The 54,961-nt window shown below is 69.9% G+C and carries 55 protein-coding genes and 4 pseudogenes (2 of these 59 cut by a window edge); 31 read left to right on the forward strand and 28 right to left on the reverse strand.

The genetic code is table 11. From position 1 onward, the window contains the following. A protein-coding gene (locus KCH87_RS40725; RefSeq protein ID WP_210592960.1) for a TetR/AcrR family transcriptional regulator crosses the window boundary here: on the reverse strand, positions 1–212 show its 5' portion. The gene continues 496 nt to the left of window position 1, outside the view; only the first 212 of its 708 coding nucleotides appear in the window; it begins with the start codon at positions 210–212; its stop codon lies beyond the left edge, outside the window. Positions 213–343: 131 nt separating this feature from the next. Here KCH87_RS40725 and KCH87_RS40730 point away from each other — a divergent pair, with 131 nt between their 5' ends. After that, positions 344–1,300 (forward strand): NAD-dependent epimerase/dehydratase family protein, encoded by a 957-nt coding sequence (locus KCH87_RS40730; RefSeq protein ID WP_210592961.1) that lies wholly within the window; start codon positions 344–346, stop codon positions 1,298–1,300. 326 nt (positions 1,301–1,626) lie between these two features. Here KCH87_RS40730 and KCH87_RS40735 read toward each other — a convergent pair whose 3' ends face one another. Next, positions 1,627–1,890 (reverse strand): GlsB/YeaQ/YmgE family stress response membrane protein, encoded by a 264-nt coding sequence (locus KCH87_RS40735; RefSeq protein WP_210592962.1) that lies wholly within the window; start codon positions 1,888–1,890, stop codon positions 1,627–1,629. 219 nt (positions 1,891–2,109) lie between these two features. Between KCH87_RS40735 and KCH87_RS40740 the strand changes: the two genes are divergently transcribed. Continuing rightward, positions 2,110–3,543, forward strand: a complete 1,434-nt coding sequence (locus tag KCH87_RS40740) for a hydrolase (protein ID WP_210592963.1) — start codon at positions 2,110–2,112, stop codon at positions 3,541–3,543. Between the two features lie 248 nt (positions 3,544–3,791). Here KCH87_RS40740 and KCH87_RS40745 read toward each other — a convergent pair whose 3' ends face one another. Further along, positions 3,792–4,289, reverse strand: coding sequence for a hypothetical protein (locus tag KCH87_RS40745; RefSeq protein ID WP_210592964.1), 498 nt, complete (start codon positions 4,287–4,289; stop codon positions 3,792–3,794). A gap of 208 nt (positions 4,290–4,497) precedes the next feature. On the opposite strand from KCH87_RS40745, the gene KCH87_RS40750 reads away from it, so the two are divergent. After that, complete coding sequence (locus tag KCH87_RS40750; protein WP_210593028.1) at positions 4,498–5,268, forward strand: metalloregulator ArsR/SmtB family transcription factor; 771 nt, start codon at positions 4,498–4,500, stop codon at positions 5,266–5,268. Between the two features lie 66 nt (positions 5,269–5,334). Here KCH87_RS40750 and KCH87_RS40755 read toward each other — a convergent pair whose 3' ends face one another. Continuing rightward, the gene (locus KCH87_RS40755; protein ID WP_210592965.1) at positions 5,335–5,775 is read right to left on the reverse strand and encodes an SPW repeat protein; all 441 of its coding nucleotides are present in this window, start codon (positions 5,773–5,775) and stop codon (positions 5,335–5,337) included. Between the two features lie 89 nt (positions 5,776–5,864). After that, positions 5,865–6,788 carry a LysR family transcriptional regulator gene (locus KCH87_RS40760; RefSeq protein ID WP_210592966.1) on the reverse strand — a complete coding sequence of 308 codons (924 nt, stop codon included), beginning with the start codon at positions 6,786–6,788 and terminating at the stop codon, positions 5,865–5,867. Positions 6,789–6,931: 143 nt separating this feature from the next. On the opposite strand from KCH87_RS40760, the gene KCH87_RS50870 reads away from it, so the two are divergent. From KCH87_RS50870 to KCH87_RS40780, 5 genes are all read left to right on the forward strand, one after another. Then, positions 6,932–7,009 (forward strand): putative leader peptide, encoded by a 78-nt coding sequence (locus KCH87_RS50870; RefSeq protein ID WP_350786652.1) that lies wholly within the window; start codon positions 6,932–6,934, stop codon positions 7,007–7,009. Positions 7,010–7,125: 116 nt separating this feature from the next. Then, positions 7,126–8,241, forward strand: a complete 1,116-nt coding sequence (sfnG, locus tag KCH87_RS40765; RefSeq protein WP_210592967.1) for a dimethylsulfone monooxygenase SfnG — start codon at positions 7,126–7,128, stop codon at positions 8,239–8,241. Positions 8,242–8,272: 31 nt separating this feature from the next. After that, entirely contained in the window at positions 8,273–8,827 is a 555-nt protein-coding gene (gene ssuE / locus KCH87_RS40770) for an NADPH-dependent FMN reductase (RefSeq protein ID WP_210592968.1), read from the forward strand. A gap of 5 nt (positions 8,828–8,832) precedes the next feature. Then, positions 8,833–10,017, forward strand: a complete 1,185-nt coding sequence (locus tag KCH87_RS40775; RefSeq protein WP_210592969.1) for an SfnB family sulfur acquisition oxidoreductase — start codon at positions 8,833–8,835, stop codon at positions 10,015–10,017. A gap of 13 nt (positions 10,018–10,030) precedes the next feature. Beyond that, the gene (locus KCH87_RS40780; RefSeq protein ID WP_210592970.1) at positions 10,031–11,173 is read left to right on the forward strand and encodes an LLM class flavin-dependent oxidoreductase; all 1,143 of its coding nucleotides are present in this window, start codon (positions 10,031–10,033) and stop codon (positions 11,171–11,173) included. 3 nt (positions 11,174–11,176) lie between these two features. On the opposite strand, the gene KCH87_RS40785 is transcribed toward KCH87_RS40780, so the two are convergent. Beyond that, positions 11,177–12,223 (reverse strand): acyl-CoA dehydrogenase family protein, encoded by a 1,047-nt coding sequence (locus KCH87_RS40785; RefSeq protein ID WP_210592971.1) that lies wholly within the window; start codon positions 12,221–12,223, stop codon positions 11,177–11,179. Positions 12,224–12,321: 98 nt separating this feature from the next. Here KCH87_RS40785 and KCH87_RS40790 point away from each other — a divergent pair, with 98 nt between their 5' ends. Both KCH87_RS40790 and KCH87_RS40795 read left to right on the forward strand, forming a co-directional pair. Then, positions 12,322–12,687: a YciI family protein gene (locus KCH87_RS40790; RefSeq protein WP_210593029.1), complete on the forward strand. Its 366-nt coding sequence runs from the start codon at positions 12,322–12,324 to the stop codon at positions 12,685–12,687. Beyond that, positions 12,687–13,868 (forward strand): RNA polymerase sigma factor, encoded by a 1,182-nt coding sequence (locus KCH87_RS40795; RefSeq protein WP_210592972.1) that lies wholly within the window; start codon positions 12,687–12,689, stop codon positions 13,866–13,868. The genes KCH87_RS40790 and KCH87_RS40795 overlap by 1 nt, the downstream gene beginning before the upstream one ends. Here KCH87_RS40795 and urtE read toward each other — a convergent pair whose 3' ends face one another. From urtE to KCH87_RS40825, 6 genes are all read right to left on the reverse strand, one after another. After that, positions 13,869–14,561, reverse strand: a complete 693-nt coding sequence (gene urtE / locus KCH87_RS40800) for an urea ABC transporter ATP-binding subunit UrtE (RefSeq protein WP_210592973.1) — start codon at positions 14,559–14,561, stop codon at positions 13,869–13,871. Further along, the gene (urtD, locus tag KCH87_RS40805) at positions 14,561–15,331 is read right to left on the reverse strand and encodes an urea ABC transporter ATP-binding protein UrtD (RefSeq protein WP_210592974.1); all 771 of its coding nucleotides are present in this window, start codon (positions 15,329–15,331) and stop codon (positions 14,561–14,563) included. The genes urtE and urtD overlap by 1 nt, the downstream gene beginning before the upstream one ends. Then, positions 15,328–16,410 (reverse strand): urea ABC transporter permease subunit UrtC, encoded by a 1,083-nt coding sequence (gene urtC / locus KCH87_RS40810; RefSeq protein ID WP_210592975.1) that lies wholly within the window; start codon positions 16,408–16,410, stop codon positions 15,328–15,330. Before urtC ends, urtD begins: the two co-directional genes overlap by 4 nt. Next, positions 16,407–17,303 (reverse strand): urea ABC transporter permease subunit UrtB, encoded by an 897-nt coding sequence (urtB, locus tag KCH87_RS40815; RefSeq protein ID WP_210592976.1) that lies wholly within the window; start codon positions 17,301–17,303, stop codon positions 16,407–16,409. Before urtB ends, urtC begins: the two co-directional genes overlap by 4 nt. Positions 17,304–17,364: 61 nt before the next feature. Next, complete coding sequence (gene urtA, locus KCH87_RS40820; protein WP_210592977.1) at positions 17,365–18,621, reverse strand: urea ABC transporter substrate-binding protein; 1,257 nt, start codon at positions 18,619–18,621, stop codon at positions 17,365–17,367. Between the two features lie 210 nt (positions 18,622–18,831). Continuing rightward, positions 18,832–19,944 (reverse strand): substrate-binding domain-containing protein, encoded by a 1,113-nt coding sequence (locus KCH87_RS40825; protein ID WP_210592978.1) that lies wholly within the window; start codon positions 19,942–19,944, stop codon positions 18,832–18,834. A 78-nt stretch (positions 19,945–20,022) separates the two neighbouring features. On the opposite strand from KCH87_RS40825, the gene KCH87_RS40830 reads away from it, so the two are divergent. From KCH87_RS40830 to KCH87_RS40855, 6 genes and pseudogenes are all read left to right on the forward strand, one after another. Then, positions 20,023–20,460: a MarR family winged helix-turn-helix transcriptional regulator gene (locus KCH87_RS40830; protein WP_210592979.1), complete on the forward strand. Its 438-nt coding sequence runs from the start codon at positions 20,023–20,025 to the stop codon at positions 20,458–20,460. Positions 20,461–20,594: 134 nt separating this feature from the next. After that, entirely contained in the window at positions 20,595–21,917 is a 1,323-nt protein-coding gene (locus KCH87_RS40835; RefSeq protein WP_210592980.1) for an aldehyde dehydrogenase family protein, read from the forward strand. A 205-nt stretch (positions 21,918–22,122) separates the two neighbouring features. Beyond that, entirely contained in the window at positions 22,123–23,013 is an 891-nt protein-coding gene (locus KCH87_RS40840; RefSeq protein ID WP_210592981.1) for a glycoside hydrolase family 19 protein, read from the forward strand. Between the two features lie 45 nt (positions 23,014–23,058). After that, a pseudogene (locus KCH87_RS40845) lies at positions 23,059–23,459 on the forward strand (aldo/keto reductase); the annotation flags it as partial. Continuing rightward, on the forward strand, positions 23,447–23,776 hold the full coding sequence (locus KCH87_RS40850) for a hypothetical protein (RefSeq protein WP_210592982.1): 330 nt from the start codon (positions 23,447–23,449) through the stop codon (positions 23,774–23,776). The pseudogene KCH87_RS40845 and the gene KCH87_RS40850, both read left to right, overlap by 13 nt. Before the next feature lie 286 nt (positions 23,777–24,062). Then, complete coding sequence (locus tag KCH87_RS40855) at positions 24,063–24,728, forward strand: SDR family oxidoreductase (RefSeq protein WP_308299038.1); 666 nt, start codon at positions 24,063–24,065, stop codon at positions 24,726–24,728. A gap of 204 nt (positions 24,729–24,932) precedes the next feature. Here KCH87_RS40855 and KCH87_RS40860 read toward each other — a convergent pair whose 3' ends face one another. Further along, positions 24,933–25,100, reverse strand: coding sequence for a hypothetical protein (locus tag KCH87_RS40860; RefSeq protein ID WP_247197567.1), 168 nt, complete (start codon positions 25,098–25,100; stop codon positions 24,933–24,935). Between KCH87_RS40860 and KCH87_RS40865 the strand changes: the two are divergent. Further along, positions 25,099–25,201, forward strand: a pseudogene (locus tag KCH87_RS40865) (AAA family ATPase); the annotation flags it as partial. The gene KCH87_RS40860 and the pseudogene KCH87_RS40865 overlap by 2 nt on opposite strands. A gap of 148 nt (positions 25,202–25,349) precedes the next feature. Next, positions 25,350–25,919: a maleylpyruvate isomerase N-terminal domain-containing protein gene (locus KCH87_RS40870; RefSeq protein WP_210592983.1), complete on the forward strand. Its 570-nt coding sequence runs from the start codon at positions 25,350–25,352 to the stop codon at positions 25,917–25,919. A gap of 563 nt (positions 25,920–26,482) precedes the next feature. On the opposite strand, the gene KCH87_RS40875 is transcribed toward KCH87_RS40870, so the two are convergent. The 4 genes from KCH87_RS40875 to KCH87_RS40890 form a co-directional block, all read right to left on the reverse strand. Then, positions 26,483–27,448 (reverse strand): alpha/beta hydrolase, encoded by a 966-nt coding sequence (locus KCH87_RS40875; RefSeq protein ID WP_210592984.1) that lies wholly within the window; start codon positions 27,446–27,448, stop codon positions 26,483–26,485. 92 nt (positions 27,449–27,540) lie between these two features. Continuing rightward, positions 27,541–30,336: a penicillin acylase family protein gene (locus tag KCH87_RS40880; RefSeq protein WP_210592985.1), complete on the reverse strand. Its 2,796-nt coding sequence runs from the start codon at positions 30,334–30,336 to the stop codon at positions 27,541–27,543. 55 nt (positions 30,337–30,391) lie between these two features. Then, the gene (locus tag KCH87_RS40885) at positions 30,392–31,231 is read right to left on the reverse strand and encodes an SDR family NAD(P)-dependent oxidoreductase (RefSeq protein ID WP_210592986.1); all 840 of its coding nucleotides are present in this window, start codon (positions 31,229–31,231) and stop codon (positions 30,392–30,394) included. Continuing rightward, on the reverse strand, positions 31,228–34,089 hold the full coding sequence (locus tag KCH87_RS40890; protein WP_210592987.1) for an amino acid permease: 2,862 nt from the start codon (positions 34,087–34,089) through the stop codon (positions 31,228–31,230). The genes KCH87_RS40885 and KCH87_RS40890 overlap by 4 nt, the downstream gene beginning before the upstream one ends. A gap of 121 nt (positions 34,090–34,210) precedes the next feature. Between KCH87_RS40890 and KCH87_RS40895 the strand changes: the two genes are divergently transcribed. After that, positions 34,211–34,858, forward strand: coding sequence for a TetR/AcrR family transcriptional regulator (locus tag KCH87_RS40895; RefSeq protein WP_210592988.1), 648 nt, complete (start codon positions 34,211–34,213; stop codon positions 34,856–34,858). A gap of 452 nt (positions 34,859–35,310) precedes the next feature. Here the strand turns inward: KCH87_RS40895 and KCH87_RS40900 are convergent. Continuing rightward, positions 35,311–35,768: pseudogene (locus tag KCH87_RS40900) on the reverse strand (pyridoxamine 5'-phosphate oxidase family protein). 145 nt (positions 35,769–35,913) lie between these two features. Between KCH87_RS40900 and KCH87_RS40905 the strand changes: the two are divergent. Further along, a complete protein-coding gene (locus KCH87_RS40905; protein WP_210592989.1) occupies positions 35,914–36,306 on the forward strand; it encodes a VOC family protein in 393 nt (130 codons plus the stop codon). Positions 36,307–36,340: 34 nt separating this feature from the next. Then, positions 36,341–37,405 carry an adenosine deaminase gene (locus KCH87_RS40910; RefSeq protein ID WP_210592990.1) on the forward strand — a complete coding sequence of 355 codons (1,065 nt, stop codon included), beginning with the start codon at positions 36,341–36,343 and terminating at the stop codon, positions 37,403–37,405. Here the strand turns inward: KCH87_RS40910 and KCH87_RS40915 are convergent. Then, positions 37,393–37,902 carry a DUF664 domain-containing protein gene (locus tag KCH87_RS40915; protein ID WP_210592991.1) on the reverse strand — a complete coding sequence of 170 codons (510 nt, stop codon included), beginning with the start codon at positions 37,900–37,902 and terminating at the stop codon, positions 37,393–37,395. The genes KCH87_RS40910 and KCH87_RS40915 overlap by 13 nt on opposite strands. A 25-nt stretch (positions 37,903–37,927) precedes the next feature. Further along, the gene (locus tag KCH87_RS40920; RefSeq protein ID WP_210592992.1) at positions 37,928–38,815 is read right to left on the reverse strand and encodes a LysR family transcriptional regulator; all 888 of its coding nucleotides are present in this window, start codon (positions 38,813–38,815) and stop codon (positions 37,928–37,930) included. A gap of 116 nt (positions 38,816–38,931) precedes the next feature. On the opposite strand from KCH87_RS40920, the gene mgrA reads away from it, so the two are divergent. After that, the gene (mgrA, locus tag KCH87_RS40925) at positions 38,932–39,924 is read left to right on the forward strand and encodes an L-glyceraldehyde 3-phosphate reductase (RefSeq protein WP_210592993.1); all 993 of its coding nucleotides are present in this window, start codon (positions 38,932–38,934) and stop codon (positions 39,922–39,924) included. Here mgrA and KCH87_RS40930 read toward each other — a convergent pair. After that, positions 39,914–40,897: an oxidoreductase gene (locus KCH87_RS40930; RefSeq protein ID WP_210592994.1), complete on the reverse strand. Its 984-nt coding sequence runs from the start codon at positions 40,895–40,897 to the stop codon at positions 39,914–39,916. The genes mgrA and KCH87_RS40930 overlap by 11 nt on opposite strands. Positions 40,898–40,998: 101 nt before the next feature. Here KCH87_RS40930 and KCH87_RS40935 point away from each other — a divergent pair, with 101 nt between their 5' ends. Further along, on the forward strand, positions 40,999–41,922 hold the full coding sequence (locus tag KCH87_RS40935) for an AraC family transcriptional regulator (RefSeq protein ID WP_210592995.1): 924 nt from the start codon (positions 40,999–41,001) through the stop codon (positions 41,920–41,922). Here the strand turns inward: KCH87_RS40935 and KCH87_RS40940 are convergent. Both KCH87_RS40940 and KCH87_RS40945 read right to left on the reverse strand, forming a co-directional pair. Further along, positions 41,912–42,073: pseudogene (locus tag KCH87_RS40940) on the reverse strand (DUF1905 domain-containing protein); the annotation flags it as partial. The gene KCH87_RS40935 and the pseudogene KCH87_RS40940 sit on opposite strands and share 11 nt — an antisense overlap. A 60-nt stretch (positions 42,074–42,133) precedes the next feature. After that, positions 42,134–42,535: a nuclear transport factor 2 family protein gene (locus tag KCH87_RS40945; protein ID WP_210592996.1), complete on the reverse strand. Its 402-nt coding sequence runs from the start codon at positions 42,533–42,535 to the stop codon at positions 42,134–42,136. Positions 42,536–42,892: 357 nt separating this feature from the next. Between KCH87_RS40945 and KCH87_RS40950 the strand changes: the two genes are divergently transcribed. Genes KCH87_RS40950 through KCH87_RS40965 form a run of 4 tightly spaced genes read left to right on the forward strand, consistent with a single transcriptional unit; the run spans position 42,893 to position 47,225 of the window. Further along, the gene (locus tag KCH87_RS40950) at positions 42,893–43,303 is read left to right on the forward strand and encodes a hypothetical protein (RefSeq protein WP_210592997.1); all 411 of its coding nucleotides are present in this window, start codon (positions 42,893–42,895) and stop codon (positions 43,301–43,303) included. Positions 43,304–43,348: 45 nt separating this feature from the next. Next, on the forward strand, positions 43,349–45,688 hold the full coding sequence (locus KCH87_RS40955) for an FHA domain-containing protein (RefSeq protein ID WP_210592998.1): 2,340 nt from the start codon (positions 43,349–43,351) through the stop codon (positions 45,686–45,688). 9 nt (positions 45,689–45,697) lie between these two features. Continuing rightward, the gene (locus KCH87_RS40960) at positions 45,698–46,243 is read left to right on the forward strand and encodes a hypothetical protein (protein WP_210593032.1); all 546 of its coding nucleotides are present in this window, start codon (positions 45,698–45,700) and stop codon (positions 46,241–46,243) included. Continuing rightward, positions 46,233–47,225: a serine/threonine-protein kinase gene (locus tag KCH87_RS40965; protein WP_210592999.1), complete on the forward strand. Its 993-nt coding sequence runs from the start codon at positions 46,233–46,235 to the stop codon at positions 47,223–47,225. The genes KCH87_RS40960 and KCH87_RS40965 overlap by 11 nt, the downstream gene beginning before the upstream one ends. A gap of 96 nt (positions 47,226–47,321) precedes the next feature. Here the strand turns inward: KCH87_RS40965 and KCH87_RS40970 are convergent, their stop codons facing one another. Beyond that, positions 47,322–48,581, reverse strand: coding sequence for a streptophobe family protein (locus KCH87_RS40970; protein ID WP_210593000.1), 1,260 nt, complete (start codon positions 48,579–48,581; stop codon positions 47,322–47,324). 159 nt (positions 48,582–48,740) lie between these two features. On the opposite strand from KCH87_RS40970, the gene KCH87_RS40975 reads away from it, so the two are divergent. Then, positions 48,741–49,934, forward strand: a complete 1,194-nt coding sequence (locus tag KCH87_RS40975; RefSeq protein WP_210593001.1) for a DUF6777 domain-containing protein — start codon at positions 48,741–48,743, stop codon at positions 49,932–49,934. 95 nt (positions 49,935–50,029) lie between these two features. Beyond that, positions 50,030–50,485 (forward strand): ATP-binding protein, encoded by a 456-nt coding sequence (locus KCH87_RS40980; RefSeq protein WP_210593002.1) that lies wholly within the window; start codon positions 50,030–50,032, stop codon positions 50,483–50,485. A gap of 39 nt (positions 50,486–50,524) precedes the next feature. Here the strand turns inward: KCH87_RS40980 and KCH87_RS40985 are convergent, their stop codons facing one another. Continuing rightward, on the reverse strand, positions 50,525–51,409 hold the full coding sequence (locus KCH87_RS40985) for an RNA polymerase sigma factor SigF (RefSeq protein ID WP_210593003.1): 885 nt from the start codon (positions 51,407–51,409) through the stop codon (positions 50,525–50,527). 187 nt (positions 51,410–51,596) lie between these two features. Here KCH87_RS40985 and KCH87_RS40990 point away from each other — a divergent pair, with 187 nt between their 5' ends. After that, entirely contained in the window at positions 51,597–52,040 is a 444-nt protein-coding gene (locus tag KCH87_RS40990; protein WP_210593004.1) for a RodZ family helix-turn-helix domain-containing protein, read from the forward strand. A gap of 13 nt (positions 52,041–52,053) precedes the next feature. Here KCH87_RS40990 and KCH87_RS40995 read toward each other — a convergent pair whose 3' ends face one another. From KCH87_RS40995 to KCH87_RS41005, 3 genes are all read right to left on the reverse strand, one after another. Further along, positions 52,054–52,656 (reverse strand): ClpP family protease, encoded by a 603-nt coding sequence (locus tag KCH87_RS40995; RefSeq protein WP_210593005.1) that lies wholly within the window; start codon positions 52,654–52,656, stop codon positions 52,054–52,056. Positions 52,657–52,658: 2 nt separating this feature from the next. After that, positions 52,659–53,312 carry an ATP-dependent Clp protease proteolytic subunit gene (locus KCH87_RS41000; protein ID WP_210593006.1) on the reverse strand — a complete coding sequence of 218 codons (654 nt, stop codon included), beginning with the start codon at positions 53,310–53,312 and terminating at the stop codon, positions 52,659–52,661. A gap of 130 nt (positions 53,313–53,442) precedes the next feature. Continuing rightward, entirely contained in the window at positions 53,443–54,651 is a 1,209-nt protein-coding gene (locus tag KCH87_RS41005) for an epoxide hydrolase family protein (RefSeq protein ID WP_210593007.1), read from the reverse strand. Between the two features lie 124 nt (positions 54,652–54,775). Here KCH87_RS41005 and KCH87_RS41010 point away from each other — a divergent pair, with 124 nt between their 5' ends. Next, positions 54,776–54,961 carry the 5' portion of a VOC family protein gene (locus tag KCH87_RS41010; protein ID WP_210593008.1) on the forward strand. Its footprint extends 297 nt past the window's final position, so the window shows 186 of its 483 coding nt (coding positions 1–186); its start codon is at positions 54,776–54,778; the stop codon falls past the right edge of the window.

The following is a 54,961-nucleotide window of genomic DNA, read 5'->3' on the forward strand; positions in this document are numbered from 1 at the left end:
TACGCGTCCCGGATCAGGTCGGTGAGCAGCGCGTCCCGGCTGTCGAAGTAGCGGTAGAGGGCCGGGCCCGAGAGGCCCACCTCCTTGGCGATCCGCGTCAGCGCCACGGCGCCCGTACCGCCCTCGGCCAGCTGCCGGAGCGCGATCTCCTTGACCTCCGTGCGCGTCTGCTCGCGATAGCGCGCCCTGGGGCTCTGTGTACTCCCGGCCACGGCCGACTCCCTTCTCCGCTTCGCGACACACCCTAACGACTGACGAAGTATCCCACTATTGTGATGCCCAATAGAAAGAGTTACGGTGTCTAACGTAAGCGATAGAGAATCACAAAGAGAAGAGGTCAAACATGTCTGCCGCCCAGGAGCCCCGCGCCCTGCACACCGTCCTCGGCTCCGGCCCGGCCGGGACCACGCTCGCCCGTGAGCTGGTGTGCCGCGGTCACGCCGTGCGTCTCGTCGACCGCAAGGGCGATGGGCCCGCGATCGAGGGGGTCGAGCGGTACGCCGCCGACGTCAGCACCGTCGACGGAGCGCGCACGGCCGTCGCCGGTGCCGACGTCGTGTACCACTGCCTCAACGTCGGTTATCACCTCCAGGTCGAGGTGATGCCCCGCATCCAGGACGCCGTCCTCGGTGCCGTCGAAGCCTCCGGCGCGCGGCTGGTCGTACTCGACACGCTCTACCCGTACGGCGAGACCGGGGGAGCGGTGATGACCGAGGACAGCCCTTGGAAGGCGACGACCCGCAAGGGCCGGATGCGCGCCGAACTCGACGAGCGGTACCTCGCCGCGCACCGCGAGGGCCGGGCCGGGGTCGTCCTCGGACGGTCCGCCGACTTCGTCGGCCCCGGCGTGGTCAGCTCCACTCTCGGCGGAGCGGTGTTCCCCGGTGCCCTCACCGGCGGCGAGGTTCCCGGGCTCGGGGACATCGACCTGCCGCACAGCTACACGAGCATCGTCGACGTGGCCGCCGGCCTCGCGACCCTCGGTGAGCGCCCCGAGGGCGACGGCCGGGTCTGGCATCTGCCCACCGCGCCCGCGGTCACCACCCGCGAGATCCTCGCCATGATCGAGGAGAAGGTGGGCCGCCCGCTGAACATCGTGACCGTCGACGAGCCCCGGCCCTTCGGCCCGTTCGACGAGGAGTTCATGGCCGAGTACGCCGAGATGTTCTACCAGCACACCGAGCCCCAGATCATGGACTCGTCCGCCTTCGAGCAGGCCTTCGGCGTGACTCCGACCCCGCTCGCCGAGACGGTGGACGCCACGCTGGCCTGGTACCAGGAGTGGCTCGCGAGCCTATGACCGCGGCCGGGTCCTGCCGTGAACCGGGCGCACCGACGCGGGCGTGCGGCATCGTGGACCGCACGCCGCCGGGTTCCGGGCCATCCGCTGTGCGTGGCCGGGGAGTTCGGGTTGGCCGAGCCGAGTCGGCTGGACACCCGCTGGTCCAGGTCGCCCTCGTGGCGGGCGGGTGGCGCCGCCCGACGAACTCCGTGCGAGGCGCTCAGAGGTCGCGCCAAATTCTCCGTCGTGGACGTACCCGGCGCCGTTGCGTGGGACGCGGCTACGGCAGCCTCATGCAAAGCAGCCGCGTCCCCACGTGGGTGGTCCCTGCCGCGATGCGGCCCTCAGCGGCGGACCTTCGTCCGGTCCATGGCGGCCACGCCGACCGCGGCCAGGCCGATCTGGATGAGCCACTCGATCCAGTCGACGCCGTCCGTGTCGGCGACGTCGAAGCCGTTGGCGATCGCCGAGCCGAGCAGAGCGGCGGCGATGCCGACGAGGATCGTCCACAGGATTCCGATGCGCTGACGCCCGGGGACGACGAGCCGCCCCAGGACACCGATGATGATGCCGATAATGATGGCGCTGATGATGCCTGAGATCTCCATCTCCGCCCCTCTTTGTCGGGACCCCCGTTGCTGAGCAAGTGCCCGCTGGAGCCGGAGACAGTCCGCTCCGGTGAGTGGCGCGCAAGTTTTCTGTTCACGACCCGGTCATGCCATGTACCTTTCAAACGTGCCACGCGCGTAGAACGATCGTTGACTGTTCTACGCGCGCAGATTCAGCCCCCGCACTGCCTCTTCCCACCCCACACGGAGGTTCGCCGGATGCTTGGATCCAGAAGATTCCGCCGCAGATGCACCGGGGCCCTGGCCGGTCTGGGACTGCTCGTCACGGGAGTAGCCCTCCAGACCGCCACCCCCGCCCGTGCGGCGACCCCGCACCGCGTCCTGTTCGACAACGCGCACGCCGAGACGGCCGGGAACGCCGACTGGATCGTCTCCACCAGCCAGCCGGACCCGCTCGGCCAGGACTCCACCCCGTCGGCCGAGACGGACTGGACGGGCGCCCTGTCCGCCTGGGGAGTCGCCCTGCAACGGACGGGCGACTACAGCCTCAAGACACTGCCGTCCGGCGGCGCCCTCAGTTACGGAGGCTCGTCGACGACCGACCTGACGAACTTCGACACCCTGGTCCTGCCGGAGCCCAACACGTTGTTCACCAGCGCGGAGAAGACCGCGATCATGAACTTCGTGAAGAACGGCGGCGGTCTGTTCATGATCTCCGACCACACCGGCGCCGACCGCAACAACGACGGCGAGGACGCGGTCGAGATCCTCAACGACCTGATGACGAACAACAGCGTCGACTCCACCGACCCGTTCGGCTTCTCCGTCGACGTGCTCAACGTCTCCTCCGGGTACCCGGCTGCCATCACCGACAGCACCAACCCGGTCCTGCACGGCTCCTTCGGCAACGTCACCAGGAGTCTGATCGCCAGCGGCACGACCGCCACGCTCCGGCCCGCGAACAACCCGAACGTCAAGGGCCTGCTCTACCGCTCCGGTTACTCCGGAAACACCGGTGCCTTCTTCGCGACCAGCACCTTCGGCAGCGGTCGCGTCGCCTTCTGGGGCGACACCTCGCCCGCCGACGACGGCACCGGCCAGTCCGGCAACACCCTGTACGACGGCTGGAACGACTCCGGCGCCACCAACCCGGCTCTCGCCCTGAACGCCACGGAATGGCTCTCCGGCGGGAGTGATGACGGTGGCGGTGACACTCCCACCTGTACCAACGCCCAGCTGCTCGGCAACACCGGCTTCGAGTCCGGAGCGTCCACATGGACGCAGACCAGCGGTGTCATCACCAACTCCACCAGCAAGGCGGCGCGTTCCGGCTCCTACTACGCCTGGCTGAACGGCAACGGCGCCGCGTCCACCGACACCCTCGCCCAGACGGTGACCATCCCGTCCGGCTGCTCCGCGACCCTGAGTTTCCATCTGCACATCGACACCGCGGAGACCACCACCAGCACGGCCTACGACACCCTGAAAGTCCAGGTCCTGAACAGCTCCGGCACGGTCCTCGGCACCCCGGCGACCTACTCGAACCTCAACGCCGCCTCCGGCTACACCCAGCGCAGCATCAGCCTCAGCAGCTACGCGGGCCAGACCGTCACGGTTAGGTTCACCGGCACCGAGGGGTCCATCCTCCAGACGTCGTTCGTCGTCGACGACACGGCGCTCAATGTGAGTTGAGCCGTGCGGCGGACTCGCCGGCGGCTTCCCCGCCTTCCCGCCGGCGATCCGTCTGCCATCCCGTGGCGGCCTTGCGTGCACTGCCCAGCAGTGCCAACTCCGAGCCCAACTCCCGCCCGGTCAACCGCTGTTCGGCCGTCTCGTTGCACCTGTCCCATGAAATCGCCGTCGATCACGGCGTGGGGGATCTCCGCCGTTCTCAGCAGCGCCGAGACCTCCCACCCCACCGCGTTTCCCGTGGCGCCTCATCACGGCGCGACCCACGACGCCAGCTGACCGTCGGGCTGAAGGGTGACGTGCAGGCCGTTGTTCTGGCCGTACGCGGCACGTCCGTCGGCGACCAGGACACGCTTGACGACCGGCTGCGGCTTGGCTCGCTCGACCCGGGAGGTGACCTTGCCGTCCGGGTGGAGCGTGACGTGCAGGCCGTTGTTCTGGGCGTGGGCGGGCGGGGCGGCCTTGCCGTTGGTGTAGAGGGTTCCGTACTTGACGCCCTTGGCCCAGATCTCGGCCTCGTAGCGGTACTTGCCGGTCTTGTAGACCTTCGCCGTGGAGACCTTGTCCGCGAGCTTCACCGTCTTCACGTGCACGCGCTGCGCCGTGGAGTGGGCGGTCGTATGCCCGGCGGACGCGACGTCACCTGCCGGCGACGAGGGGAGGGCGACGGCGCCGGCGGCCGAGACGCCCAGTGCGGCGGTGACACCGGCGGCGACGAGGGCGGTGCGCGGAGTGCGGGAAGCACGCATCAGAGAGCTGTCCTTCGGTGGTGGTTCGGTCATCCGGGAAGTGGCGCCACCTCGTGGGCGACGACGTGTTCGACGGTACGGACCGCGCATCAAGGGGTCCCATACGTCGTGTAACAGTCATCCCGCGCATAGCGGAAGAAAACGGTAACTTGACATGCAGGTAATTGCCTGCATAACTTTGAGTGTGCGATCAGAGAGCGACTCAGCGGTGGACCGGGTCTTCAAGGCGCTGGCCGACGACACCCGCAGACGGCTGCTGGACCGGCTGCACGAGCACAACGGGCTCACGCTCGGCGAGCTGTGCGAGCGCATCGCCATGAAACGTCAGTCGGTGACCCAGCATCTGGCCGTCCTGGAGGCCGCGAACCTGATCAGCACGGTGCGGCGGGGGCGGGAGAAGCTGCACTACCTCAACCCCGTCCCGCTCCACGAGATCCAGGAGCGGTGGATCGACAAGTTCGAGCGCCCGCGCCTGCGCGCGCTCGGCGACCTGAAGCGACGAGCCGAGGAAGCCATGACCGACAAGCCGACCTACGTCTACGTCATCTACATCGAGAGCACACCGGAGAAGGTCTGGGAGGCGCTCACCGACGCCGACCTGACCGCCGCCTACTGGGGCCACCGCAACGAGTCGCCGGACTGGCAGCCCGGCTCCCGTTGGGCCCACGTCCGCACCGACGGCTCGGGCATCGCCGACGTCGTCGGCACCGTCGTCGAGAGCGACCGCCCGCACCGCCTGGTCACCAGCTGGGGCGACCCGGAGAAGGAGGGGCGGGAGGACACGTACTCCCGGGTCACCTTCGACATCGAGCCGCACGCCGACATCGTCCGGCTCACCGTGACCCACCAGGACCTCGCCGACGAGGGCGAGCTGGCCGATGTCTCGTCCGGCTGGCCGGCCGTGCTGTCCAACCTCAAGTCCCTCCTGGAGACCGGCAGCCCGCTGCCGCAGGAGCCCTGGTCGGTGCCCGGCCGGTGAGGGGAAGCGGAAGGCCGGTCCGCGCGATGCGGACCGGCCGGGTGTTCGTCCCTTCCTCTGTGATCTCTACGGTTTGGGGGCGCTCCTCGCCGCCGTACCGGCGCACATCAGCCCCAGGATCACAGCAAGGGCGCCGATGATGATGTTGTTGAGCACCACTCCGGCGTCAGGGCTGTCGCCGACGATCCACGGCGAGACGATCATCCATACGCCCAGCCCGCAGAAGGCCCAGCTCAGGCCGTACATGCGTTCCGGAGCGCGGGTGAATCCGAGAGCCAGCAGCCCTATGGCGATCCCGATGACCAGGTTGTGGGGCACGAGGTCGGGCTGGCTGGTCGTGTAGTGGAGTATCCACGGGGATACAGCGCAGTACAGACCGAGCAGGAACACCGGTCCGTCCAAGAGCGTCACATCGCGACCGCCGAGCATGCGGGCGTAGCGATCCCGCATTTCGGATGCATCGGGGTGGCTGGTTATGTCGCCTCTGGTGGGCGAGACGTTGGCCATAACTCGTCTCCTTCGACTAGCAGGCCTGACCGCGTCTGGTGCGGTTTGCGGTAAGCGCCGCATACATCCATTCTGCTCTTATTTCTTCTTTATGTGTAGTGGCCTGAGCTGCGGTCGCCCATCGCCCGGGCGCGGGCCACGAAGGCGTCGTGGAGATCGCGCACCCCTTGGGGCACGGGCTCGGCCCGGCGCCGCTGGAGCATGAGCAGGACCCGGGTCGCGTCCCCGGTGAGCGGGCGGTGAACGATCGCCCCGCACCGCTGAAGGGGATCGTCGAGCACGCTGAAGTCCGGCAGCACTGTCACGCCGAGCCCCTCGGCGACCATCAGCTTGCCCATCTCGGCGCCGTCCGTGGAGTACGAGAACGACGGCACCCGGCCCTCCAGCAGCCGGTGGAGGTAGCGGTGCATGACGTAACCGGAGCGCATGACGATCAACGGCACGTCGAGCAGGTCCGCCACCGACACGGCGGTGCGTGCCGCGAGGGGACTGTCCGGCCGTAGACACACCACGGGACGGCCGCTGAGCAGCTCGGTGCTCTCCAGTTCGGCGGGCGTGTCGTCGCCCTCCAGATGGTTGACCAGGCCCAGGTCGAAACCGCCCTCCAGCAGGGCCCGGTGGATGTCGCTCTGCTGGGCGCCGACCACCTCGACCTGGGTGAGCGGATGCGCGGCGCGGAACTCGCGCACCGCCGGGATCAGCAGCGGCACCGTCGCCGCGTTGACCGTGCCCACGCGCACCATGCGGCTGATGCGGTGCTGCTCGCCCGCCGCGGCCCGCAACCGGTCCACCGCGTCCAGCACATTGACGATGTGCGGCAGCAGCTCCCGGCCCTCCGCGCTCATCGTCGCCCCGGACCGCTTGCGCTCCAGGAGATCCACGCCCAGCTCGCGTTCCAGATTCCGCACGGTCTCGCTCAACGCGGGCTGGGAGAGGCGCAGTTCCTCCGCCGCCCGGCGCAGCGAACCGAGTCGGGTGACCGCGGTGATGTATTCCAGCTGTTCTGTCCGCACGGCAGCAGAATGCGGGCGATTTCCCGACGCGTTCAAGGGTTTCCCTGTCACACGTTCGTGAAATTCAATGGTCCGCGATACGAGACCGGTCGGGTTTACCTTGACGGCCTCGACGAGCGGCTGCCACGATCGAAGGCATGATGATGCGACTGGACCTCACGCGGCGACGCCATGTCGACCTCGCACGGGTTTCCAGCGCCTCCTGTTGCGCCGCGGCCTGATCCTCTTCGCCGATCCGCCGCAGTTTTCCCGCCTCGCACAACTCCGCTCCTTCCGGGGCCGAGTGCTGCTTTGGCGTACCCGAAAACCTCGCACCATTCCGCAACAGGAGTTCCGCATGTCCGCAGCACCTGTGAAATTCGCCTATTGGGTCCCCAACGTCAGCGGGGGACTGGTCACCAGCACCATCGAGCAGCGCACCGACTGGGGCTACGACTACAACCGCGAACTCGCCGTCCTCGCCGAGAACAACGGCTTCGACTACGCGCTCAGCCAGGTCCGCTACATGGCCAGCTACGGCGCCGAGTTCCAGCACGAGTCGACCAGTTTCAGCCTGGCCCTGCTGCTCGCCACCCAGCGCCTGAAGGTCATCGCCGCCGTCCACCCGGGCCTGTGGCACCCGGGCGTCCTCGCCAAACTCGGCGCCACCGCCGACCACTTGTCCCACGGCCGCTTCGCGGTGAACGTCGTCAGCGGCTGGTTCAAGGGCGAGTTCACCGCACTCGGCGAGCCCTGGCTGGAGCACGACGAACGCTACCGGCGCTCCGAGGAGTTCATCCGCGCCCTGCGGCAGATCTGGACCGAGGACCACACCCAACTCGCCGGAGACTTCTACCGGTTGCGGGACTTCTCCCTGAAGCCGAAACCCCTCAACACTCCCGAGCGCCCGAACCCGGAGATCTTCCAGGGCGGCAACTCCACGGCCGCCCGCCGGATGGCCGGGCGGGTCTCCGACTGGTACTTCTCCAACGGCAAGGACTTCGACGGGGTCGTCGAGCAGCTCGCGGACGTACGGCACGCCGCCGCCGAAGTCGGCCGTACGGCGCCGAAGTTCGGCCTCAACGGGTTCCTCATCGCCCGTGACACCGAGGCCGAGGCCCGCGAGACCCTGCGGGAGATCGTCGCGAAGGCCGACACCGAGGCCGTCGAGGGCTTCGGGGCGGCCGTGAAGCAGGCGGGGAAGTCCACCGCCGACGGCAAGGGCATGTGGCAGGACTCGGGCTTCGAGGACCTGGTCCAGTACAACGACGGCTTCCGTACGGGGCTGATCGGCACCCCGGAGCAGATCGCCGAGCGGATCGTCGCCTACAAGCGGCTCGGCGTCGATCTCCTCCTCCTCGGCTTCCTGCATTACCACGAGGAGGTCGAGTACTTCGGCCGGCGCGTGCTGCCCCTCGTCCGCGAGCTGGAAGCCCAACTGCCGGATGCCGAGTCCGTCCCCGCTCACGCCTGACTCCACCCCGCCGCTTTTCGAAAGAGGACCCATGGCCACCGTCCTGTCCGTCTCCGGCAGCCCCTCCGCCTCCTCCCGCACCAAACGCCTGCTGCGCCACCTCGACGACCGGCTCACAGCGCAGGGCCACGACGTCATCCCGCTCGACGTCCGCACTCTCCCCGCCGACGCCCTGCTCGGCGCGGACTTCCGGCACCCCGCGATCGTCGAGGCCACCGAGCTGTTCGCCCGCGCGGACGGCGTGGTCGTCGGCACGCCGGTCTACAAGGCGTCGTACTCCGGAATCCTCAAGGCGCTGCTCGACCTGCTCCCGCAGTACGCCCTGGCGGGCAAGACCGTGCTGCCGCTCGCGACCGGCGGCACCACCGCCCATGTGCTGGCCATCGACTACGCGCTCCGCCCGGTGCTCAGCTCCATGGGCGCGGGCCACATAGTGCAGGGCTGGTTCACGTTGGACAAGGACATCACCGTGCACGACGACGGGTCCCTCGCCGTCGCGCCCGCCGCGACCGAGGCTCTCGCCCAGGTGGTCGACCAGTTCTCGGCGGTCCTGGGCCGGACCCCGCTGCTGGCCGCGGCGAGTTGAGCGGGATGCCCGCCCATGTGATCGCCGACGACGGCGAGGCCCTCTCCGTCGCGGCTGCCCTGGCGGACGAGTTCCGTGCCGGTGCATCCGAACGGGATGCCCAACGCAGGCTCCCGCGGGAGGAGTTGGACCGGCTCTCCGCCTCCGGGGTGCTCGCCGTCACCGTCCCCGCCGAGCACGGGGGCGCCGACGTCCGCCAGGAGACTCTCGCGGAGATCTTCCGGCTGCTCGCCGCAGCCGACGCCAGCCTCGCCCAGATCCCGCAGAGCCACTTCGTCTACGTCAATGTGATCCGCCGTCAGGGCACGGAGGAACAGCAGAAGTTCTTCTACGGCGAACTGCTCGCCGGGCGCCGCTTCGGCAACGCCCAGTCGGAGGCGGGCACCAAGCACGTCCAGGACATCCGGACCCGCCTGGACGTGCAGCCGGACGGCTCGTACGTCCTCACCGGCGTCAAGCACTACTCCACCGGCGCACTCCTCGCCGACTGGATCCCCGTGCTGGCCCGGGCCGAGGACGACAACCTCCATGTCGCCTATGTGCCGAGTGACGCCTCCGGCCTGACCGTGGTGGACGACTGGGACGGCATGGGCCAGCGCACGACGGCCAGCGGGACCGTCCGCCTGGACGGCGTCCCCGTCCCGGCCGACCGGGTGCTGCCGCACCACCTCACCTTCCGGGGGCCGCAACTCCACGGCGCCGTCGCCCAGTTGCTGCACGCGGCGATCGATACGGGCATCGCCGGGGGTGCGCTCGACGAGGCCGCCGAGTTCGTCCGCACCAAGAGCCGCCCCTGGTTCGAGAGCGGGGCCGAGACCGCCGTGGAGGATCCGCTGCTGATTCAGCGGTTCGGGGAACTCGCTCTCCAAGTAAGGGCATCGGAGGCGTTGCTGCGTGAAGCCGCCCTGCGGGTGGATGCCGCTCGCGCGGACCTCACCGACGACTCGGCGGCCGAGGCGTCCCTCGCGGTGGCCGCCGCGAAGGCCCATGCGGGGACCACGGCCGTGGAGGTCGCCGGTGCCCTCTTCGAGGTCGCCGGAACCCGGTCCGCCCTGAACTCCCTGAACCTCCACCGGTATTGGCGTGACGCCCGCACCCACACCCTGCACGACCCCGCCCGCTGGAAGATCCAGCACCTCGGCCGGTACGTCCTTAACGGCACGAAGCCGCCCCGGCACGGCCTGCTCTGATCGGAGATCCCCGGTGACCCTCACCTTCCACTGGTTCCTGCCCACCAACGGCGACAGCCGCCATGTCGTCGGCGGCGGCCACGGCACCCCGGCCACCGCCTCCGGACGGGACCGGCCGCCGACCGTCGGCTATCTCAGCCAGATCGCCCGCGCCGCCGAGGACCTGGGCTTCGTCGGCGCGCTCACGCCGACCGGCGCCTGGTGCGAGGACGCATGGCTGACCACCGCGATGGTCAGCCAGAACACCGAGCGCCTGAAGTTCCTGGTGGCCTTCCGGCCAGGCTTCGTCTCACCCACGCTCGCCGCGCAGATGGCGTCCACCTTCCAGCGGCAGTCCGGCGGACGGCTGCTCCTCAATGTCGTCACCGGCGGCGAGAGCCACGAGCAGCGGGCCTACGGCGACTTCCTCGACAAGGACGCCCGTTATCGCCGTACCGGTGAATTCCTCCAGATCGTACGGGAGTTGTGGGACGGCAAGACCGTCGACCTGAACGGCGAGTTCCTCCAGGTCGAGGACGCCAGGCTGGCCCGCGTGCCGGACCCCGTGCCCGAGGTGTATTTCGGCGGCTCCTCGCCCATCGCCGGCCAGGTCGCCGCCCGCCACGTCGACGTGTACCTCACCTGGGGCGAGCCGCCCGCCCAGGTCGCCGAGAAGATCGCCTGGATCAGGGGGTTGGCCGCCGAACAGGGCCGGACCCTCCGTTTCGGCATCCGGCTGCACGTCATCACCCGGGACACCTCCGCACAGGCCTGGGCGGAGGCGAACCGGCTCCTCGAGGGCTTCGACCCGGAGACCGTGCGGTCCGTCCAGGCAGGGCTGGGCCGCAGCGAGTCCGAGGGGCAGCAGCGGATGCTGGCCCTGCACGGCGGCGGCCGGGACGGCCTGGAGATCCACCCCAACCTCTGGGCCGGCATCGGTCTGGTGCGCGGCGGCGCGGGCACCGCCCTGGTCGGCAGCCACGACGAGGTCGCCGAGCGGATCGAGGAGTACCACGCCCTCGGCATCGACGAGTTCGTCCTCTCCGGCTATCCGCACCTGGAGGAGGCGTACTGGTTCGGCGAGGGCGTCCTGCCCCGCCTCGCCACACGCGGCCTGTGGCGGCACCCGTCCGGGGAACAGACGACCTCCTCGGCGCAGGTGCCGTTCGCGAGCTGAGCCTCAGCCCGACAGGCGGTCGAGGTGTGCCCGGCGTACCCCGGCCGTCTGGCCCTGTACCAGCAGGAACAGGCCCTCGCGCGCCAGCCGTTGCGCCGGGCTGCGCAGGTCCATGGTGCGTCCGCCTCCGGCGACGATGGCCGCGGTCGTCGCCGCGCGCATCAGGTCGTACGCCCGTGTTTTGAGGGCCAGACGTTCCGCGACGCGTTCGTGCGGCACGGGGTGGTCGGCGAGGGTGTACGCCTCGGTGCGCAGCTCGTCGAGGCGGGTGCGCAGGGCGGACGCCGTTTCCTTTGCCTCTGCATCGCCGTCCAGCAGGGCGAGTGCCGCGTACGCGACGCCGAAGACGGCCGGGTTGGTGTTCGCGGCGCGAGCCAGGTCGACCTGCGCGAACTGCTCGTGCGGCGTGCGCAGCACCACCGACTCGTCGGGCAGCCACAGCCCGGCCAGCCGCAACGACACCGTACGGGCGGCGGTCAGGGCCGCGAGCCGCATCGGCTCCGACGGGCGCAGGCCCGCCTGCTCACGTGCCTCGGTGAACGCGAACACCACCTCGCCCGCGTCCGTGACTCCCGCGAGCAGCATCACGTCGTTCAGCCCCCAGCCGGTGTACCAGGGCACCGTGCCGTCGAAGCGCCAGCCGCCGCGCTCGGCGACGGTCCGCACGGGGATCCGCGGGAAGGCGCGGACGTGCGCGTAGGCGATCCCGGCCAGGAGCTCCCCGGTCGCCAAGGGGCGCAACAGCCGTTCCCGGACGGGCAGTCGGGAGTCGGTGAGGAGCTTCACCGGCGTGTAGTGCTGGGTCTGCACGAACCACGTCGAGCAGCACGCCCCGGCCAGGATCTCCGCGATCTCCCGGGCCACCGCGGCGGGTGCGGCCGAGCCGCCGTACTCCTCGGGCGCGCTCACCCCGAGCAACCCGGACCGCTTGACCGCCTCGACATGGCTCACGGGCACGCCCTCCAGGTCGACCTGCGCCGCCTGGGGTGCGAGGGTCTCGGCGGCGAGCTGTCGGGCACGGACGACGAGCGGGTGTGATGCGGTGGTCATGGACAAGATTCTTCCGGTGTCATGGAGCGAGGTGTCGATCCGGGGCTCTTCCGTTCGTGTAGGAGGTGAGAGAACCCAACGACGCCTGGGAGGCCGTCATGAAGTACTACCTGCTCAACGTGATGCAGCCGGTCGGGGAGCCGCCCGCCCCGGAGATCCTCGCCGAGATCGGCAAGAACCTCGATGCCTTCCACCAGGAGCTGCGACAGGCGGGTGCCTGGGTGTTCGCCGGCGGACTGCACGGCCCGGAGTCGTCCACCGTGCTGCGGCCCCGCGACGGAGACGTCCTGGTCACCGACGGGCCGTACGCCGAGGGCAAGGAGATGCTCGGCGGCATCTGCCTGATCAAGGCGCCCGACCTGGACGTGGCCCTGGAGTGGGGGCGCAAGGCGGCACTGGCGACCACGCTGCCGATCGAGGTCCGGCCCTTCCAGTTCCTGCACGACGAAGACGAAGAGGGCTGATGGCTCCTGACGTCGAGGCTGTCTTCCGCGCGGAGTACGGCCGTGCCGTCTCCGTCCTCGTCCGCTTCCTCGGCGACATCGACCTCGCCGAGGAAGCGGTCCAGGACGCGTTCACCACGGCCGTACAGCGCTGGCCGGAGACCGGCATCCCGCCCAGCCCGGCCGGGTGGATCATCACCACCGCCCGCAACCGCGCGATCGACCGGCTGCGCCGCGAGTCATCCAGGGACGCCCGCCACGCCGAGGCCGCCCTGCTGCACGCCCCCGACACACCGGCCGAGGAGGGACCCGTGCGCGACGACCGGCTCCGCCTCGTCTTCACCTGCTGCCACCCGGCGCTCGCGCTCCAGGCACAGGTCGCCCTCACCCTCCGGCTGCTCGGCGGACTCACCACCGACCGGATCGCCCGCGCCTTCCTCGTCCCCGAGCCGACCATGGCCCAGCGCCTAGTCCGCGCCAAGGCCAAGATCCGGGACGCCGGCATCCCGTACCGCGTGCCCCGCGACGCCGACCTCCCCGACCGGCTGAACGGGGTCCTGGCCGTCGTCTACCTGATCTTCAACGAGGGGTACGAGGGTTCACCCGAGCTGTGCGCCGAAGCCGTACGCCTGGGCCGACTGCTCACCGAGCTGATGCCCGACGAGCCCGAGGCGACCGGGTTGCTGGCGCTGATGCTGCTCGTCGAGTCCCGCCGGGCCGCCCGGCAGGACGACAGCGGCTCTCTCGTGCCGCTGCCCGAGCAGGACCGCAGCCGCTGGGACCGCGACCTGATCACGGAGGGCCAGGCACTGGTCCGCCGCTGCCTGCGCCGGAACCAGCCCGGGCCCTACCAGACCCAGGCCGCGATCCAGGCCGTGCACAGCGACGCACCCACTGCCGACGCCACGGACTGGAGTCAGATCCTCCAGCTCTACGACCAGCTGATGACACTGGCCCCAAGCCCGGTCGTGGCCCTCAACCGGGCGGTCGCGGTGGCGGAGGTGAGCGGACCGGGTGTGGCGCTCACCCTGGTCGACGCCCTTGACCTGGACCGGTACCACGTCTTTCACGCCGTACGAGCCGACTTCTTGCGCCGTCTGGATCGGACCGTCGAGGCAGCCGAGGAGTACGAGGCGGCGATCGCACTGAGTGAGAACCCGGCCGAACGCGCCTATCTCGAACGCGTTCGGCAGGCCCTGTGATCACACGCTCAGCGCCTCCCGCACGGACAGCTCCGCATCCTTGCCGCCCTCGCCGGACGACGTGACCCGACCCGCTTCCAGGACGTAGTACCGCTGGGCCGCCCGCATCGCGAAGCCGACGTGCTGCTCCACCAGCAGCACCGACAGCCCGCCCCGAGCGGCCAGCGCGAGGATCGTCTCCTCGATCTCGGCCACCACCGACGGCTGGATGCCCTCGGTGGGCTCGTCGAGGAGCAGCATCCTGGGCTCCGTCACCAGGGCGCGGGCGATGGCGAGTTGCTGCCGCTGGCCGCCGGACAACAGGCCCGCGCGACGGTTCGAGAGGGTGCGCAGCGCCGGGAACAGGTCCAGCGCCTCGGCGACCGCCGCCCTCCCGCGCTTCCGGCCGTCCGCGACCAACTGGAGGTTCTCCGCGGTCGTCAAGTGCGGGAACGCCTGCTGGCCCTGCGGGACGTACGCCATCCCGCGCGCGACCCGCTCGTGCGGCTTGCGGCGCGTGATGTCCTCGCCGTCGAGCCGGACCGTGCCGCTGCCCGGGGTCAGCAGTCCGACCGCCGCGCGGAGCAGAGTGCTCTTGCCGGCGCCGTTGTGCCCGAGCACGGCGGCCACACCGTCCTTCGGGACGGCCACGGAGACGCCGTGCAGGACGGTGCTGCGGTGGTAGCCGACGCGGACGTCGTCGATCTCAAGCATCACGCCTCCTGTACGACGGCGGCGGCGTCCTCGATGGCCGAGTGCCCGAGGTACACCTCCTGCACCTTCGGATCGGCCTGCACCTTGGCCACCGTGCCCTCGCTGAGCACTCGGCCGGCGTGCAGCACGCTCACGCTGCGCGCGAAGGAGCGCATGAAGTCCATGTCGTGCTCGATGACGACGACGGTCCGCTCCTCGCTGATCCGCTCCAACAGCTCACCGGTGGCCTGCCGTTCGTCGTGGCTCATCCCGGCGACCGGCTCGTCGAGCAGCAGCAGCCGTACGTCCTGCACGAGCAGCATGCCGATCTCCAGCCACTGCTTCTGCCCGTGCGCGAGCGTCCCGGCGGGGGAGTCCGCGAGATCGGTGAGCCCGACCGTCTCCAGCGCCCGCGCGACGGACTCCGGCACGTCCTTGCGGCGGCGCAGCATGGTCCACATGCCGCGGCCTGCGCCCGCCGCGATGTCCAGGTTCTGAAGCACCGTCAACTCCTCGAAGACGGTGGCCGTCTGGAACGTACGGCCGATGCCCGATCGGGCGATCCTGTGCACACTCCGGCCGAGCAGTTCCTCACCGCCGAAGAGCACCGAGCCCTCCGCTTTCACCAGACCGGTGACGGCGTCGACGAGGGTCGTCTTGCCGGCGCCGTTCGGCCCGATGAGGAACCGCAGATCACCGGGCTGAACGTCCAGGTCCACGCCGTCCACCGCGGTGAACCCGTCGAAGGACACCCGCAGTTGACGTATCTCGAGTCCTGACAACTCGCTCATGCTGCTTCTCCCACGGGAAGGGCGGGCTTCTGCTGAACAGCCTTGCGCCGCCGCCGTACCATCCCGGTCAGCGAGGCGAGCCCACCCGGCAGGAACGCCAGCGCCACGATGAACAGCAGGCCCTGGAAGTAGGTCCAGCCCGCCGGGAACTCCTCCGACAGCACCGTCTTGGCCCAGGCCACGCCGATCGCACCGAGCACCGCGCCGACCAGACTGGCCCGGCCGCCCACTGCGGCGCCGATCACGAACTCGATGGACGGCACGATGCCGATCATCGCGGGCGAGATGATGCCGACGGCCGGTACGAACAACGCGCCCGCGAGGCCCGCCATGCCGGCTGCCACGACGTACGCGACGAGCTTCACGTTCGCCGGGTTGTACCCGAGGAAGCGCACCCGTTCCTCCGAGTCCCGTACGGCGACCAGGAGTTCGCCGTACCGGCTGTGGATCAGCTGGCGGGCGAGCGCGATCAGGGCCAGCAGGGACGCGGCGATGATGAAGTACACCATCCGCTGGTTGACGGGGTCGTTGAGGTCGTAGCCGAAGAAGCCCTGGATGTCAGTGAGTCCGTTGGTGCCGCCCGTCGTCGCCTGCTGGCCGATCAGCCAGATCGCGAAGGCGGCGGCGAGGGCCTGGCTGAGGATGGCGAAGTACGCGCCCTTCACCCGGCGCCGGAAGATGAACAGACCGAGGATCGCCGCGACGGCCATCGGCAGCAGTACGGTCGCGGCGAGCGCGAACGCCGGGTTGGCGAACGGCTTCCACCACCAGGGGAGTTCGGTGGCGGTGCCGTACAGCGCCATGAAGTCGGGCAGGTTGCCCGGCCCCGCGTCGGCGATCTTCAGATGCATCGCCATGGCGTAGCCGCCGAGCCCGAAGAAGACACCCTGGCCGAGCGTGAGCAGGCCGCCGCGGCCCCAGGCCAGGCAGATGCCGACGGCGACCATCGCCGTGCACAGGTACTTGGCGAGCAGACCGAGGCGGAAGTCGGACAGGGCGAGCGGGGCGATGGCGAAGAGGAGGGCGGCGGCTCCCGCGAAGCCGGCCCACGTCCGGGCGCGTCCGTTGAGAACGGTCATACGAGACTCCTCGTACGCAGCGTGTACAGCCCCTGGGGCCGCCACTGGAGGAACGCGACGATGGCCACGAGGACCAGCACCTTGGCGACGCTCACGGTGGTGGAGTACTCCAGCACCGACTGGAGCACGCCCAGCACGAAGGCGACGATCACGCTGCCCTTGAGCTGGCCGATGCCGCCGACGACGATCACCAGGAAGGCGTCGATGATGATGTTGGTGCCCATCGTCGGCCCGATCGGACCGACCAGGGTGAGTGCGACCCCGGCGACGCCCGCGAGCCCGGAGCCGATGAAGAAGGCGGTGCGGTCGACCCGGGACGTGGAGATGCCGGAGACCTCCGCGAGGTCCCGGTTCTGCACCACGGCCCTGATCCGCCGGCCCAGCGGTGTCAGCCGGAGCGTCAGCGACAGCGCGATCACCGCCGCGATCGCCAACCCCAGAATGAACAGGCGGCTGTTGGCGAAGGTCAGCGGATCGTCGCCGCCGAGGACCGTGATGTTGCCGGTCAGCCAGTCCGGCGCACGGGTCTGCACATTAGGCGCGCCGAAAATGTCACGGGCGAGTTGCTGAAGCATCAGCGAGACTCCCCAGGTGACGAGAAGCGTGTCGAGTGGCCGCAGATACAGGCGACGTATCAACAGCCATTCCAGCAGCGCGCCGAGCGCACCCGAGACAAGAAAGGCCACGGGCAGCGCGACCAGCAGTGAAATTCCCGTACCGGAAATGGACTTCTGCAGGACATACGTCGTGTAGGCGCCCGCCATGATGAACTCGCCGTGGGCCATGTTGATGACGTTCATCTGGCCGAAGGTGAGCGAAAGGCCGAGCGCGATGAGCAGCAGGACGGCACCGATGCTGATGCCGGTGAAGGTCTGACCGAGGATCACGGTCATACGGCGGCTCCGGGAGACGGCGGCCGTGGGCCCCGGAGGGCCCACGGACGGTGACGGTCGGTCAGGACAGGCCGGAGGCCCAGGAGTAGCCCTTGAGGTACGGGTCCGGCTTGATGGGCTTGCCGGAGTTCCACACCTCCTTGATCAGGCCGTCGGTGCCGATCTCGCCGATGCGGGCGGTCTTGTAGATGTGCTGGCTTGCGCCGTCCACGGTGACCTTGCCCTCGGGTGCGTCGAAGGTGATGCCGTCGGAGGCCGCCTTGACCTTCTCCGGGTCGAAGGACTTCGCCTTCTCGACCATCGCCTTCCACAGGTAGACCGAGGTGTACGCGGCCTCCATCGGGTCACTGGTCGGCTTGTCCGCGCCGTACTTGGCCTTGTACGCCTTCACGAACTTGGTGTTGGCCGCGCCGGCAGTGGTCTGGTAGTAGTTCCAGGCCGTCAGCTGGCCCGCCAGGTACTGGGAGCCGATCGACTTGACCTCCTCCTCGGCGATCGACACCGAGACGACCGGCATGGACTTCGCGGTCAGACCTGCCGACTTGTACTCCTTGAAGAAGGCCACGTTCGAGTCGCCGTTGAGCGTGTTGAAGACGGCGTCCGCCTTCGACGCCTTCACCTTGTTGGCGATCGTGCTGAACTCCGTGGAGCCCAGCGGCGCGTAGTCCTCGCCGAGGATCGTCATGCCGTTCGCCTTCGCGTACGCCGCGATCTCCTTGTTGGCGGTGCGCGGGAAGACGTAGTCGCTGCCGACCAGGTAGATCTTCTTCAGGCCCTTGCTCTTGAGGTAGTCGAGCGCCGGCACGATCTGCTGGTTGGTGGTCGCGCCCGTGTAGAAGATGTACGGGGACTCCTCGAGGCCCTCGTACTGCACGGGGTAGAACAGCAGGGACTTGTTCTGCTCGAAGACCGGCTTGACCGCCTTGCGGCTGGCGGAGGTCCAGCAGCCGAAGGTGGCGGCGACCCGGTCCTCCTTGATCAGCTTCTGCGCCTTCTCGGCGAAGGTGGGCCAGTCGGAGGCGCCGTCCTCGCTGATCGGCCGGATCTTCTTGCCGAGTACGCCGCCGGAGGCGTTGATCTCGTCGATCGCCAGCTTCAGCGAGTCGCGTACGGTCACCTCGCTGATCGCCATGGTGCCGGAGAGCGAGTTGAGCAGACCGACCTTGACCGTGTCACCGCTGACATCGGCCTTCGCGGCCTTGTCGGATGAGCCGGTCGCGTCGGTCTTCGCACCGCACGCGGACAGCGCGACGACGGCCGCGAGTGCGGCGCCGCCGGCCAGGAAACGGCGTCGGAGAGCAAGTGAAACCGTGGACAAAAGAACCCCCTCGGGGATGGCGGGAGCAACCTCCCGAAGCGGTCCACAGCCTCAAGTCACCCTGTTTCCAAGATGTTTCGCGGGACTTTCCCCGAGGCAACAAAAAACGCCCCGAGGGGATGTGAACGGCATTCAGAAACCGAATTCACAATTCGCCCGAGGCATTCTAATTACTTTCTGTGGGAAGTATCTTGGCGCGGTGCGGACATGTCAAGGGCGGGAACCGTGAAGATCGAGCTCCGTGAGCACGTCGAAGACGAGCCCGTCGGCGCGTGCCAGGTAGATCCGCTGCCGCACATGGCTGCCGCGCAGGTGCAGCAACCCGCGCGGACCCTCGTACGAGACGGTGTCGGCGGCCGCCCCGATCGCGGACACGTCCAGCGTCCCGGCCTGCTTGAGCAGCGCGGCGAGCAACAGCACGCCCTCGTAACAGGATTCGCCGAGACTGCCGAGCGCGGGCGCCTCGACGCCGTACCGGCCCGCGTACTGACCGTGGAAGTCGAGCGTGTCCTGGTTGGCCAGCGAAGCGAAGAACCCGGCGGTGCTGTAGAGGTCGACGGTGGCCGAAGGGCCGCTCGCCATCAGCATGTTCTCGTCCATCAGCGTGCTCAGCCGCAGACAGCGGGCGTCGAGACCGTAGGCCGCGAACGCCCGGTTGAAGCGCACCGCGTCGCTGCCGACCAGCAGCATCAGCACGGCGTCCGCGTCCGACCGCTCGATGCGCCGCAGCACCGGCTCGAAGTCGTGGGTGCCGAGCGGGAGATAGACCTCCCCGTCGATGCTCCCGCCGCAGTCCCGCGCATACGCATGCGCCGCCCGGGCGGTACGCCTGGGCCACACATAGTCGTTGCCGACGACGAACCAGCGCCGCACCCGCCGCTCGTGCGCCAGCAGGCCCATCGCGGGCCGCAGTTGGTCGTGCGGTGTCTCGCTCGTCAGGAAGACACCGGAGGTGTGCTCGCCGCCCTCGTAGAGTGCGGTGTAGACGTACGGAACGCGATGGGCGATCCTCGGCGCCAGCGCCTGCCGCACCGAGGAGATGTGCCAGCCCGTGACGCCCTGCACGACGCCCAGGTCCACCAGCGCCTCGACGTGGTCGGCGATCTCGCGCGGCGAGGCGCCGCCGTCGACGGGCAGCAGCTTGAGCTCCCTGCCGAGGACCCCGCCCGCCCGGTTGACCTCCTCCGCGGCCAGCTGCGCGCACAGCTCGCAGGTCGGACCGAACATCCCGGCCGGCCCCTGCAAAGGAAAGACCAGGGCCACGCCGAGCACGGAGTCGTCGGCCGTGAACCAGTCGGATGCGGGGGGATCGTGCCGGAACATGACGTCATGATTCCGGGTAGCCCTGGTGAACTCCAGTCCGTCTCATACGATGTACGCACCCCGTGACCTAGGAGCAGGATGCCTACCTCTGCTGCACGTCAGCCCCGCGACCTGATGAAGCTCCTGACGCGGGCCGAGCGGCTGGTCGCGCGGCGACTGCAGGCCGTCCTGGACGAGGAGGGCTGCTCACTGGACGCCTGGCGGGTGCTCGGGCTGCTCGCCGACGGCCAGGGGCATCACATGACGGCGATCGCCGAGGCCGCCTTTCTGCCGCCGCCGACGCTGACCAAGCTCGTCGACCAGCTCGTCGACCAGAACCTCGTCCATCGGCGGGTCGACCCGCTCGACCGCCGTCGCATCCTCGCCCACCTCACTCCTCGCGGCCAGGAGTACTGGCGTCGCATAGACCGGGCGGTTCGCACCGACTGGCCGGCCCTCAGCGACGGGGACGACGAACTGCTGCGCGGACTGCTGGAGCGGCTGGCTGCGACGCTCGACGCGTCCGCCCGCGTGTGACGGGATCCTCGCGCAACGTAGTTTCGTGAGCGCGGAATGCGCGGGTCGCACCGATGGTTGGTATATACATCGAGCTAGTCGTTCCCAGACCGCATCCGCGCGCCGCCAGGCCCGCGCACAACCAGCGAGGCACCGTGAACCACCCCACCTCCGAGCAGCCCGCCGACATCGTGGCGCGACTGCGCGCCACCTTCCGCACCGGCCGCACCAAGCCCGTCGAATGGCGCACCGCACAGCTGCGCCGACTGCGCGAGATGCTCACGGAGAACGGACCCGACCTGGCCGCCGCCCTCCACGCCGACCTGGGCAAGAGCAGCGCGGAGGCCCACCGGACGGAGATCGGCTTCACCGTCCGCGAGATCGACCACACCCTCGACCACCTGGACGAGTGGCTGCGCCCCGAGTCGGCGCCCGTCCCGGCGCACCTCGGCGCCGACGCCACGGCCTGGACGCAGTACGACCCCCTGGGCGTCGTCCTCGTCATCGCCCCGTGGAACTACCCGGCCCAGCTCCTGCTCGCGCCCGTGGTCGGTGCCCTGGCCGCGGGCAACGCGGTCGTCGCCAAGCCCAGCGAGATGGCACCCGCCACCTCCGCCGCGCTGGCCCGCCTGCTGCCCGCGTACCTGGACACCGAGGCCGTCGCCGTCGTCGAGGGCGGCATCCCCGAGACCACGGCCCTGCTCGCCGAGCGCTTCGACCACATCTTCTACACCGGCAACGGCACCGTCGGCCGCATCGTCATGCGAGCAGCCGCCGAGCACCTCACCCCCGTCGCCCTCGAACTCGGCGGCAAGTCCCCGGCGTTCGTCGACCGCGACGCCGATCTCGACGTCGTCGCCGACCGGCTGGCCCGTGGCAAGTTCCTCAACGCCGGGCAGACCTGCGTGGCCCCCGACTACGTCCTCACCGACCCGGAGACCGCCGCCGCCCTCGAACCCGCCCTCACCCGGGCCGTCGAGAAGCTGTTCGGCACCGACCCCTCCGCCTCCGGAGAGTACGGCCGCATCGTCAACGAACGGCACTACGACCGGCTCGCCGGCCTGCTCGGCTCCGGCCGGGTGGTCGTGGGCGGCGGCGGCGACCGTACGGCGAAGTACATCGCGCCTACCGTCCTCGCCGACGTCGACCCCGGCTCGCCGGTCATGCAGGAAGAGATCTTCGGCCCGATCCTGCCGATCGTCACCGTGCCGGGTCTCGATGAGGCGATCGAGTTCATCAACGACCGTGACAAGCCCCTTGCGCTGTACGTCTTCTCCGAGTCCGACGAGGCGCGCGGGCGGATCGCCGCCGAGACGTCCTCCGGCGGTCTCGGGTACGGCCTGCCGCTCGCCCATCTCACCGTCTCCGACCTGCCGTTCGGTGGCGTGGGGGAGAGCGGCATGGGCAACTACCACGGCCGCTACTCCATCGAGACGTTCAGCCACCGCAAGGCGATCCTGGCGAAGCCGCTGAGCTGACCGTTGCGGTACGGCTCCAGTGCGGTCCCGGAGTTGACTGGTCTACACCCTTGACTGGTACAGACCAATGCGGTTGAGTGTGGCTCCACACCCCCCACCACGGCCGCCCCCAACGCCGTGGCCGGCTCCGCCGGCGCGTGCGCACAAGGCTCTGCTCAGCCCTGCCTTGTCGGGGTCGGCCGTGCTTCGCAAAGGAGTTGATCCTGTGTCGAGGCGCCGCATCTCAGCCGTACTGACCGTTCTCGCCCTCGCCGGCAGCGTGCCGGTGCTCCTCCCGGCCGCCGAGGCGTCCGCCGCCGCGTGCTCGAGCTATCCGAGCTGGGCGGCCGGACGGTCGTACAACGCCGGGGACATCGTCCGCTACACCGACGGCAAGGCGTACATCGCCGAGCACGCCAACCCGGGCTACGATCCCATCATCAGCACCTGGTACTGGGAGCCCTACGCCTGCGACGGCGGCTCCGACACGCCCTCCGCCACCTTCGTGGTGAGCGAGGCGCAGTTCAACCAGATGTTCCCGAACCGGAATTCGTTCTACACGTACAGCGGTCTGACCGCCGCGCTGAGCGCCTACCCGGGCTTCGCCAACACCGGCAGCGACACGGTGAAGAAGCAGGAGGCCGCGGCCTTCCTCGCCAACGTCAGCCACGAGACCGGCGGGCTCGTCCACATCGTCGAGCAGAACCAGGCCAACTACCCGCACTACTGCGACTGGAGCCAGCCCTACGGCTGCCCGGCGGGCCAGGCCGCCTACTACGGGCGGGGCCCGATCCAGCTGTCCTGGAACTTCAACTACAAGGCGGCGGGCGACGCGCTCGGCATCGACCTGCTGAACAACCCCTGGCTGGTGCAGAACGACTCCGCCGTGGCCTGGAAGACCGGCCTCTGGTACTGGAACACCCAGTCCGGCCCCGGCACCATGACCCCGCACAACGCCATGGTCAACCAGGCCGGCTTCGGCCAGACCATCCGCTCCATCAACGGCTCCCTGGAGTGCGACGGCAAGAACCCGGCGCAGGTCCAGAGCCGCGTGAACAACTACAACAGCTTCACCTCGATCCTCGGCGTCTCGCCCGGCGGCAACCTCTACTGCTGACGCCGGCCGCGAGGCCTGTACGAGACTCCGCCGATGACCTAGGGCATGATCATCGCGCAGGCCGCGGGCACCTGGAACCTCGGTGACCTGCCCGTCAGCCGCATCGGCTTCGGTGCGATGCGGCTGACGGGCAGTGCAGCCTTCCACCTCGGCACCCCGAGCGAGCGCGGACGATCGATCGCCGTGCTGCACAAGGCGGTTGGGGCACCTCGGCCCGGCCCGACCAGTTGCGCGGCCACGTCGAGGAGAACCTGCGCCGGCTCGGCCGCGACCACCTCGACGTCGTATACCGGCGCCGCATGCGGCAGGACTCGATCGCCGAGCACTTCGGCGCGCTCGCCGAACTCCGCGAAGCGGGCCTGGTCCGGCACCTCGGCATCTCCGTCGTGGAACCCCGGCACCTCGCCGAGGCACAGGCCATCGCGCCGGGGGTGTGCGTGCAGAATCCGTAACGGCTTCAACGGCTTCGTATCGGCTGCCGACGCCTCGAAGAGCCTCTCCCGAACTCACCCGCTACCGGCTCGCCAGCAAAGTCGTCAACGGGCAGCCGCTGGGCGGCACCGACGACGAATGGGTTGTCATCGAGCTCGTCTATCGCGCCGCCGAACTCGCCGAAGATCTCCATGACGACCGGCAAGAAGGCGCTCTGCTCTTCGGACGGTTCGCCTTCTCCGTCCGCTACAAGTGGTTCCGCAACTGGGTCAACTCCCCGGCAGGCCGCCGCCTCGGACTCGCCCCATCCCCGATGGACAGGTCAATCTGAGGCGGCTGCGTGGCACATTGGCCCTGGAAATGGCCCACCGTCCGGGCGGCGTGCTGGCCTCCGAACTGCACCTCAAGCACCTCGCAGTGGCCACCACGGAAGGGTACGCGTCCCGCCCGGCGGGCTCAGGCCGAGTTGCTGGCCGAGGTCAACAAGCACGAGAGCGACCGGAACCTGACTCTGGTCCTGGAGGAGTTCCGTAACTACCAGCAGGGCATCCCCGCCGTCGCTGGCCTGCGCCGGTCATCGCTGGTCGACATCGGCCTCGCCGCGGGTGCGGCGGAAGGTGCTCACCACGTGGTGCGGTGCTCACCTGGCGGTGAGCGCGCACTCCAGGAGCCCGGGAGCGTCGAGCGCCAGGGCCGACGTCACCGACCCTCCCGCCGTCGATGAGCTGGTGACCGGGATCCTCGCCACCCACGGGCGGATCGACACAGTCGTCGTCAACGCCAATACCGCTCCGCCGCCGTTCGCTGCGCTGGACGATCTGTCGTGGGCCGCCTTCGCGGCCAAGGTCACCGGCGAGCTTGCCGGTGCCTTCCATATCACCAAGCGCGTCCTCGCGCCGATGCGGGCGCAGGGCGCGGGCCGGATCATCTACATCGGCAGCACCGCTGCGGACTACGTCGGCGAAGGCAGGCTCGCGCATGGCACAGCGAAATCCGCGCTGGCCACCTTCGCCCGCCACGTCGCTGCGGAGAGCGCGCGCGACGGCGTCAGCGTGCTCGTCGTCGCCCCCGGGGCAGTCCGGACGCCGGCCACCGACGAAGTCCTGACCGGCGAGCGCGGCGCCGTCCTCGCCCGCGAGTCCGTGCTGGGCCGGGTGCTTGAGGCCGAAGACGTCGCCGCCGCGGTGGCACTGGCCGCCGACCCCGCACTTCGCGCGGCCACCGGCACGACCCTGCGGGTCGACGGCGGCTGGTCGGTCCTTGTCGGCGGCCCGGCCAGCTGAGCACTCACGCCCGGATCGAACGGCCAGGTCCGTCGGCGATGCCGTTCACTGCACTCACCGCAGTTCCGGCCGCAGCTGCTCCTCTGCATCACCGCACCAAAGCGCCCGACTCCGCCCTCGTCTCGCAAGACACGGAGCAAGACAACTGGCTTTGTTCACGAGATCGAGGCTTTGGCGCAGATCTTGAGGAGTAGCTCCAGAGCGTCACTGGAGCAGGATCATCTTGCGGAGTAGTTCGAATCCGGCTCGACCGTAGAGCTGCCTCTTGATCTTTTTCACGCGTGTCACGGCGCCCTCGGTGCCGCCGGAGCTCCAGTGCAGGGTCAGTCCCGCGATCACGGCTTCGAGCGGCCCCAGTTGGTGCGTTGCCAAGGAGCACCCCCTGTGTCTGATCGGGGACTCGGGCACCGGCAAGTCGCGCCTGCTGATCGGGCTGGGCACCGGCGGCCGCCATGGCCGGTTACCGAGTCCGCTGAACAAAGTGGACGATCACGACAACACCAAAGCGAGCTGGCTGAGCACGCTAGTGCTGTGACCGAGAACGTTCGCAGGGTTGATGGTTGGGGCGGTTGGATGGGCGGTGACGTCGGTTCCGACAACACAGACCGCGAGGAGCTCTGCATGGACCATCAGGACGTCGGCGCCGCCGTGGCAGAGATGCTGCGGGTGCTTGGCCCCCATACCGCCAAGGACTGGACGGTGTCGGCGGGGCCGCTCGAATGGACGTGCTGGCAAACCGCGGCCCACATCGGCCACGACCTGCTGGCCTACGCAGGGCAGCTGGCAGCACAGCCCGCTGACGCCTACCTTCCCATCGACCTGAACGTTCGCCCCACTGCTTCGCCGGCCGATGTACTCCAGGCCGTCACCGCCTGCGGCGGACTGCTCAGCAGCGCCCTGGTCACAGCCAACCCGGCCCTGAGGGCCTGGCACTGGGGCCCGTGCGACCCCGAAGGGTTCGCGGCGATGGGCGTCGCCGAAACTCTGCTGCACACCTACGACATCACGCAGGGACTGTCCGTGGACTGGCTGCCACCAGCACCGCTGAGCGCAGCAGTACTCAACCGGCTCTTCCCCGCCGCCCCGCCCGGAGACCCCACCCAGGTACTCCTCTGGTGCACCGGCCGCGGAGAACTCGACGGTCTCCCTCGCCAAACCTCATGGAGGTGGGAAGCAGCACGATCAGGCTGATCGAGCTGACCCGGCGAACGTTCCCGGTCACAGCACTGGGTGACGGGCACGGAACGTGGTTCTGCGATGCCGATGATGAACTCCTCCTGCGGCCGGATGTCGGCCGACCATCCCAACGCGGCGAGTTCGCCGGCGAGTTCCCCCGGTTCATGGAGGACCTTCACGATGCGGTACCGGCTGCCGTCGTCGAGCCGGCGCACGTCCGCGGCCACTTCCTCACGGGCGGCCGCAGCGGGACCTTCGTCGATGAATACGACCTTGCCGTTCGGTGCGAGCGCGGCCGCGACGGTGCTCCAGAAGTCGCCGAGCCGGGACGGCGGGACGTGGGAGAGAAAGAACGCGAAGAACACGGTGTCGTACCGGTGCGGCGGCCGCCAGCCGAGCATCCGGCGTCGCCGCCGCCCTCCAACCACATCGATTACCGGCAGCACTGGCGACACTTCGCGATGACCGGTGTCTCGCCCTTCCCACCACCTCGGTCCTCTCCGAGGAGCATCCACGAGGCTCTGTCTGCCATCATCTGGAGCCGCGTCACCGGCGGCGAATACTGCCTCGCCTGTCCGTCACGCTTTCGAGGCCGGGAGCGCGGCGCGCAGTCCGCGGCGCAGCGCGCCGAGCTGGTCGGCGATCATGCGCTGGGTCACGGCGGCGTCCTCGATCAGGGCCGAGCCGTGGAACGTGCCCGGATAGTGGTGCAGTTCGGTGGGAACGCCGGCCTGGAGCAGCCGCTGGGCGTAGGTCAGGCCTTCGTCACGCAGGGGATCGAACTCGCAAGTGGTCACGTAGGCGCGCGGCAGGCCGGACAGGTCCTCGGCGCGGGCAGGGGCAGCGTATGGCGAAACGCCCTCGGTGCCGCGCACACCAACGCCCAGGTAGTAGTCCCAGCTCAGTTCGGCGTCGGGTCGATTCCACAACGGTGTGTCCGTGAAGGCCCGCATCGACACGGTGTCCAGGCGGTCGTCGAGTTCTGGGATGCCCAGCAGTTGGAAGCAGAGCGCCGGGCCGCCACGGTCACGTGCCACCAAAGCGATGGCCGCCGCCAATCCCCCGCCGGCGCTTTCCCCGCCCACACCCAGCCGCTCCGGATCGATCCCCAGCTCGGCGGCGTGGGCCGCTGTCCACAGCAGTGCGGCGTAGCAGTCTTCGAAGCCGGCCGGGAACGGATGCTCGGGGGCCAACCGGTATTCCACCGACACCACCACCGCGCCCACTTCGGCCGCGATCCGGGCGGCGTGGGAGTCGAACATCGCGACGCTGCCGAGCACGAACCCGCCGCCGTGGAGGTACAGCAGTCCGGGCAGCGTGCCGTCGGCGTCAGCGGGCTTGTACACCCGGACGGGCACCTGCGGGTCGCTCTGCGGACCGGGGACTTCGAGGTCGCGCACGTCGAGCGGTATCGGCGGCTCGTAGACCGGAACATCCGCGATCAGGTCGCTTTCCGACTGCCGGACCAGTTCGATGTCCGTCAAAGGGGTCTGCGGAAGCATCTCGATCCAGGGGACCAGCTCGGGGTCGAACGCGTACGTCATGTCGGACTCCTTTGTCGCTGACTCGCTCCAGCCCGTTGGCCAACGAGCGGACGGGAAACGCCCGTTGGCCAACAGTCGTAGGTACCGCGTCGTCACCTGTGCGAGGTGTACTCCACCACCTGCTGGTAGGTCGGCCTGTTCTGCCAGCTGATGTTGTAGTGCTTGATGCCGCCGAGCATCGTCTGGACGATCGAGTCGGCACACCACTGGTTGCCCGCCGCGCACAGCTCGTCGCCGGGATAGACCTGGGCCGCGGTCTTGCCGGCAGCGGTCTTGAGGGTGCTGATCAGGGTGTCGCGGCAGCCGGTGAGGGTGCCGCCGCCGCAGTACTTCTGCGCCAGAGGGCCCTGCACGGTCTCACCGAGCACCGCCCGGATGTCCTTGTCGACGTAGCTCCACCATCCGTACTGGAAGGCGCTTCCGGCGTGCGAGCCGGTCGGTCCGTGTGCGGCCGACGGTGACTCGTCGACGGGGAGGTTGGTGGCGATGGCGTTGTAGAGGCTGGTACCGAGGCGCGGTTCGAACTCGGCCTTTACCAGCAGCGGCCACCAGGCGTCCAGGATGCGGATCGCGTCGGCGTTGGCGTAGGTCTTCGAGCCGGCCGAGGTCTCCGTGCGTTTCGACCCCGCCGTCACCCAGGCGGACAGCTTGCTGACCGCGGCCGTGGCCATGGGGTCCGTGACGGGCTGGGTGCCCAGGACCTTGAGCAGGTCCGGGAGCACGTCCTCGGCCCGTAGATCGGTGAGTGCGGCGTCGGCCATCGCCTTCGTGAGCGAGGTTCTGGTCACGCCGCCCGCGGCCACGAGTTTCTTCACGCGGTCGTCCAGGAGGTTGCCGCGATGGACGGAACCGTCGCCCCAGCTGGCCATGGTGTAGTCCTTGGCCAGCTTGTTGTTCCAGGAGATGTAGTAGTCCTGGTCGATGGAGTTGGGGTGCGCGGAGGCCGGGGTGTAGGCGGCGGTGTTCGTGGCCGGGTTCCAGCCCTGCCACTCGTAGGCGGTCTGTGCCCACACCGGGAACTCGGCGTCGACACCGGTGGCGCGCACCGGATTGTTGCCGCTGTTGTAGTACGCGGTGTGCGTCGAGTCCGCGTAGAACCAGTTGAAGGTGTAGTTGATGTTCTGCACCGCGCTCTGGAAGGTCGCCGGGCTGCTGACGTAGCCCGGGTCGTTGAGCATCTGGAAGCCGATCAACGAGTCGGTCTCGTGCATGTAGGAGGAGCGCAGGGTGGTGTACGCGACCTTCTTGCCAGCGACCGTCGCGCGGTAGGACACCGGGCCGTATTTGGTCCGGTAGACCTGCATGCGGTACGAGCCCGCGGCCGTGGGGTCGGCGGTGGTGGGCACCCAGGAGTTGGTCTGCTCGACCTTGTCCATGGCCGTGCAGACGCCGTGGTAGAGGTAGTGGTAGTCGTCCTGGCACAGCTCGACGGCGTACGTGTCGATGATGTCCTGGCCGGACGTCGTCGCGCTCCAGGAGTAGTCCTGGCCACGCCCGACCTGGACGTAGAAGCTCAGTCCCGCGAAGGAGGCGCCGCGGGCGCTGAGGCCAGGGCCCTGGATCTCCTGGAGCATCAGGAGCTGGGGCGCGAAGTAGCCGGTCTGGGGACCGAAGACGGCGATCGGGTTGCCGCTCGCCGTGTGATCGCCGCTCACCACCAGGGCGTTGGACATGCCCGGCTTGGCCGAGGAGAGAGCGGTGTCCGACGCTGCGGTCGAGGTGCTGGTGGCGGTCGTGGTGGCCGCGCTGCCCGTACGGTCGTAGACGAGCTGTTCCTGGGTCACCGTGCCGGCGGTCGGCAGTGCCTGGCCCTGCGCGACGGCGGGCTTCGTCCCGTACGGGAAGCTCTGGCCGTTGTGCACGGTGAGGGCGGCTTCCGGGTCGTTGCGCTCGCGGAAGGACTCCCAGACCGCGGTCCCCTGGGTCACGCCGTAATGGGACTGCGCGGCGAGGAGCGAGAGGGCGTTGTTGACCTCGCCGCCGCCTCCGGAGCCGAAGAGCGCGCCGATGACGGAGGCCAGCGCGACCAGGTCGGTGAGCTTGAAGTGCTCGATGGTTCCGGCGTTGGTGACGGCGTCCTTGTGGCCGGTCAGGACGTATTCGCCGGGGAAGTAGCGGCCGCTGTCGGAGGCGTCTATGTAGGCGTTGATGCCGGCGACGTAGGCGGTGACGTCGGCGAGGGCCTGCTGGCCGCGGGCGCCGTTGTTGGTGGTGACGCTGTTGATCTGGGCCTGTAGCTCGGCCTCGGTGTAGGGCGCGCTGCGCCAGAACTGCTGCTCCAGGGCCTGGTTGGTGGGGTCACCGCCCGCGAAGGGGGTCAGCCGGCCGCGGCCGATGTGCCGGAAGACGTCCATCAGCCACAGCCGGTCCTGCGCGGCGGCGTATCCGGCGCCGTATTCGGTGCCGTACCGGGTGGTGCCGGTGATGTGCGGGACGCCCGTCTTCTTGTCGCGGACGATCGTGACGTCGGTGCGCCCGCCGGGGTTCAGGGTCGACTCGACCTGGTCGGCGGCGACTCCGAACGAGGCGTCGTTGAAGAAGGTGTTGATCTTGGCGTCGGTGAGAGTGGAGTAGCCCGAGGCCAGGTTCGCGTAGGGGCCGAGCTGGTCCTCGGCGTGGGCGGGTTGGGTGCCCGCGATCTGGTTGAGCAGGATCTGGGCGAGGGTGGCGTTGCCGTTCTCGCCCGGCGGCAGGATGTCGGAACACTGGCCGCCGCAGTAGTCGTTGGCAGCGGCCGCCATGATTGCCGTGGGGGCGGCTGACGCTTGGGTGAGGGGCGACAGGAGACCGGCGACGAGAAGGCATACGGATGCCGTCTTCAGGGCCTTGGGCAATCGATGGGGAGTTCTCAGCCTGTCCAGGATGGTGCGTGCGGTGCGCCTTTGCATGACAGCTCCTCGGGGACGGGATGGGCTGGACGCGGTACCGCCGCTGTTGCGGCCTTCAGGGCGAGGGGACCTCCGGGTTTCGCTGGACCCTGGCGATGACTCGGTCCATGTATCGGGCGAGCAGGCCGGGAGCGGCTCCGGACGCGAAACGCAGGAGCCGGGTGCTCGCCCCGGGGATGACTCTGGGTCTGCCGGTTTCGGTGCCCGTGATGAGGGCCTGCGCCACCTGATCCGCGCTCAGTGCGTTCTCGCCGCTGGAGAGGGCCCGCAACTCGGGGGGTTTGAGGGGTGTTTCGCCGGCGAGCATGGGCGTGTCCACATCGGGCGGGTAGACCACGGTGACGGTGACCCCGCGCGGTCCGAGTTCCTGGCGGAGTACTTCGCACAGGCCGCTCACGGCGAACTTGCTGGGCGCGTAGGCCCCGTAGCCGAAGACGCCGAGGAAGCCTGCTGCCGAGGAGACGCAGGTGATGCTCCCGCGTCCGTCGGCTGTGCCGTGACCGTCGGCCATGAGGTCCGGGATGGCCTGCTGGACCGCGAACAGTGTGCCGAAGTAGTTGACCTCCATGTGGCGGCGGTGGTCGTCGGTGGTGAGGTCGGTGAAGTAGCCGGGTTTGGTGATGCCCGCGCAGCAGATCAGGGACCGGACCGCGCCGAAGTGCGTTCGGGCGTCCTTGAAGGCGGCGCTCAGGTCGTCCTCGCGTCGTACGTCGGCGGGCGCGACGAGGAGGTTGTCGTGCTGCTCGGCGGCCAGTCGGATCGCGGCGTCGTCGGCGAGACCGATTGCGGTGACGTGGGCGCCCGCGTCGAGGAGGGCACGCGTGGTCGCCAGTCCGATGCCGCTGGTGCCGCCGGTGACGACGGTGTGCCGTCCGGCCCAGTACGCGCGATTCAAGCCGGCACCTCCGTCGTGCGTTCGGGGGCGGCAGGGGCCTTCTGCTCCGCGGGTGCCGCCGAGTAGGTCGTCTCGGTGACGTACGGCCAGTCGAAGCGGTCCCGCAGCTCTGCCAGGTAGGTCTGGTAGGCGTGGCTGTTGACGTAGTTGGCGTGGCGTGGGCTGTCCAGGTACCGCATCCCGCCGCTGAGGTCGGGGGTGTCGTCGCTCTTGAGCCGGTCCAGGTCGGCCTTGTGGGTGCCGGTCTCGCGGGCCCGGATGTCCATGACGATGAGCTGGGCCATCTCGTCGAAACGCTTGTAGGCGGCGTCGGCGAACTCGATGAAGCCGAGCACGTACAGGGAGTCGTGCTCGCGGGAGAAGACGTTGAGATAGAGCTGCGGGTGGCCGGCCTTCCAGCGCAGCAGCCCTTCGTCGAGGAACGGGACCCGGTACTCGTAGCCGGTGGCGAGCAGAACGACGTCGATGTCCTCACTGCTGCCGTCGGCGAAGGCGACACCCGTCGCGGTGAGGTGACGGACGTCGGGCTTGGCGATGAGGTCGCCGTGCGCGAGATGGTGCAGCACCTGCGTATTCATGATCGGGTGGCTGGTGAGCAGGTCATGGTCGGGGGCGGGAAGGCCGAGCCGGGTGAGATCGCCGACGAGCGTGTCCACGAGTTCGGTCGGGTCGCTGGGCAGACTGACCCCCTTGGGCGGTTCAAGCAGCCCGGCCAGCAGGGCGTCGGTCGGCACTCCGTAGACGTGCTTCGGTACGTAGCGGTAGCCGCGCCGCACCGACAGGAACGCCGCGTCCGCGTGCCGGGCGGCGTCGCAGGCGATGTCGACGCCGGAATTGCCGGCGCCGACGACGAGCACCCGCTTGTCCCGCAGCTCCATGCCGTCGTGGAAGGTCACCGAGTGCCGGATCTCGCCGGTGAAGGTCTCCGCGCCGGGCAGTGTCGGTTCGTTCGGGTGCCAGGTGACACCGGGCGCGGCGATCAGGCCGTCGTACACACGGACTTCACCGGTGGACAGGGTGACGCTCCACCGGTCGTCGGGCAGCGGTTCGGCGCTGCTGACCGCCACCCCGAACGTGATGTGCCGCGGCAGGTCGTAGGCGTGGGCGAACTCACGGATGTAGTCGCGGATCTGTCGCCACGTCGGGTAGTCCGGATAGTCGGCGGGCATCGGGAAACCGTAGAAACCGCTGGTGTACTTGGAGCTGATGAAGTGCGCGCTCCGGTACATCGGGCTGCCCGGGTTGTCCATGTCCCAGATGCCGCCGACCTCGGTGTGCTTCTCGAACCAGTCGAAGGGCACCCCTTCCTGGACCAGCGCCCGGCCCATGACCAGACCGGAGGGTCCCGCACCGACCAGGCAGTACTTCCGCCGGTAGGCGGTCGGCGGCGGTGAGGCGGCCGTACGGTCTCGTCGGCGCAGCTGGGATTCGGCGATGCCGGCGTAGACGGCAGGCTTGCTGCTGCGCAGCCGGAGGGCGACCACGACGCCGGCCGCGGCGGCGACCGCGAGGGTGACGGGAACCGCGTTGACGACCGTCGAAGCCGACCCGGTCAGCGTCGCGTAGTTGACCACCGCCAGGGCGAACCCGGTGGCCAGGCCCGCGAACCCGATCGCCGGGGCGACGACGCCGCGCCAGAGGTCACGGTCAGGGCGTCGCCGGAAGAACACGATCACCGCGACGGCGGCCCCGGCCTGAAGTGCGATGACGCCGAGGGTGCCGAGCCCGATCGTGCTGGCGGCGAAGGCGGTGTAGGCGTCCGCGCCGCTCACCGCGAAGCACACCGTCGTGATCGTGGCCACGACCGTGACGGTGAGACTGCCGATGTGCGGGCTGAGGTGCCGTGGGTGGTAACGCCCGAGCCGGTGCGGCAGGACCCGTTCGCGGCCCAGCGCGAACAGGTATCGGCTCGCGGCGTTGTGCAACGCCAGCAGGGAGGCGAGCAGGCTGGTGCACAGCAGGACGGCGGCAATGTTGTACAGGCTGGTGCCCGCGTCCCGTTGGATCAGCGTGAACACCAGGTCACCCAGCTCCTTGCCCGCGAGATCCGGTGCCCGACTGCCACCCGCGGCACCGATCACGATCCAGCTGGTGAGGATGTAGAACAGCCCGATCGCGGTCACCGCTATGTAGGTCGCCCGTGGAATGCTGCGCTCGGGCGAGCGGGTCTCCTCGCCGTACAGCGCGGCGGACTCGAATCCGACGAAGCTGACGAAGGCGAACATCAACGCGATGCCGACCGATCCGGAGAAGACCTGACCGCCGGTCCAGGAGGCCGCGGGGAACGCGTCGCCGCCGTGTCGGCCGGCGGCGACGACGTCGAAGACGAGCAGGACCGCGAACTCCCCGATCATCAGCGTGCCCAGGACCTTCGCCGACAGGTCCGCCGAGCGGTAGCCGAGCGCGGCGACGAGGACGAGCGCGACCGCGCTGTACAGGTACCAGGGCAGGTCGACGTTCTCGGTCAGCAGCACCAGCCGGGTGAAGTACCCGAAGGAGCCCACCAGTCCACAGGTCAGCGCGGTGTAAGCCAACACTGCGACATAGGCGGCGCCGATGCCTGCCGGTTTGCCCAGCGAGCGGGCGATGTAGGTGTAGAAGGCGCCGGTGTTCACCACCCGGCGGCCCATCGCCGCATAGCCGACCGAGAAGCACAGCAGGATCAGCATGCCGACCAGGAAGGCGGCCGGAAGGCCGGCGCCGTTTCCGTAGATCAGGGCGAGCGGGATATTGCCGACCATCGCCGCCAGCGGCGCGGCGGCGGCGATCACCAGGAACACCACCCGGCCCGTGGACAGGACGCGACGGTCGCCGGGGGATGGGGGCCCGGAGGGTTCGATCGTGGTTCGACGTGCCATGCGGTGCTCCCGGAATGTCGGTGTTCCAGCGGCGCGGCGCAGCGCCGACGATGGCCGGGAAGCTATCCTGGCCATCTGGCTTGGTCAAGTGGCCAAGTCAGATGTATGGCATTCTGTGGCCATGACTGGTCCGCGTACTCCCCGCCGCCGAGCCGACGACGCGCGTCGCACCGAGCTGATCACTGCCGCACGTTCAGTGATCGCCAAGGAGGGTGTGGCAGCGGCGACGACCCGGCGCATCACCCAGGAGGCAGGGCTGCCGCACGGCACGTTCCACTACTGGTTCTCGGGGAAGGAGGAGCTCTTCGAGGAGCTCATCGCGGAGGTCATCCGAGAGCTCGGGGAAGGCGTGGCCACCGTCGTCTCCAGCACCGAAGGCGGCTCCGACGTGAGCCTGCGGGACCACTTGCGGGCCGCTTTCGACGTCGTACGACGTGATGAGCAGGTGGAGCCGGGCAGGCAACTGGCCATGTATGAGCTGACGGCACTGGCACTGCGCACCCCGGCGCTGCGCGACATGGCCCGCCGGCAATACCAGGCCTACCGGGAATCGGCCACGACGGTGATCGCTCCCTGGCTGGCGGCCAGGGACATCGAAGTGTCGGGCGGTGCGGAGACGCTCGGCCGTCTCATCTCCGTGCTCTTCGACGGGCTGGTCCTGGCCTGGCTCGCCGATCCGGAAGGCAGCGACCCGGACGAGGTGTTCACCCTCATCGACACGCTGGTCTCCTGCCATCGGTCCGCGTCGGAGGGGAGCAACCCCAGTTGACGGGGTGAGTCGCGAGACCTGCGGCGGCGAAGAGTCCAACGAAGCTCGAACGACACGACCAGTGACCGCTTCGGCGGTGCCGTCACTGTGGCGGACGTCAATGTCAACGCCGACGCCGCGATCGCCGCCCCGGCCAACGACATCAACAGCCTCACCCCGAGAGGCCTGGCCGGCTTCAGCCAGAGCACGCCGTCCGTTCCCGGTGACAACGAGAACGGCGACTGGTTCGGCGGCGCCCTGCGGCTCATCGACGCAGACCGGGACGGCAAGGCCGAGTTGACCGCGTCCGCGCCCGGGGAGACACGAACGACGGCGCCGCCACGCTCGGCGCCCCTTCGCCCGACGCCCGTTTCGGGGAGACTCACGCCCCGTAGCGGCGGTCCCCGTCATGTGCTGACCACTGGACCGGTCTGCCCCACGGTCGCGGGGAAGACCGTCCACGGTCATACGCGTCAGACCACCCACGCGCCGTCCCGCATGAGATGCCGCCCCCGCAACTCGTGCTCCCCGCGCCACGCCTGTACGGCATGCGGCCGCACACGGAAGAACGCGTACGAGAGGCTGTCCTTCCGCGGATCCCAGCCGGTCTTCGCGAGGAACGCCTCGGCCGTGGCGCCGGGAACGTCCGCGGTGGCGAAGGTGTCCACGACACCGTCGATCAGCACGACGTCGCCGCTGTCCGGGAGCGCCAGCCGGGTCCGCCGACCGTCCCGCAGATTGCGCCCCGTGGGATTGGTGACGCGGGTGACCACCAGACGGACGCCCCGTCCCAGACGAACCACAGCGCGACCAGACACGGCACGCCCTCGCCGTCCGCCGAGGCCACCCATACATCGGTCTCCCGCTCCAGCCGGGCCAGCAGGTCGCTCTTGCGGTGAGCCGGGGTCCGGGGCGCGTCGGTGATCTTCATGGCCGGGACGCTACCGGGCGCGATGCTCCGGCACCTCGGGCCGAGGCCCTAGGGCCGGAGACCGAGACACTGAATGCGTGCGACTGGCGTGCGCGAGGTTTTACGTATAACCTCTCCCGCTAAATCCATACCCCGAAAGGCCCCGATGAGACACATCGCCCTGGTCACCCTCGTCGTCGACGACTACGACGAGGCGGTCCGCTTCTACACCGAGGCTCTCGGATTCCGGCTCGTCGAGGACGCGCCGCGCCCGGACGGCTCCCGCTGGGTCGTGGTCGAGCCCGGTGCCGGGGCGCGGGGGACCGGGCTGCTGCTCGCGCGCGCCAAGGGCGACGCCCAGCGCGGGCGGGTCGGCGACCAGACCGGTGGGCGTGTCGGCTTCTTTCTGCACACCGACGACTTCGCCCGCGACCACGCCCGGATGCTCGCCGCGGGCGTGACCTTCCTGGAGGAGCCGAGGCACGAGCCGTACGGCTCGGTCGCCGTCTTCCAGGATCTGTACGGCAACCGCTGGGACCTGCTCCAGCCGGCGGCCTGACCCCGCTCAACCGATCGTCGAGGAACCACCGCACATGTCATCTACGCGCATAGACGCCGACGCCCTCCGCCGCCTCCCCAAGGCCGTCCTGCACGACCACCTCGATGGCGGGCTGCGCCCCGCCACCGTGGTCGAGCTTGCGGACGAGGTCGGCCACACCCTGCCGACCACGGACCCGGACGCCCTCGCCGCCTGGTACTACGACGCCGCGAACTCCGGCGACCTGGTCCGCTACATCGCCACCTTCGAGCACACCCTCGCCGTGATGCAGTCCCGCGAGGGCCTGCTGCGCACCGCCGAGGAGTACGTCCTCGACCTCGCCGCGGACGGCGTCGTCTACGCCGAGGTGCGCTACGCCCCCGAGCTGAACACCAACGGCGGGCTGACCCTGCCCGAGGTCGTCGAGACCGTCCAGGAGGGCCTGGCGGCGGGCATGGCCAAGGCGGCGGCCGCGGGCACGCCGGTCCGGGTGGGCACGCTGCTGTGCGGGATGCGGATGTTCGACCGCGTCCGGGAGGCCGCCGACCTGGCCGTCGCGTTCCGGGACGCCGGAGTCGTCGGCTTCGACATCGCGGGCGCCGAGGACGGCTTCCCGCCCGCCGACCACCTGGCCGCCTTCGAGCATCTGCGCCGCGAGAGCGTCCCGTTCACGATCCACGCCGGCGAGGCGCACGGGCTGCCCAGCATCCACCAGGCCCTCCAGGTGTGCGGCGCCCAGCGCATCGGCCACGGCGTCCGTATCACCGAGGACATCGTGGACGGCAAACTCGGCCGTCTCGCGGGCTGGGTGCGCGACCGCCGTGTCGCGCTGGAGATGTGCCCGACCTCCAACCTCCAGACGGGCGCCGCCACTTCGATCGCCGAGCACCCGATCACCGCCCTGAAGGATCTGGGCTTCCGGGTCACCCTCAACACCGACAACCGTCTGGTGTCCGGCACGACGATGACCCGTGAGATGTCCCTGCTGGTCGCCGAGGCGGGCTGGACGGTCGAGGATCTGCGGGCGGTGACCGTGAACGCCGTGAAGAGCGCCTTCATCCCGTTCGACGAGCGCAAGGCCCTCATCGAGGACGTCGTCATGCCGGGTTACGCGGTCTGAAGCAGCCCCCGGACGTAGGTGGCCTGTCCGACGTGCTCGAGATCGTCGGACAGGACGCTGACCAGCCGGACGCCCAGGCTGACCGGCGGATCCCAGCGCTCGTCCACGATGCGCTCCAGGTCCTTCGCGGCCAGTTGGCGCAGCGCCTGAAGGCTCTGCTCGTGCACCGCGTCGTAGTAGCCGGTCAGCAGGCCGGCGGAGTCGACCCGGACCTTGGCGACCTTCGCCGAGCTGTGGCCGTAGCCGGTGTCGTGGCGGGGCAGGTCGAGGCCGAAGCGCTTCTGCCAGTCCTGCGCCAGCCACACCTGGTCGAGCTCGAAGGCGTCCGCCATGTGGTCGTCCTGGACACGTGTGAGGTGCCAGATCAGCCAGGCGATGGAGTTGGCGTCGGCGCTGGGCCGGGTGTGCAGCTCGTCCGGCCCGAGACCGTCGACGGCGGCATGGACCTCTTCCTGGATGCGGTTGAACCCGTCGATGAGGACGTCCTTTGCATGCATACGTCCACCATCGCGCACCCGCCGCTCAGCCGCTCTCCGTTTCCAGCAACGCCATCAGTGCCCGGGCCGCCGGGCTGGTGGCCTGCGCGGGCGGCAGCAGGGCGACGGTCTCGTACACGATCTCGTCGGTGTCCTTCACCGACAGCGCCGTCAACGACTCGCGCTTGTGCCGGAAATGCCGCGGTACGACGGCGATGCCGAGGTTCTCGTCCACCATGTCCAGCAGGCTGTGCACGTCGTTCACCTCCAGGGCGACCTTCCGTCGCACGCCCGCGTCGGCGAACGCGGCGTCGGTGGTGCGCCGCGGACCCCAGTCCGGGTGGAAGTCGACGAAGACCTCGCCGCCCAGCTCCCCCAGCGTCACGGCCGAACCGGCCTGCGCCAGCCGATGGCTGGGATGGCACAGCAGTGTCATCGGCTCGCTGGTCAGCGGGACGGCACGCAGCTGATCGGTGTCCTCGCCCGCCGTCCGGACAGTGAACGCCAGATCGAGGCGCCCGGCCGCGACCTCCTCGGCCAGCGCGCCCGAGCCCGCCTGCCGCAGACAGATCTCCACGTCCGGATGCCGGCCCCGGAACGCGGCGAGCAGCCCGGCCACATGCACCCCGGCGATGCACTGCTCCGACCCGAGCGCCAGCATGCCGCGCAGCACGCCCTGCACCGCGGCCACCGCCTCGTGGGCCGACCGCACCTGGGCGAGGATCCGCTCCGCCTCGCCCAGCAGCGCCCGCCCGGCCGGCGTGAGCGTCACCCGCCGCGTCGTGCGCACGAACAGCGGGGTCTGAAGCTCGCGCTCCAGCGCCCGGATGGAGGCGGACAGCCCGGACTGGGACACCAGCAGCCGCTCGGCGGCACGGGTGAAGTGCTGGTCCTCGGCGACCGCGACAAAATGCTGAAGATGACGCAGTTCCATGACTGAGAAGCCTATCCGCTGAATTCCATCGGATTCTTCTGTTGGACCAATGGCTCCAGGTCGCGAAAGAGTGGACAAAGGTCCTCAGAAACCGCGCCAACCCCTCTGGAGTCGCGTTGTACACCGCACACCCCGACCGCTACGCGGACATGCCCTACCGGCGCACCGGACGCAGCGGCCTGAAGCTGCCCGCTCTGTCGCTCGGCCTGTGGCACAACTTCGGCCCGGACCGCCCGGTCGAGACACAGCGCGCCATCCTGCGCCGCGCCTTCGACCTCGGCGTCACCCACTTCGACCTGGCGAACAACTACGGTCCGCCGCCCGGAGCCGCCGAGAGCGCCTTCGGCGAGGCCCTCAAGACGGACCTGGCGGCCTACCGCGACGAGCTGGTCATCTCCACCAAGGCCGGATACCTGATGTGGCCCGGCCCGTACGGTGAGTGGGGCTCCCGCAAATACCTGCTGTCCTCGCTCGACCAGTCTCTCGCCCGGATGGGCCTGGACTACGTCGACATCTTCTACTCGCACCGCCCCGACCCGGAGACTCCCCTGGAGGAGACGATGGGCGCCCTGCACACGGCGGTCCAGCAGGGCAAGGCGCTGTATGTGGGCGTCTCCAACTACTCGGCGGAGCAGACCCGCGAGGCCGCCCGCATCCTCGGTGAGCTCGGCACCCCGCTGCTGATCCACCAGCCGCGCTACTCGATGACCGACCGCCGCCCCGAGGACGGGGGTCTCCTGGACGCGCTCGACGAGCTCCAGGTCGGCTCCATCGCCTACTCCCCGCTGGACCAGGGAGTGCTCACCGCCCGCTACCTCGACGGCGTACCGGAGGGCTCGCGGGCGGCGAGCGACAGCCCGTTCCTGAAGTCCGAGGCGCTGACCGAGGAGCTGGTCGCGCGGCTGCGTTCGCTCGACGAGATCGCCAAGTCCCGCGGCCAGACCCTGGCCCAGATGGCGCTGGCCTGGGTCCTGCGCGGCGGCCGGGTGACCTCCGCCCTCGTCGGCGCCAGCAGCCCCCAGCAGATCGAGGACAGCGTCGGCGCCATCAGCAACCTCGACTTCGACGCGGACGAGCTGGCCCGGATCGACGCGCTCGTCACGCCGTAAGCCGCTCGCTGACCTCCCAGAGGCGGGCCGCCGCCTCTGGGTCGACGGCGTACGGCAGGACTCCGGGCCGGCCCGCGTCGGCGCGCCACTCGGCCTCGGTCTCGGCGGTCACCAGAGGGCTGATGTCGCAGTTCTCGCAGTAGACGCCGCCCAGCCCGTCGAGCTGCGGGCTGGTGGCGCACCACACGCTGGTCGCGGCTCCCTCCTGGACGGTCTTGTACTGCCGGGCGGGGTCGCGCACGGGGCGGCCCTGGTCGTCGAGGGCGCCGGCCGCCCGGAGGGCCTCCTCGGGGATGTGCTTGGCCAGACCGGTGTCGACGATCATGCCGGGGTGTACGGAGAAGGCCCGCACGCCCTCCGCCCGGCCTCGCCGGTCCAGTTCCACGGCGAACAGGGCGTTGGCCGTCTTCGACTGGCCGTAGGCCACGAACGGCTCGTAGGGCCGGTCCTCGAACTGCAGGTCGTCGAAGACGACGGGCGAGAAGCGGATGCCCCGCGACGACACCGACACGACCCGCGCCCCGTCGGCCGCGACCAGCGCCGGCCACAGGCGCGCGACCAGCTGGAAGTGCCCCAGGTGGTTGGTGGCGAACTGTCCCTCGTACCCGCGCGCGTTCCGCATCAGCGGGGTCGCCATGATCCCGGCGCTGTCGACCAGGATGTGCAGCGGACGCCCGGACGCCCGGAACTTCTCCGCGAAGGCGTCGATCGACGCCGGATCCAGCAGGTCCAGGTATGCGACCTCGGCGCCGGGCACGTCCTTCAGCGCGCCCCGGGCCCGCTCGAGGTCCCGCGCGGGTACGACGACGTCGGCGCCGGCGCTTTGCAGGACGCGTGCCGTCTCCAGGCCGATGCCGGAGTAGCCGCCGGTGACGATCGCGACCTTGCCGGTGAGGTCGATCCCCTTGATCACCTCCTCGGCGGTGGACGCTGCGCCGAAGCCGGAACCCAGGGGGTGCTGTGTGGTGGTCATGTCCTGTCTCTCCTCAACGTGAGCCGTCCAGACCACCGTAAGTCGACGGATCCGTACGATGAATGCTTGAGAATCCGCAGTACTTGCGTGATAGTTCGAGCATGTCCGCAGACCCGCTCTCCGACGCCCTCGCCGTCGCCGACGCCCGCAGTGTCTTCTCCGGTGGCTTCACGGCCGGCGGGAGCTGGGCCGTCCGGCTGCACGGGCGCGACAAGCTGAAGGTGCTCGCCGTGGTGCGGGGCAGCTGCTTGCTGGTCCTGGAGACCGGCGGCGAGCCGCTGCGGCTGGCCGAGGGGGATGTCGCGGTGTCCGACGGCCGGCAGCCGTATGTGCTGTGCAGTGAACCCGGCCTGGAACCGCTCGCGTCGGGTCGGCCCCTCATGGACCCCGCGACCCGGATGGCCCGGCTCGGCGACGGTGAGGACGAGGACGTCCTCTGCGTCTCCGGGCACATCGACGTCAGCCGGGACAGCGGCGAGCTGCTGCGCCGGGCGTTGCCGGAGCTCATCCACGTACGGGCTGACGTGGCCGAGGCGGAGGTGCTGCGCTGGCTCATCGGCCAACTGGCGCAGGAGATGACGACGAGCCGGGCCGGCGTCGAGTTCGCCTCGGACCAGCTCGCCCAGCTGATCTTCGTGCAGGTGCTGCGGATCTGCCTCACCGAGGCCGACGGACTGCCGCCCGGCTGGCTCCGCGCGCTTGCCGACGAACGCCTCGCCCCGGCGCTGCGCCTGATGCACGGTGACCCGGCCCACCCCTGGCAGCTGGAGGAGCTGGCGCGGGCGGCGGCGATGTCCCGGACCACGTTCGCCGTACGGTTCAAGGAGGCGGCCGGGGTGCCTCCCCTGACCTACCTGCTGAACTGGCGCATGAGCCTGGCCGCCCGCGCCCTCCGGCAGGACACCGCCCCGGTCGCGACCCTCGCCCGCTCCGTCGGCTACACCTCCGAGAGCGCCTTCAGCAACGCCTTCAAGCGAGCGGTCGGCGTCGCACCGCGGCGCTACCGGGACGCCGTCAGGAGCTGAGCCGCTCTTCGAGGTGCACGGTCACCGTGTCGCCCTCGGCCTTGCCGATGGCCTTGCGGAGGGCGGCCCTGACGGGCAGCTTGTGCGTGCCGTCGCCCAGGGCCATGAACGAGCTGCGGAAGGGATGTCCGTCCATCGTGCCGCGGACCTCCCGCTCGCGGTGGTCGTGTACCGGAGAGACCACCGCGAGCGCAGAAACTCATCGCCGGTCTCACGCCCCGGCGGGCACCCGGTCCAGAAAGCCCAGCACGGACCGGATACGACCGTCCGCGCCCAGCGTGATCACGTCGAAGCCGGCGACCGGCGCCGAACCTCCCCCAGAGGGGGTACCCCCAGCCTCGCTCACCAGCTCCCAGGAGAAGCGCGCCGTGTCGTGGTGCCCGTCGACGGAGCCGACCAGCCGGAAGGCGAAGCCCGGGAACTGCTCGTGCGCCGCCGCGATCACGGCCGTGATCTGCTCGTGCCCGCCGACGTCGGAAAGGGGGTCGGTGTAGGCGCCGTCAATGGTCCAGGCAGCGGCGACCGCCTTGGCCAGTTCCTCCGGCTCGGAGGCATTCCAGGCCTCGAAATAACGGGCGACGGCACTCTCGTGACGGTCGGTGTTCGCGGACATGCGGGATCAGCCTCCATCGAGGTCGTACGGTGCTGGTCGGAGCCCGGATCGCTCCGTGGCGACCTGGTACGGCAACCATGCCCGGCCCGCGGGAGACCGTCGATTACCCCTCGGGTAATGGCCGCGCCCGCCGCCTTTCGGCCAACGGCCGTGGTGAATATGCCAGGAGACTGGCCGGAAATTCATGGTGACAGTGATTCAGTAGTGAACATACTCAACTTGAGGGCCTTCACAGCAGGCGAGGGTTCCGTCACGCACCGCGCATGAGCCGCGCGGAGCACAAGCCGCGCACTGCACCAGAGCCGCACGAAAGCGAGGACCGGAACACCGGCGAGCGGAACAAACGGGGAGTGGATCGTGCACGACGAATTCCTGTGCCATGTCACGGGGTACGGCACCTGCGACGGTCGGCGTATCGGAGTGCCCCTGGGAACCTACCGGGCACCCACGCTCGCCCTCGCCCTGTGGTGGCTGCGCGACCGTGCCTCCTGGATCGCCGACCGTCTGGATCCGCAGCCGGAGGCGGAGCACCTTCCGCCCGGCGCGCTCGTCCCCGTCTCCGGCACCGTGGCCGACGTGCCCGCCGTGCTGCGCGCCTGGTGCCGTGACGTGGCCCAACAGGGCCTGGTCGGCGACGAGTTGGCCGCGGGGCGATTAGTCAGGGTCGCCGTGAGCGACGACACCACCGAGTACGAGCTGCTCGCGGAGTCCGTGGACGCCCTGCGGATGCAGCGGACCACCGCGACCCTGTTCGCGCCGGTCGCCTGAATCTTGCGTTGGGCGCGTATGTGAACGAATCGATAGAATTCCGGCATGGCGAAACGGCCGGTAGCGTCGACAGCACCTGAACTCGTCCTGGAGACCGACACCGGCTCCACGGTGATGAGTCCGGGTCACGAATACCACGTCGGGCGCGATCCACTCAGCGACATCGTCATCGACGATGCCCGGGTCTCATGGCACCACGCGGTACTGCGGACCGCGGACGGCCACTGGACCCTCGAGGACGAGCACAGCACGAATGGCACCTATGCCGACGGCCGCCGTGTCGACGCCTGGGACGTGGGGCCAGGCTGCGTCATCCGCTTCGGCAATGCGTCCGACGGCCCGCGCGCCGTCCTGGTCGGAGCCCGCGCACCGGCTCCTGAGCGCCCGTCCGCCGTCTCCATGCCCGCACTCACAGGCACCTTCCGCCGGCCCACCACCGTACGGCCGCTGCCTTCCCGCACCGTCCGCATCGGCCGTGCCGACGACAACGACCTGGTCATCGACGACCTGGTGGTCTCCCGACACCATGCCGAGCTGCGCGCCCTCCCGGACGGCAGCTACGAGATCGTCGACCTCGGCAGCCACAACGGCACCTTCCTGAACGGCCTGCCCGTGACCGGCGCGCCGATGGGCCCCGGCGACATCGTCGGCATCGGCCACTCGGCGTTCTGCCTGGTCGGCGACGAGCTACAGGAGTACGTCGACACCGGCGAGATCTCCCTCGACGTGCAGGACCTCGCGGTCGCCGTCGACCGCGGCCGCAAGACGCTGATCGACCATGTGTCGTTCCCGGTGGGGGAGAAGTGCCTGCTCGCGGTCGTCGGCCCGAGCGGCGCCGGCAAGTCCACGCTGCTCAACGCCCTGACCGGCCAGCGCCCCGCGGACCAAGGCGCCGTCCTGTACGACGGCCGTGACCTCTACCGCGACTACGCGGAGCTGCGCCAGCGCATCGGCCTCGTCCCGCAGGACGACATCCTGCACGCCCAGCTGACCGTCCACAGCGCCCTGTCCTTCGCCGCCGAACTGCGCTTCCCGCAGGACACCGCCAAGGCCGAGCGCCGGGCCCGGGTCGACGAGGTGATCGGCGAACTGGGTCTGGAGCAGCGGGCCCGGCAGCCCGTGCACAGCCTCTCCGGCGGGCAGCGCAAGCGGGTCAGCGTGGCCCTGGAACTGCTGACCAAGCCGTCGCTGCTCTTCCTCGACGAGCCGACCTCGGGTCTGGACCCCGGCATGGACCGCTCGGTGATGCATATGCTGCGAGGCCTCGCCGACGACGGCCGGACCGTCATCGTGGTCACCCACAGCGTCCTGAGCCTCGACGTCTGCGACCGGCTCCTGGTGCTCGCGCCCGGAGGCCGGATCGCGTACTACGGACCGCCCGAGGACGCCCTCGCCTTCTTCGGTTTCGAGGAGTGGCCGGAGGCCTTCGAGGCGTTCGAACGGGACACCGAACGGGACTGGGCGGGGGAGTTCGGCTCCTCGCCCTTCCACCGCCGCTACATCACCGAGGCGACCGCGCAGCCCCGGCTGGGCGGATCGGCCCCGGTGGCCGTCGCCCCGCCGCCCCGGCCGCGCAGCCGCCGCGCCCAACTGGGCACCCTGATCCGCCGGTACGCCACCGCGCTCAGCGCCGACCGCACCTTCCTCGCCATCATGATCGCCTTGCCGTTCGTGATGGGCGCCATGGCCAGGGCCCTGGCGGGCGGCGGGCTGACCGAGGACAAGGCGATGAGCGCGCTGCTGATTCTCTGCGTCGGCGGAGTCCTGACGGGCGCGGCCAACGCCGTGCGCGAACTCGTCAAGGAACGGGTGATCTACCAGCGTGAGCGGGCCGTGGGCCTGTCCAGATCGGCCTACCTGCTGTCCAAGGTCGTCGTGCTGGGAACGATCACCGTGCTACAGGCGGTGGTGCTCACCCTCGTGGCCCTGCTCGGCGTCGACCTCAAGGCGCCCGACGGACAAGGCGTGTTGCTGCCGCCCCTCGTGGAAATCACCCTCGCCGTCGCCCTGCTGGCCTTCACGGCGATGATGCTCGGCCTGCTGGTCTCCGCCCTGGTGGGCAAGGAGGAGGTGACGATGCCGCTGCTCGTGCTGATCGCCATCGTCCAGGTCGTCTTCTGCGGCGCGCTGCTGAAGATCGACGGGGTGATCGGTCTGGAGCAGCTGTCCTGGCTGGTGCCTTCCCGTTGGGCGTTCGGCGCGATGGCCGGCACGGTCGACCTGGCCCGGATCGTGCCCGGCGAGCTGACCGGCGACCCGCTGTTCAAGCACTCGGTGGGCGTTTGGCTGCTCAACATGGGCATGCTGGTCGTGCTGTCGATGGTCTTCGGGTACGTGGTGTCCCGGCTGCTGCGCCGCCACGAACCCGTCGTGATGCGGAAGTAGGCGTCCATGATGGCGACCCCCGGCTTCCGCCCCACCCACGTGGTCCCGCAGCACGGAATGCCCGCCTGGGAGACCCCCGACCCCGCCCGGCCCACGGCGCCCCTCGACCCGCTGCTGCCGGTCCAGCTCGTCGAGCGGCGCGGCGACTGGGGGCACGTCCTGTGCGCCAACGGCTGGTCGGCCTGGGTCGACGGCCGCTACCTGGTCGCCGTACCCCAGGATCCGCCCGTGCCCGGCGGTCCGCTCACCCGCAGCGACGACCCGCGCCCCCTGCTCACCCACGCCGAACAGACCCTCGCGCACTACCGCGCCGCCGTCGGTGAACTCGCGACCGGCGCCCTGGACGGCGAGGCCTTCCGCAGCCGAACGCGCGGGCTGCGCATCGGGATCGTCGTCGACGGGGAGCATGTGTGGCTGTACGACGTCGAGCAGGCGCGCTGGGTCTACGCGGACGGGGCGCGGGCGAGCACGTTCGCGGCCGAGGACGAGCCCCTTGCCGCCGCCGAGGCTCCCGGCCGCGCCCCCACCGAGATCGTGACGCCCGATGGCACGTGACACGAGCTTCTTCTCCGGCCGCCCCTCCGAACTCATCGGCACGCAGGTGGCGGACTACCGCATCGAGCGCGAGATCGGCCGCGGCGGCATGGCCGTCGTCTACCGCGCCCGGGACCTGCGTCTGGAGCGCACCGTCGCCCTCAAACTCCTCGCCCCGGAACTCGCCCGCAACGACACCTTCCGCCGCCGTTTCACCCACGAGTCCAGGGCGGCCGCCGCGATCGACCACCCGCATATCGTCCCGGTCTTCGAGGCGGGCGAGACGGACGGCGTCCTGTACATCGCGATGCGGTACGTGGACGGCAGCGACCTGCGTCATCTCCTCGACCGCCAGGGCCCGTTGCCGCCAACGACGGTCCTGCGCATCGCCGCTCAGGTCGCCTCCGCGCTCGACGCGGCCCACGAGCACGGTCTGGTGCACCGGGACGTGAAGCCGGGCAACATCCTGGTCTCCCGTGGCACCGACAGCGACCACCCCGAGCACGTCTACCTCACCGACTTCGGCCTGACGAAGAAGTCGCTCTCCCTGACCGGCTTCACGACCGTCGGCCAGTTCGTCGGCACGCTCGACTACGTCGCCCCCGAGCAGATCTCCGGCAAACCCGTCGACGGGCGCTGCGACGTCTACGGGTTCGCCTGCGTCGTCTACGAGTGCCTGGCCGGCCGCCCGCCCTTCCGGCGCGACGACGACATGGCCCTGCTCTGGGCCCACCAGTACGACGAACCGCCGCCGCTGACCGAGGCGCGTCCCGACCTCGCCCCGCAGGTCGACCCGGTGTTCGCCAAGGCCTTGGCCAAGAGACCCGACGACCGGTACGACTCCTGCCTCGCCTTCGTCGCCGCGGTGCGATCCGCGATGCGCGGCGGGGCGGGGTCCGGTCACCCGGCGACGGAGGTCGATGTGAGGGCCGTCGGAGTGCGGCGGGAAGAGCCGAAGGCGCCGCCGCGCTGGGCCGAACCGGTGTTCGGAGGGCGGGACTAGGTGTTCCGCAGGAGGGCCCGTGCGTCTCTGCGGGTCCGTCGTGGCTGGTCGCGCAGTTCCCCGCACCCCTTCGGGGCGCTGCCGAGCGGGGCGACTTCATGCCTGGCCGCGCCGCCGTACCCGTCGAGCCATCAGCGCGCCCAGGAAACCGGCTACCAGCCCCCACAGCACGGCCAGGCCCAGCGCCGACCACAGTTCCGGGCGTAGGAACAGCTCCCCGCCGAGGTCGCCGCCCAAGTCGCCGATGCCGAGCACGGACAGGCCGTAGTGCGCGGATATCCGGCCGAGGAGGCAGACCATGAGGACGGTGAGTGCGAGCGCCACCGCCAGGTGGACCGCGTGCTGCCAGGCCCGCATCCGGCGTGGCGAGCGGGACGCCATCAGGAACGCGGCGGACAGGAGCAGTACGGCGTCGACGGCCACGAGCCACCACACCCGGCCGTCCTGCTCGGCGAGCGTGCTCAGGTTGAGGGTGGAGATGTCCGGGCCGCGCAGCACCTCGTCCAGCACTTGCGGCATCGGCAGCCCGAACGGCCCCTCCACCTGGCCCTTCCAGGTCGCGCCGAGCCCGATCGTGAACGCGAGCCAGACCAGGTTCGGCAGTCCGAGCAGCACCACGGCGAGGGTCTCCGCGGCATTCCCGCGCGTCGCGGCGGTGACGAGGGCGATGACGATGCCGAGAGCGACGTAGGCGAGGAGCAGGACGACCATCGCGTACGCGGCCGGGCGCACCGACTCCTGGAAGCGCAGCAGCCGGGGCGGCAGCGGCGCCCTGCGTGAGACCAGCAGCGCCAGCACCAGCACACCGGCCAGCCACAGCAGGCCGAACACGAGCGTCAGCGGCACATCGGTCTCGAAGCCGACCTTCGGTGAGGCGCCGAACAGATCGACCAGCTCGCCGAGCGAGTCGTCCCCGACGGAGATCGTGAACCTCTGCCGGGCCGCGAGGGCGAGGCCGATGAGTCCGAGCAGCCACAGCCCGGCGATCCTGGCCGCCCAGCCCGCCAGCTCCTGGGCACCGGCCACCGCGCGGTGCCGCAGTGGCCGTAGGAAACCGGCGGCGAGGACGAGGGCGCCGACGAGGGTGACGGACAGCGGGATCACGGTGAGTCCGGCCGAAGTGTCGGCGAGGTCCCCGGCGTTGCCCGACAGCTCGATGGTGCCTCCGACGGCCGTGACGACCGTCGCCGCGACGACCCGGGGGAACGCGCCGTCCGGCAGGTCGGTCGCGTCGGCCGCCCAGAGCCCCAGGGCCGCGGTCACTCCCATCGCGACCAGCCCGGCCAGCACGACGGCGACGGCCTGGACCCAGCCGTGCCGGGCGACCGCCTGGTCGGAGCGGGTACGAAGGCTCACGCCGCCACGCTAAGCAGTACCCGGTGGGCCCGCCCGCCGGGAGGTCCGTCCGCGTCGGCTTGCGGGGGGCACGGGACCGCGGCACACAATGAGGACGTAGCGGACAAATGTGAGAAGTCTCTGCAGATATAAGCAATGCCGCGTCGGGAAGAAGGGCTCGTGAGCGTCGAACCGCCGTCCTCCGGACGCCCCACAGGACCGCCCTCCGGGCCGCTGTCGGGGCCTTCCCAGCCGCCCGGGCCGCCGTCGCAGCCGCCGGGTGGTGGTGACGAGACGCCCGAACCCCGCCGGCCGTGGTGGCGGTCGGCCCCCCGCGTCGCGATCCTGACCACCGTGGTGGTGGCCGCCGTGGTCCTGGGCCTCGTCTTCACCCGCTCCGACGGCGGATCGGGCAAGGACAGCGAGGTCTTCCTCCAGGCGGCGGGCAAGACGGGCCCCGACCCCTTCACGGAGTCGACGGCGGCCGACAACTCCGCCCCGCCGGTCTCGGCGTCCCCCACCCAGCCCGCGCCCTCGAACGCGGTGCGCGGTGTCGACGGTGGCGCACCCGGCCTGTACGGCGGCACGCGGAACGTCGCCGGCTGTGATGTGGAGAAACAGATCAAGGCGCTCCAGGCGGCCCCGGACAAGAACAGGGCGTTCGCCTCCGTCGCCGGCGTCGACCCGTCCGGCGTGCCCGCCTATCTGCGCTCACTCACCCCCGTACAGCTGCGCATGGACACGCGCGTCACCAACCACGGCTACCGCGACGGCACCGCCACCAGTTACCAGGCCGTCCTACAGTCCGGCACCGCCGTTCTCGTGGACGACCGTGGTGTCCCCCGGGTGCGCTGCGCCTGCGGCAACCCGCTGACCCCGCCGGTCGCCCAGGGCACGACGCCCAGGCAGACGGGCGACTCGTGGCCGTCGTACCGGGCCTCGAATGTCGTGGTGGTGTCACCCTCGACGACGATCATCAACATCTTCGTGGTGTACGACCCCGAGCGCGACGACTGGTTCGCCCGCGAGCGGGGTGACACCGGCGAGAAGGACCGGAAGACCGACCCGCCCGTCCGGCCCACACCCTCGGTGAGCGTGTCGACCTCGACATCGCCGTCGGGCAAGAGCCCCTCGCCCTGCGACTCGACGGCCACGCGAACGCCGGCCGACGGGACGACCCCGTGCCCGCCGACCTCGACCGCCCCGTCCTCGGTGACCCCGAGTTCCGAGTCGCCGTCCACCGAGTCCCCGTCCCCCGAGACGCCGACTTCCGAGCCTGGGACGAGCACCGAGCCGCCTTCGCCCGAGTCCTCGTCGGCCGACGCGCCGCTGGGCTCCGACACCACGAGCACGCCGGAAACGCCCACCAGCTGACCGGCTGTGCAGCAGTGGGGACTGCCCCGCGCCACTCGGGGTACGAGCACTGATGCAGCAGCGTCCGGCCAGTCCGGCTTCCGAGAGAGAAACGCATGATCGAACACCTGGACGGGTCAGTGGTAACGACTGGTTTCGACGTCCCCGTGGAACCCCTACGGCGCGCGGCGCACTACACCGGCGCAGCGGGATGCATCGCCGAAGCGCGGTCCTTCGCCGCGTTCTTCCTCGACCAGCTCAGAACAGAGTGGTGTGCCGAGATCGACGAGCGGGCCGAGGGAGCGGTGCTCCTGGTGGTGAGCGAGCTGATCACCAACGCGGACCGGCACAGCAACGGGCCGTACATCCTGGATCTGGAGGGCACGGACGCCGCGGTGGCCGTGTGCGTCTACGACAGCAGCGCCGCGCTGCCCCGGCGTTTCCCCCGGGACCCCGAGCGCGTGGGCCGGCACGGCCTGGAGATAGTGCACGCGTTGGCGGAGGAGGTCGTCGTCGAACGTGTGCCGGTCGGCAAGCGCGTCCGCGTCGTGGTGGGCCTCAGCGGCGAATGAGGCGGCCGAAGCCGCCGGTGAGGGCGGCTCCGGGCCGGGTCAGGCGCAGCCGAGCTCGCCCAGCATGCCCTGGCGCAATCGCGTGATGATCCGCTTGATCAGCCGGGACACATGCATCTGGGAGCAGCCCAGCCGGGCGCCGATCTCCGCCTGTGTGGCCTCCTCGACGAACCGCATATGGATGATCTGCCGGTCCCGTTCGCTGAGTTCGGCCATGAGCGGGGCGAGCGACTGGCAGTCCTCGACGAGCCGCAGTCCGTCCTCCTCGACGCCGATGAAGTCGGCGAGCACCGCCTCCCCGTCCTCCGGGCCGTCGCCGGTGAGGGCGGCGTCCAGGGACGCGGAGTTGTAGCCGTTGGAGGCGACCTGGGCCTCGATCACCTCGGTCTCTTCGATGTTCATGAGCGTGGCGAGTTCGGCGACGGTGGGCTCCCGGTCCAGCCGGCCGGCGAGTTCGTCCCGTGCCTTGGCCAGGTCGACGCGCAGCTCCTGAAGCCGGCGCGGCACGTGCACGGCCCAGGTGGTGTCGCGGAAGAACCGCTTGATCTCACCCACGATGTACGGCAGTGCAAACGACGTGAACTCGACCTCGCGGCTGAGCTCGAACCGGTCGATGGCCTTGATCAGGCCGATCATCCCGGTCTGGACGATGTCCTCCATGTCGTCCCCGCGACCCCGGAACCGGCCGGCCGCGAACCGCACGAGGGACATGTTCATCTCGATGAGCGTGTTGCGCGCGTACTGGTGGTCGTGCGTGCCCTCGTCGAGTTCCGACAGGCGGTGGAAGAACTGGCGGGACAGCTCCCGCGCGTCCCGCGGAGCCACGGTCCGGGGGTTCTCGATGTCCGGCAGTGGCCCGATCTCCGTGCTGGTCCCGGCGGTCTGTTCGACCTCTGCCTCCGACCGCATCACGGCGGTGTCCATGTCGTCCTCTCCCCACGCAAGTCATCCACGACTCGGCCTCGGTCTCCCAGAAGCGAGTACCCAGGTCCGCCCGTCGCATGCCCATCGGGCCCACGAGCGGCGGAAATTGGGTGGGCGCCCGCGCGATTCCACCCAGGGCGGAACGCCGGTCCCTTCCCTTGGAGTCGAGGGAATCTAGTCTGAAGAGGTGAGCAACCAAGCGCCGAACGAAGCCCGCGTCATCCCCCTGCGCCCGCCGGCCCAGCACCCGGCGACCGCCCGCCCGGGGACCGCGGCCCGCCCAGCCTCCGCCCGCCCCATCGCGCCCGTCGCCCCCGCGCCGGACCGTTCCCCGTCGCCCGCCGCTCCCAAGGAACCTCTCTGGCGTGACCTGATCGGTGACGTCCTGCGGCGTGAGCGGCTTGCGCAGGAGCGCACGCTCAAGGACGTGGCCGAGACCGCCCGCATCTCCATGCCGTATCTGTCGGAGGTGGAGCGCGGCCGCAAGGAGGCCTCCTCGGAGGTCCTCGCGGCCGCCGCCCATGCCCTCGGACTGGGCCTGGGCGATCTGCTGTCGCTGGCGCACAGCGAGCTCACCCGCAGCCGGGCCATGGGCACATCGCAGTACAACGGCCTCTGCCTGGCAGCCTGACGGGACCGGCGGCTCAGGCACCCACCAGGCGCCGGCTCACCACCTCGTCGGCCAGTCCGTAGGCCACGGCCTCCTCGGCCGTGAACACCTTGTCGCGGTCCATGTCCGCACGCAGTGTCGCGATCTCGTGGTGCGTGTGCCGGGCCAGCACCTCCTCGACCTGCGCACGGATCCGCACCATCTCCTTGGCCTGGAGAGCCAGATCGGAGACCGTGCCCTGCCGGCCGCCCGACGCGGGCTGGCCGAGCAGCACGCGCGCGTGCTCGAGCACCATCCGCCGCCCCGGGTCCCCGCCGGCCAGCAGGACGGCCGCGGTGGAGGCCGCCTGGCCGACGCAGAACGTGGAGATCGGCGCCTGCACGTAGGTCATCGTGTCGTAGATCGCCATCAGCGAAGTGAACGAGCCGCCGGGGGAGTTGATGTAGATCGCGATCTCGTTCTCGGGTGCCGCCGACTCCAGATGGAGGAGTTGCGCGATGACGACGTTGGCGACGCCGTCGTCGATCTCGGTGCCGAGAAAGATGATCCGCTCCGACAGCAGCCGGCTGAACACGTCGTAGGACCGCTCGCCCTGCGGGGTCCGCTCGACGACGTTCGGAATCGTGTACGTCCCCATGATCACAGCCCCATCCGTCGTCGCGTCGCGGCCGGGCGCACGTCGTCGAGCGACTCGACGACCCGGTCCACCATGCCGTACTCCTGGGCCTGTTCGGCCGTGAACCAGCGGTCGCGGTCGCCGTCCCGGGAGATGGTCTCCGGGCTCTGGCCGGTGTGTTCCGCGGTGAGCCGCTCGATGGTCCGCTTGAGCTGGTCCAGGTTGTCCGCCTGGATCTCGATGTCGGCGGTGGTGCCGCCGATACCCGCCGACGGCTGGTGCATCATGATGCGCGCGTTGGGCAGCGAGTACCGCTTGCCGTGCGTGCCGACGCTGAGCAGGAACTGGCCCATGCTGGCGGCGAATCCCATCGCGAGTGTCGAGACGTCGTTGGGGATCAGCCGCATCGTGTCGTAGATGGCGAGGCCCGCGTGCACCGAGCCGCCCGGGCTGTTGATGTACAGGCTGATGTCGGTGCGCGGGTCCTCGGCGGACAGGATGAGCAGCTGGGTGCAGACCCGGTTCGCGGAGACCTCGTCGACCTGGGTGCCGAGCAGGACGATCCGCTGGGCGAGCAGCTGGGCGGCGAGGTGGTCGTCGAACCGGGTCGCAGGGGTGTCGCCCTCCTCCGCCCGAGGCATGAGGGCCGGCCCGCGGCCGGCGATGAGTGGAGACATCGGCGCGCTCCTTTTCGAGGTGTCGAGTCGTCGTTGCTTGCGCTCTCCACTCTCGGCCGGGAACCGCCCCCACCGGGGATTTCTCTGCCCGCGGCAGATTCGCCGTGGGCAGAGCCCTTTCCGGCGGGGGTCAGCCGTCGCTCTTCTCGCGCAGCTGCCGGAAGAAGGCCCGCACGTCCTCGACCAGCAGATCCGGCTCCTCCATCGCCGCGAAGTGCCCGCCCCGGTCCAGCTCCGTCCACCGCACGATGTTCTCCGTGCGATCCGCCTTGTACCGCAGCGGGATCTGCGGCTCCGCCGGGAACAGGGCGAGTGCGGTCGGCGCGGTCGACGGCTGCCTGGGCGCTCCGGCCCGGTCGGCCGGGGCGTGCGCCCGCTCGTAGTAGGCGCGGGCGGACGAACCGGCGGTCCCGGTCAGCCAGTACAGCATCACGTTGGTGAGCAGCCGGTCCCGGTCGACGGCCTCCTCGGGCAGCTCCTCGGAGTCCGTCCACTCCTGGAACTTCTCCACGATCCAGGCGAGTTGACCGACGGGCGAGTCCGTGAGCCCGTACGCCAGGGTCTGCGGCTTGGTGGACTGCAGGATCGCGTACCCGGCGCTTTCGGCCGACCAGGCGCTCCAGCCGCGCCAGGAGGCGAGCGTGCGCTCCTGCTCCTCGGGGCTCAGCTCGGCCAGTTCCTCGGCCGTGGGTTCATGGGTCGCCTGCGCGCCCGGCAGCAGGTTGAGGTGCACGCCGATCAACCGGTCCGGGTGGGCGCGGCCCAGCTCACGGGAGATGGCCGATCCCCAGTCGCCGCCCTGTGCGCCGAACCGCTCGTAGCCGAGCCGCGTCATCAACTCGGCCCAGGCGTCGGCGATCCGCCCGGCCTCCCACCCGGTGTCGGAGGTGGGCCCGGACAGCCCGAACCCGGGAATGCTCGGAACGACGACATGGAACGCGTCGGCAGGATCACCCCCGTGCGCGGCCGGGTCGGTCAACGGCCCGACGACGTCGAGGAATTCGACGATCGAGCCCGGCCAGCCGTGCGTGATGACCAGCGGGGTGGCATTCGGTTCCGGGGAGCGGATGTGTGCGAAGTGCACGTTCGCCCCGTCGATCGTGGTCGTGAACTGGGGCCACTCGTTGAGCTGCGCCTCGGCCGCACGCCAGTCGTACGCGTGCCGCCAGTGCCGTACGAGCTCCTGGAGATAGTCGCGCGGGACGCCGTACGACCAGCCCACCCCCGGCAGCATGTCCGGCCACCGGGCGTGGTCCAGCCGGTAGTGAAGATCGTCGAGGTCGCTCTGGGACACGTCGATGCGGAAGGGACGGATGCCGTCGGCGGGCGTCGAAGTCATGCTCGCGATGCTATGCCGGGAGGGTGTAGAGGCCACGTGGATGAATCGGCCGCACGGCCGATGAGTTCCGGGGACAGGATCGGTCGATACAGGTGACCGCGTTCCACGCCCCAGGAGGTAACTCATGGCCACCGACGGATTCACCACGTGCCTGTGGTTCGACGACCAGGCCGAGGAGGCCGCTCACTACTACGTCTCGATCTTCAAGAACTCCAGTGTCGGCACGGTCGCCCGCTACACCGAGGGTGCCATGCAGCCCGCCGGGACCGTGATGACCGTCGAGTTCACGGCCAACGGCCAGCGGTTCGTG

It is taken from the genome of Streptomyces sp. GESEQ-35 (genome assembly GCF_017948485.1).
Taxonomy (GTDB): Bacteria; Actinomycetota; Actinomycetes; order Streptomycetales; family Streptomycetaceae; genus Streptomyces.

Coding starts and splice junctions, on each gene's coding strand:
- KCH87_RS40730 (WP_210592961.1), top strand. CDS start 344: ATGTCTGCCGCCCAGGAGCCCCGCGCCCTGCACACCGTCCTCGGCTCC.
- KCH87_RS40735 (WP_210592962.1), bottom strand. CDS start 1,890: ATGGAGATCTCAGGCATCATCAGCGCCATCATTATCGGCATCATCATC.
- KCH87_RS40740 (WP_210592963.1), top strand. CDS start 2,110: ATGCTTGGATCCAGAAGATTCCGCCGCAGATGCACCGGGGCCCTGGCC.
- KCH87_RS40745 (WP_210592964.1), bottom strand. CDS start 4,289: ATGCGTGCTTCCCGCACTCCGCGCACCGCCCTCGTCGCCGCCGGTGTC.
- KCH87_RS40755 (WP_210592965.1), bottom strand. CDS start 5,775: ATGGCCAACGTCTCGCCCACCAGAGGCGACATAACCAGCCACCCCGAT.
- KCH87_RS50870 (WP_350786652.1), top strand. CDS start 6,932: ATGCGACTGGACCTCACGCGGCGACGCCATGTCGACCTCGCACGGGTT.
- sfnG (WP_210592967.1), top strand. CDS start 7,126: ATGTCCGCAGCACCTGTGAAATTCGCCTATTGGGTCCCCAACGTCAGC.
- ssuE (WP_210592968.1), top strand. CDS start 8,273: ATGGCCACCGTCCTGTCCGTCTCCGGCAGCCCCTCCGCCTCCTCCCGC.
- KCH87_RS40775 (WP_210592969.1), top strand. CDS start 8,833: ATGCCCGCCCATGTGATCGCCGACGACGGCGAGGCCCTCTCCGTCGCG.
- KCH87_RS40785 (WP_210592971.1), bottom strand. CDS start 12,223: ATGACCACCGCATCACACCCGCTCGTCGTCCGTGCCCGACAGCTCGCC.
- KCH87_RS40790 (WP_210593029.1), top strand. CDS start 12,322: ATGAAGTACTACCTGCTCAACGTGATGCAGCCGGTCGGGGAGCCGCCC.
- KCH87_RS40795 (WP_210592972.1), top strand. CDS start 12,687: ATGGCTCCTGACGTCGAGGCTGTCTTCCGCGCGGAGTACGGCCGTGCC.
- urtE (WP_210592973.1), bottom strand. CDS start 14,561: ATGCTTGAGATCGACGACGTCCGCGTCGGCTACCACCGCAGCACCGTC.
- urtD (WP_210592974.1), bottom strand. CDS start 15,331: ATGAGCGAGTTGTCAGGACTCGAGATACGTCAACTGCGGGTGTCCTTC.
- urtC (WP_210592975.1), bottom strand. CDS start 16,410: ATGACCGTTCTCAACGGACGCGCCCGGACGTGGGCCGGCTTCGCGGGA.
- urtB (WP_210592976.1), bottom strand. CDS start 17,303: ATGACCGTGATCCTCGGTCAGACCTTCACCGGCATCAGCATCGGTGCC.
- KCH87_RS40825 (WP_210592978.1), bottom strand. CDS start 19,944: ATGTTCCGGCACGATCCCCCCGCATCCGACTGGTTCACGGCCGACGAC.
- KCH87_RS40830 (WP_210592979.1), top strand. CDS start 20,023: ATGCCTACCTCTGCTGCACGTCAGCCCCGCGACCTGATGAAGCTCCTG.
- KCH87_RS40870 (WP_210592983.1), top strand. CDS start 25,350: ATGGACCATCAGGACGTCGGCGCCGCCGTGGCAGAGATGCTGCGGGTG.
- KCH87_RS40875 (WP_210592984.1), bottom strand. CDS start 27,448: ATGACGTACGCGTTCGACCCCGAGCTGGTCCCCTGGATCGAGATGCTT.
- KCH87_RS40880 (WP_210592985.1), bottom strand. CDS start 30,336: ATGCAAAGGCGCACCGCACGCACCATCCTGGACAGGCTGAGAACTCCC.
- KCH87_RS40890 (WP_210592987.1), bottom strand. CDS start 34,089: ATGGCACGTCGAACCACGATCGAACCCTCCGGGCCCCCATCCCCCGGC.
- KCH87_RS40895 (WP_210592988.1), top strand. CDS start 34,211: ATGACTGGTCCGCGTACTCCCCGCCGCCGAGCCGACGACGCGCGTCGC.
- KCH87_RS40905 (WP_210592989.1), top strand. CDS start 35,914: ATGAGACACATCGCCCTGGTCACCCTCGTCGTCGACGACTACGACGAG.
- KCH87_RS40910 (WP_210592990.1), top strand. CDS start 36,341: ATGTCATCTACGCGCATAGACGCCGACGCCCTCCGCCGCCTCCCCAAG.
- KCH87_RS40915 (WP_210592991.1), bottom strand. CDS start 37,902: ATGCATGCAAAGGACGTCCTCATCGACGGGTTCAACCGCATCCAGGAA.
- KCH87_RS40920 (WP_210592992.1), bottom strand. CDS start 38,815: ATGGAACTGCGTCATCTTCAGCATTTTGTCGCGGTCGCCGAGGACCAG.
- KCH87_RS40930 (WP_210592994.1), bottom strand. CDS start 40,897: ATGACCACCACACAGCACCCCCTGGGTTCCGGCTTCGGCGCAGCGTCC.
- KCH87_RS40935 (WP_210592995.1), top strand. CDS start 40,999: ATGTCCGCAGACCCGCTCTCCGACGCCCTCGCCGTCGCCGACGCCCGC.
- KCH87_RS40945 (WP_210592996.1), bottom strand. CDS start 42,535: ATGTCCGCGAACACCGACCGTCACGAGAGTGCCGTCGCCCGTTATTTC.
- KCH87_RS40955 (WP_210592998.1), top strand. CDS start 43,349: ATGGCGAAACGGCCGGTAGCGTCGACAGCACCTGAACTCGTCCTGGAG.
- KCH87_RS40960 (WP_210593032.1), top strand. CDS start 45,698: ATGGCGACCCCCGGCTTCCGCCCCACCCACGTGGTCCCGCAGCACGGA.
- KCH87_RS40965 (WP_210592999.1), top strand. CDS start 46,233: ATGGCACGTGACACGAGCTTCTTCTCCGGCCGCCCCTCCGAACTCATC.
- KCH87_RS40980 (WP_210593002.1), top strand. CDS start 50,030: ATGATCGAACACCTGGACGGGTCAGTGGTAACGACTGGTTTCGACGTC.
- KCH87_RS40985 (WP_210593003.1), bottom strand. CDS start 51,409: ATGGACACCGCCGTGATGCGGTCGGAGGCAGAGGTCGAACAGACCGCC.
- KCH87_RS40995 (WP_210593005.1), bottom strand. CDS start 52,656: ATGGGGACGTACACGATTCCGAACGTCGTCGAGCGGACCCCGCAGGGC.
- KCH87_RS41000 (WP_210593006.1), bottom strand. CDS start 53,312: ATGTCTCCACTCATCGCCGGCCGCGGGCCGGCCCTCATGCCTCGGGCG.
- KCH87_RS41005 (WP_210593007.1), bottom strand. CDS start 54,651: ATGACTTCGACGCCCGCCGACGGCATCCGTCCCTTCCGCATCGACGTG.